Consider the following 56302-nt stretch of genomic DNA (forward strand, 5'->3'; position numbering starts at 1 on the left):
CATTGCGGGCGGGTGAGGGGGCTCGGGCGCTGCGCTTTGAGGAGACGGGGCGTTGCGTGGCGGGTGCCCCCCTCACCCCGGCCCTCTCCCCGGCGGGGAGAGGGGGAGTTCCGGGCGTGTCGAGGGCATGAAGGGGCCTCTTGGGTTTCGTTTCTTACCCTCTCCGGTCCCACCTCTCCCCGCCGGGGAGAGGTCGCCCGCATTGCGGGCGGGTGAGGGGGGCTCGCCTCAGGCGGTGCCGCCGCCGATGGCGTTCAGCACCACGTTCTCAATGCCGGCGGCGTCGAGCTTGTAATGGGCGTAGAGGTGGGTCGGCGGGGCGATCAGGCTGTATTCGTCGTGGATGCCATGACGGATCAGCTTCACCCCCGCGCCCACCTCGGTGAGCACTTCGGCCACAGCGCTGCCGAGGCCGCCGAGCACATTGTGCTCTTCCGCCGTCATCAGCAGCTTGGAGCGCGCGGCCGCCTTCAAGATCGCCGCCTTGTCGATGGGCTTGATAGTGGGCATGTCGATGACCCCCACCGAGCGGCCCGCCGCGTTCAGCTTGCGCGCCGCCTCCAGCGCCGAATGCACCGGCATGCCGCAGGCGATGATGGTGATTTCATCGCCCGCGACATGCTCGATCGCCTTGCCGAATTCGAACGCCACGCCGGGCGCGTACACGTCCGGCTCGCGGCCGCGGCCGATGCGGAAATAGATCGGCTCGGGATAGTGCGCCGAGGCTTTGATGGCGGCGGCGAGCTGGGGGCCGTCGGCGGGCGAGACCACGGTGAGGTCCGCGATCGCGCGCATGGTGGAAATGTCCTCGGTCGCGTGGTGCGAGGTGCCGTAGAAGCCGAGCGAGATGCCCGTGTGGTGGCCGATGAGCCGCACCGGCTGGCCGCAATAGGCGACGTCCATGCGGATCTGCTCGCAGCACAATAGCCCGAGGAAGGAGGCGAAGGTCGCCACATAGGGCTTGAGCCCGGTGGTGGCGAGGCCGGCGGCCGCCGTCACCATGTTCTGCTCGGAAATGCCGAACTGGATGTAGCGCTCCGGGAAGCGTTGAGCGAATTTGGACAGGCCATTGGAATATTGCAGGTCGGCGGAGCCGGCCACCACGGGCTCGCCTTTCTCAACAAGGCCGATCAGGGCGTCGGAGAGATGGGAGAGGCCCGGCGTCTTGGCGTTCAGCTCGCGATACTGCCACGAGTTGGGCGAGAGCGGGCGGCTTGCGGGGGAACGGTTCGGGGACAGGGTTTCAGTCATGGCTCAGATGTCCCTGTTCATGATTTCTTCGATGGCGATCTTCGCATCGGACGGGTCGAGATAGCCGAGGTGCCAGCCGGGCTCGGTCTCCATGTAGGAAACGCCCTTGCCCTTGAGGGTGCGGGCGATGATGCAGCACGGCCTGGTGCGGGTTTCGTCCGCCTTCACTTGGCGCAGCAGGGTGGTGAGTTCTTCGAGATTGTGCCCGTCGACGATGTGCACCTCCCAGCCGAAGGCGCGCCATTTCTCGTCCAGCGGCTCGATGCCCATCACCTCGTCCACGGCGCCGTCGAGCTGGAAGCCGTTGCGGTCGATGATGGCGACCAGCTTGGAGGCCTTGTGATGGGCGGCGGAAAGGGCCGCCTCCCACACCTGGCCTTCCTGCATCTCGCCGTCGCCCAGCATGACGAACACGTTGAAGTCGAGCTTCTGCATGCGTCCGCCGAGCGCCATGCCGAGGCCGGCGGAAAGGGCATGGCCGATGGAGCCGGAGGAGAAATCGATGCCCGGCACCTTGCGCATGTCGGGATGGTCGCCGAGCGGGTTGCCGAGGCGGGTGTAATTGTCCAGCACCTCTTTCGCGATGTAGTCGAACTCGGCGAGGATCGGGAACAGGCCGACGGCGGCGTGGCCCTTGCCCATCAGGAAGCGGTCGCGATCCGGGCGGGTCGGATTGCCCTTCTCGATGTCCATGATGTCGTAATAAAGCGCCGCGAAAATCTCGGCGGCGGAGAATACCGAGCTGTAATGGCCGACCTTGGCCACTTCGATCAGCCGGATGGTCTCCAGGCGCACGAAGCGCGCTTTTTCCCGCAGCATCGCGATGGTTTCCGGGGTCGGCCGGAAGTTCGAGGCGTGCTGTGCGGGCGGTGAGGATGGGCTTGCGGCCGCGCTCATATGGGCTCCCAATGTTCCGGCCGCCTTCGCGCTGCGAGGGTGCGGGCGGCTTCGTGCAGCGAAACCGCGCTGCGTCCCCGCAGTCATAAAATATGATATATCATTCTGCAAGAAGATCCCGTGTGACCCCCTCACCCCGGCCCTCTCCCCGGCGGGGAGAGGGGGATTCTGGGCGGAGAGGAGAGGGGGCAGGATGCGATCTCTCGGGTCTCGTTTCCGCTCTTGCCGGTCCCACCTCTCCCCGCCGGGGAGAGGTCGCCCGCTTGCGGGCGGGTGAGGGGGCTCTGGCGCTGCGCTTTTGAGGCGACGGGACGTTGCAGGCGGGTGCCCCCTCACCCCAGCCCTCTCCCCGTGGGGGAGAGGGGGAGGTCTGGGCGGAAAGGAGAGGGGGACATGAAGCCACCTGTCGAGTTTCGTTTCCCGCTCTGGCCGGTCGCACCTCTCCCCGTGGGGGAGAGGGGGAGGTCTGGGCGGAAAGGAGAGGGGGAGTCCTGTTCTGTCTCACCTCTCCCCGACGGGGAGAGGGGGAGTTCCCGTGCTCCGGCGAGAGAGGGTCGTGCGCCAATTTCGCACACGACGAATTGCGGCGGTGTCATGCACGATATATCATATTCGCACTGCGTCACGGCGACGGCCCCAGGGCGGTGCCGTTTCGTCGCATTTGCAACGGGCGCGGCCAACGCGCCGGCTGGGGAAAAGCACAATGAAGGTTTTCGGAGCCCCGCGTCGCTATATCCAGGGCGCAGGCGCGCTCGTCCATCTTGGCACTGAGATCGCCCGCATCGCCAAAGATGCGGTGCTGGTGATCGATCCGTTCATCGATGCCGCCTATGGCGTGGCCATCGCCGATGCCTGCGCGGCGGCGGGCGTGGACCTGCGGCGCATTCCCTTCGGCGGGGAAAGCTCTCCGGCCGAAGTGGACCGCCTGCTCGAAGCCTGCGGCGATAAGCTGCCGAGCCTGGTGGCGGCGGCCGGCGGCGGCAAGTGCATCGATGCCGGCAAGGCGCTCGCCGGGCGGCTCGGCGCGAAGGTCGCGACCATTCCCACCATCGCCTCCACCGACGCGCCCACCAGCCATAATTACGTGCTCTATGACGACCATCACCGGCTGCTCGCGGTCGAGAAACTGCCGGCCAATCCCGACCTCGTGCTGGTGGATACGCAGGTGATCGCCCAGGCGCCGCGCCATCTGTTCCTCGCCGGCATCGGCGATGCGGTGGTGAAGCTGTTCGAGGTGGAACGCTGCGTGCGCGCCAAGGGCAAGAACATCTATGGCGGCGCGCCGGTGGAAAGCGCGCTGATCCTCGCGCGCGGCTGCTACGACATCCTGCGCGCCCATGCCGAGGATGCGCTCGCCGCCGTGGACCGTAAAACCGCCGACGATGCGCTCGATCTGGTGGTGGAGGCCACCGTGCTGATGAGCGGGCTCGCGTTCGAAAGCGGCGGCCTCTCCATCTCCCATTCCATGACGCGCGGCCTCTCCGCCGTGCCGAAATATGCCAATGCCCTGCACGGCTTCCAGGTGGCCTATGGCGGGCTGGTCCAGTTGCTGCTGGAAGGCCGCGACGCTGCCTTCATGGACGACATCATCGCCTTCTACGGCCGCATCGGCCTGCCGGTGAGCCTTGTCGCGCTCGCGGGCGCCGGGCCGACGCGCGAGGAGGCGGAGACCATCGCCCGCCTCACCCTGACCGCGCCCCACGCGCGGCATTTCCCCCGGGTGCTGGAGGAGGCCGAGATCGTCGCCGCCATCGCGGCATTGGAAGCGCGCGCGGGCTCCGGGTCGCAGGCGCTGCGGGCAGCAATATGATATATGTTCTGAGGGTTTAAGCAGGGAATCGCGGGATCAGATGGCCGAGCTGCAGCAAGTCGAGAAAGAGAATCTGTCGGCGCGGGTCTATGGCCGCATCCGGCGGGCGCTGATCGACGGGCAGTTCGAGCCCGGCGAGCGGCTGCGCATCTCGGCGCTGGCGGCTGAACTCGGCACCAGCATCACCCCGGTGCGCGAGGCGATCTTCCGCCTCGTGAGCGAGCAGGCGCTGGAGATGAAGGCCGCCACCGCCATTCATGTCCCGCTGCTGGACGCGGAGCGCCTGCAGGAGATCCAGCTCATCCGTGTGCAGCTCGAAGGGGTGGCGGCGGAGCGGGCGGCGGGACTCATCACCGACAAGCAATTGCGCAAGTTGGAGGCGATCCAAGCCGAATTCATCGCGGCGGCGGCCAGCAATCCCAAGAAGGCCAGCATCAAGAATCGCGACTTCCATTTCGCGCTGCTCGACATCGCCCGCTTGCCCCGGGTCGAATCCATCGTCGAGAACATGTGGACGCTGATGGGACCGCTTTTGAGCGTGTTCCATTCCACCATGCCGCCGCGCCAGATCGCCGGCAAGGACCACAAGCATTACGACGTGCTCACGGCGCTGCGGGCGCGCGATCCCCGCGCCGCGCGCGAGGCAATCCAGGCGGACATCGAATGGGGCCGGGTGCTGGTGGCCTGGGTCGAGGCGCAATCGCTTGCGCCCGCAGACAAGGATGCCGGCGCGCAGCGGCTGGGGTAGGGCGGGCGTTTTCGCTGCCCGATTTCCCCCTCACCTTCGGTGCGCGTTTCCCCTCACCCCAGCCCTCTCCCCGTCGGGGAGAGGGAGCGCCGATGGTTTCGGGCATAAGTGTTTTTGAAAACAACCGCTTCCGTCCGCACCACCCGTGTCCCGGCCCAGCGACGGCAACGCCGGAGCGCCGAGCCGGGACCCAGCGCAAGGTTCCTGCGAAGCAGCCAAACCGCGCCGCGCGCTCCTCTGAGGAAGCGCCTGCGGCGGTGTCGTTGCGCTGGGTCCCGGCTCGCGTTCCGCGCCAGAGGCGCTGCACTTTGCCGGGACGCGAGGTGGCATCCTCGCACCAAGCCTCTCGCTCCCGCGTGGGGGGAGGGGAAAGCCCCGCTCAGGCGATGCCGTAGCCGCCGTCCACCGGGATGATCGCGCCGGTGACATAGCCCGCCGCCGGCGAGAGCAGGAAATTCACCACTTCGGCTACGTCCGCCGGCGAACCCCAGCGCTGCATGGGAATGCGCGCCATGATGGGCGCCGCGCGCTCGGGATTTTGCAGGGCGCCGGCGGAGAGGCGGGTCTCGATCCAGCCCGGCGCCACCGCATTGACGCGGATCTTCTCCGGCGCCAGCGCCACCGCCAGCGAGCGGGTGAGCTGCACCACGGCACCCTTGCTGGAGGCATAGGCCGGGTTCCTGCCGGAGCCGAAATAGCTCCACATGGAGGCGATGTTCACCACGCTCCCACCCGCCGCCGCGAGCGCGCCACGGAACGCCATGGTGACGAGGTGCGAGCCGGTGAGGTTGACGTCGAGCACCCGGCGGAACCCCTCGGGCTCGAATTCCTTCATGTCGTGAAGGATCATGCCGGCGCAATTCACCACCGCCGACACCGCGGGATAGCGTGCGGCGAGAGCCGCGATAGCGGCGGCATCGGTCACGTCCAGCTCGGCGAAATCGAGGGCGAAATCCGCATCCTTGTCTCGGCCGACCGCAAGCGGCGTGTAGCCCGCCTGTGCAAGGCGTTCCGCGACCGCGCGGCCGATCCCCGTGCCGCCGCCTGTGACGATGGCGATCTTGTTGCTGCTGCTCACGAAAATGTCTCCGTCCCTGAGGGTCTCGCGGGCGCTTTACAGGCCGAGATAGCTGGCGCGCAGATGGTCGTCCGCCAGCAATTCCGCCCCGGTGCCGCGCATGGCGATGACGCCATTTTCCAACACATAGCCGTAATCGGCCATCTCCAGCACCTGAAACACATTCTGCTCGATGATCAGGATCGTGAGATCGCGTTCCTTGATCTTGGCGATGCTCTCGAACAGGCGGTCCACCATGATGGGTGCGAGGCCGAGCGAGGGCTCGTCGAGCGCCAGCACACGCGGCAGGGCCATCAGCGCGCGGCCCACCGCCACCATCTGCTGCTGCCCGCCGGAGAGGGTGGAGGCGTTCAGCGCCTGGCGCTCGCGCAGGATCGGGAACAGCTCGAACACCTCTTCCAGCGTCTGGTCGCGGCGCGCGCGGGCGCGCTTGTTCTGGGCGCCCACCAGCAGATTCTCGCGGATCGACATGCCGAGGAACAATTGCTTGCCCTCCGGCGACTGCACGAAGCCGCGCGCCACCACTTCGTGCGGCGGCAGGCAGAAGATGCTCTCGCCATGCAGCCGCGCCGCGCCCCGGTGCGGCCGCAGCAGGCCGGAGAGGGTGCGCAGCAAGGTGGATTTCCCCGCCCCGTTGGCGCCGATCAGGGCGACGATGGTGCCGGGCTCCAGCACCAAATCGATGCCGCGCAGCACGTCCTGGTCGCCATAGCCGGACCACAGGTCGCGAACCTCAAGCGCGGGCGTCGACATAGCGCTCTCCGAAATAGGCTTTGAGAACATCCGGCTGGCGCACTACGTCCTTGGGCGGACCGTCGGCGATCAGCTTGCCGTAGTCGAGCACGATCACCCGGTCCGACAGGCCCATGATGACCTTCATCACATGCTCCACGATCAGGATGGTGATGCCGAGGTCGCGCACCTTGCGCACCAGATGCACCATCTCGCCGGCTTCGTTCGGGGTGGCGCCGGCCACCACCTCGTCCATCAAAAGCAGCCGCGGCTTGGTGGCGAGCGCGCGCCCCAGCTCCAGCTTGCGGCGGTCGAAGGCGGTGAGATCGTCGGCGTCGGTATGGGCTTTGGCGCCCATGTCGAGGAAGTCCACCACCTTGTGCGCCTCCGCGCGGGCTTCCGCCTCGGCGGCGGTGCGCACGAAGCTGCCCACCATCACATTCTCCAGCACCGTGAGCCCGCCGAACGGCTTGGAGAGCTGGAACGTGCGGGCGATGCCGAGCCGGCAGATATCCCAGGGCTTGAGGGCGGCAAGGTTGCGCCCCTCGAACAGGATTTCCCCGGTGTCCGAGCGGATCGCGCCGGCGATCATGTTGAAGGCGGTGGTCTTGCCGGCGCCGTTGGGGCCGAGCAGGCCGAGGATCTCGCCCTGGTTCAAGTGGAAGGACAAGGTGGAGACGGCCTGCACGCCGCCGAACCTTTTGGAGATGCCCTTGACCTCCAGGATTTTCTGCGCCGCGCTCATTGTCCCTTGCCCTCCAGCGCGTCGGCCTTCACGGCGGCCTTGCGCGATGCGCTCTTCCTGGCGCGGCCGTCCAGCAGGCGTTGCAGCGGCACGATGATGCCCTTCGGGAAATAGATCACCGCCAGCATCAGCACGATGCCGTAGATCACCAGATGCAGGCCGAGGAAGCTGCCGCCGACGCTCGCCCGCACCATCTCGCCGATGGGATGCAGCAGCAGCGCGCCGAGCGTCGGCCCGAGGATGGTGCCCTGGCCGCCGACGATGGTCATGATCGCCATGTCGATGGAGATGTCGATGCCCATGTTCCGCTCGGGATTGATGTAGCGGAAGAGCTGCGCGTAATAGGCCCCGCCGAGGCCGGTGAGGAAGGCGCTGATGGCCAGCGCCGCCAGGCTGTAGCGGGTGGGATCGACGCCCAGCGCCTCCGCCCCGTCGCGATCGCCGCGAATGGCCTTGAGATAGAAGCCGAGGCGCGAGCGCTCCATCAGGGCGGTGGCCGCCATCACCCCCACCAGCATGGCGAGGATGATGTAATAATAGGGCACCTTGCCGTCGAACTGGAAGGCGAGGAAGCTGGTGCCGCCCACCGGCGGCACGGTCAGCCCCTGCGCGCCCTTCAGCGGAATGCCGAGGAAATCGTCGGTGTTCTCCAGCCAGATCCGCAGGATTTCCGCGAACGCGATGGTGGTCAGCGTGAAATACGGCCCCTTCAGGCGGAAGGTGGCATAGCCCACCGGCACCGAGAGCAGGGCCGCGAACGCGCCGCCCGCCAGCATGCCGAGCCAGGGCGTCACGCCGAGCTGGGTGAACAGCAGCACGGTGACATAGCCGGCCACGCCCGCGAAGGCGGAATGGCCGAGCGAGAGCTGGCCCACATAGCCGCACACGAAGTTCCAGGACGAGGCCATATAGGCGAAGAACAGGATCATCGCGATGGAGTGCAGGATGTAGCTGTCCTGCACGAACAGCGGGACCGCGAGGGCGATGGCCAATAGCGGCACGCCGAGAACGAGGGTGAGGGTGTGGCGCATGGGAAACCTCAGGCCCGGCCCATGAGGCCGGCCGGCCGCAGCAGCAGGATCGCGATGAACAGGCCGAAGGAGAAGATCGCCGCCGAGGTGGCGGTGACGAACTGCGAGGCGACGGATTCGAACACCCCCAGCAGCAGCCCGCCGAGGATCGAGCCGGGGATCGAGCCGATGCCGCCCAGCACCACCACCAGGAACGACTTGATGCCGAACGACAGGCCGATGTTCGGCGTGATGGAAAAGAACGGCACCAGCAGCGCGCCGAACAGGCCGAGCACCGCGCAGCCGAGGCCGAAGGTGACGTTGTAGACCAGCGGCACGTTGATGCCGGACAGGGCGGCGGCATCGCGGTTTTGCGCCGTGGCGCGGATCGCCCGGCCCATTTCCGAATGCTTCAGCCAGAACGACAGCGCCGCCGCCACCACGATGGCTGCGAGAAACCCGATGAGGCGCGCGAGATTGATGGGCAGGCCGGCGACGAAGATGGATTCATAGGTGATGTCCACCGCCACCGAGCGCACATCCGGCCCGAAGGCCATGAGCACCAGATTGTCCACCACGAGATAGACGCCGGCGGTGAGCAGCAGGGCGCTGGTTGGCTCCACCACCAGGGCGCGCTCACGCTTGAACAGCGGCGAGATCACCACGCCCTGCACGAAATAGCCCACCAGGAACAGGAACGGCACGGTGGCGAGGATGCTCACATAAGGATGCAGGCCGAGCGTCGCCCACAGCAGATAGGAGCAATACATGGCCAGCATGAGGAACGAGCCATGGGCGAAATTGATCACCCGCATCACGCCGAAGATCAGGCTCAGTCCCAGCGCCACGCCGCCGTAGATGCCGCCGATCAAAAGCCCGTTGATGACCGCGAACGAGAGGGTCAGCAGATCCATATATTGTACTCCCGTAAGGTCATGCTGGGGGCGGAGCGGGGTGATGCTTTGGGGCGAAGGGGGTATTCGCGTCCCGGCCAAAGGGAGCGCCGGCACCGGCCGCGCGGCCTGCGAGCCGGGATCCAGCGCAAAACGCCGCCGAAGGCGTCTCACTTTCGAGGGCGCTTAAAGGCGGCGCGCGGCGCGTCTTGCCTGCTGCGCAGGTGTTCCCTGGGTCCCGGCTCGGCGCTCCGGCTGCGCCGTCGCTGGTCCGGGACGCGAATGCGCCCCGGCGTCCATACCCCAGCGTCTCATGCGCTTTGAAAACGCCGGCGGGACCTTGCGACCCCGCCGCTCAGGCTAGTGGTCAGCGCTTGGACCAGTCGGGCACGGGCCACACCGGCTTGGTGGTGGCGGCGCGGTTTTCGACCGGCCACACGGTGAGGCGCTCGCCGCCGATATTCTCGGAGATGACGCCGTGGGCGAAGGTGTTCTGGCCCTGGTCGTCGAACTTGATGCGCTGGTAGCCGACGATCAGCGCCATGCCGGACGTGATGTCGGTGGCGGCCAGGGCGTCGCGGATCTTGTCGCGATCCGCGGATGCCGCCCGCTCCAGCACGTCCTTGATGATGTACATGTTGGACACGCCCTGGGCGCCGTAGGAATTGATGTCGTAGCCGGCCAGCGCCTTGAAGCGCGTGTTGGCGTCCTTCACCTTCGGGTCCTGATCGGTCTTCAGGCGGTCGATCTGCCAATCTTCCTGGACGAACAGATAGTCCACGGCCTTCTGCGGCACCGCCTTGTAATACGACGGGTCCTCGGAGCCGCCGCCCACGGAGTGGATGCCGTAGGGAATATTCAGCTTGTTCTCAAAATACTGGCGGGTGAACAGGATGTGGTCCGGGGTATAGGCGACGATGATCAGCGCGTCGGGCTTGGAGGCGCGGATCTTCAGGAGCTGAGCGGTGAAGTCCACTTGGTTGGGTGGGAAGCTCTCGTCGAGGGTGACCTCGTAGCCGCGTTCCTTGGCGAATTTCTTGATGTTCGCCATGTGGGAGCGGCCCCAGTCCGAGCCCTCATAGAACAGGCCGATGGTCTTCGGCCCCTGGCCGGTCTCCTTCTTCAGGAGGTCGATGGCGTCGAGCTGCTCGCGCGCGTCGTAAGTGGCCTTGTTGTTGGGCCGGAACACGTATTTGAAGCCGCGCTCGGTGATCTCGTCCTTGACCGAGCCGGTGACGATCCAGGGGGTCTTGTAGCGCTCGGCCACCTCGGTCGAGGGGAAGGTGACGGCGCTGTTATAGGCGCCCACCAGCAGCGAGACATTCTCACGCTGGATCAGCCGTTCGGTCTCGGACGCGCCGATATCGGGCTTGGACTGGCTGTCGGCGAAGATCAGCTTCAGCTTGGCACCGCCCATGGAAGCGATGCCGCCAGCCTCGTTGATCTGATCGGCGGCGACCTGCGCGCCCATCTTGGTCTGGTTGCCGATGGTGGCCGAACCGCCGGAGAGCGGCAGGACGAAGCCGATGGTCACCTCGGCCGGCTTCTGCGCCGGCGCCTGGGCATGGCCCGCGACCGGCGCGAGCGCGGCCCCCGCGACCAGGGCAGCAGCGAATCCCCATGCTTTGGGCAATGACAATGTGCGCATCTTTCCTCCCAGGTATTCAGGTCGTTCCCCGGCGGGCCGACCCTCTTTTTAGTATGCATGATATATCATGTTTTGCGACAAGGCTGTCAAGCCGGCGGTGGCGCGCGGGTTGGGAGGACGGGGCGGCTCTGGCGTCCCCGCTCGCCTCCACCATATCCGGGCCGGCGATCGCGCGGTGGAGGGGACGCGCGGTCGCCGGGGTCGCCGGGGTCCATGCCGGTGCGCGCACGCATTCATGCGTAGCTTGCATCACCACCGGGCCGCGATCGGGTGCATGATCGCCGCCGAAGCGGGACGAGCAGAGAGCGGGATCGTGGCCAAAACCCTGTACGACAAGCTGGTGGACGCCCACACCGTGCGCCGCCTCGATGCGGACGGGCGGCAGGTGCTGCTTTATATCGACCGCACGGTGCTGAACGAATACACCAGCCCTCAGGCCTTCACCGGCCTGCGCGAGGCGGGCCGGCCCTTATGGCGGCCGAAGGCGGCGCTCGGCACGGTGGACCATGTGAACTCCACCGCCAGCACCCGCACCGCCCGGATGCCGGATGAAGAGGCGCAGCGCCAAGCGGTCTATTTCGCCGAGAACTGCCGGGATTTCGGCATCGAATTGTTCGACGTGCTGCATCCCCAGCAGGGGATCGAGCATGTGGTGATGCCCGAGATCGGCCTCGTTCTGCCGGGCCTGGTGATCGCCGCCGGCGACAGCCACACTACCACCTATGGCGCGTTCGGCACGCTCGGCTTCGGCATCGGCACGTCCGATATCGAGCATTATCTGGCGACCCAGACCCTGGTCTACCAGCGCCTGAAATCCCTGCGCGTGACGGTGTCCGGCCGCCTCGGGCCGGGGGTGCGGGCGAAGGACATCGTGATGGCGCTGATCCGCGACATCGGCGCGTCGGGGGCGACCGGGTCGGCGGTGGAATTTGCCGGCGACGCCATCTCGGCGCTCAGCCTGGAAGGCCGCATGACCCTCTGCAACATGGCGGTGGAATGCGGTGCGCGCGGCGCGCTGATCGCACCGGATGAGACCGTCTTCGCCTATCTCAAGGACCGCCCGCGCGCGCCCAAGGGTGAATTGTGGGACATGGCGGTTTCCCGCTGGCGGGGGCTGGCGAGCGATGCCGACGCGGTGTTCGACCGCGAGGTGCACATCGATGCCGGCGCCATCGCCCCCATGGTGACCTGGGGCACCAGCCCCGACCAGGCGGCCCCCATCGGCGGGCAGGTGCCGGACCCGGCGCTGGAGGCCGATCCCGACCGGCGGCGCGACATGGAGCGGGCGCTCGCCTATATGGGCCTTACCCCCGGCACGGCGCTGGAGGAGATCGCCATCCAGCGCGCCTTCATCGGCTCCTGCACCAATGCCCGCATCGAGGATCTGCGCGACGCGGCTTCCGTGGTGCGTGGCCGCACGGTGGCGCCGGGCGTGCGGGCCATGGTGGTGCCGGGATCGAGCGCGGTGAAGCGACAGGCGGAAGAAGAGGGGCTGGACCGCATCTTCGCCGATGCCGGCTTCGAATGGCGCCAGTCCGGCTGCTCTATGTGCCTGGCCATGAATGACGACGTGCTGGGCGCGGGCGAGCGCTGCGCCTCCAGCACCAACCGCAATTTCGAGGGGCGCCAGGGCGCGGGCGGCCGCACCCATCTCATGAGCCCGGCCATGGTGGCGGCGGCGGCGCTCTCGGGCCGCATCTGCGATCCGCGCCCTTATCTTGGAGAAGGATGATGCAGCCGTTCACCCTGATCGAAGGCATCGCCGCGCCGCTGCCGGCGGCCAATGTCGATACCGACGTCATCATGCCCAAGCAATTCCTCAAGGGCGTCGACCGCTCCGGCCTGAAGGAAGGCACGTTCGCCGCGCTGCGTTATGGGCCGGACGGCGCGCCGCGCGCGGATTTCGTGCTCAATCGCGAGCCCTGGCGGGAGGCGTCGTTCCTGGTGGTGGGCGAGAATTTCGGCTGCGGATCGAGCCGCGAGCATGCGGTGTGGGGGCTCTCGCAGAACGGCATCCGCGCGCTGATCGGCACCTCGTTCGCCGGCATTTTCTTCGACAATTGCGCGCGCAACGGCCTCTTGGCCATCACGCTGCCGACGGAGGAGGTGGCTGCGCTTCTGGCGCGCGTCGGCGATCCCGAGACCTGCCGGATCGTCATCGACCTGCCGAACCAAACCATCTCCGCCGCCGGGCTTTCGCTTGGCTTCGAGATCGAGCCGACGCGCAAGGACGCGCTGGTTCTGGGGCTCGACGCCATCGGCACCACCTTGCAGGCGCGCAACGACATCGCCGCCTTCGAAACGGCCTATCTCAAGGGAAATCCATGGCTGGCCTGAGCGATCCCGACATCGTGCCGCTGGGCGCGGCGCCCCTCATGGAGGGGTTCACGCTGCTGGACGTGAGCGTCGGCGAGGGCATCATTATTCGTGCCGCCAAGGCGGGGGAGGGGCCGCCGCTGCTGCTGCTGCACGGCCATCCCCAGACCCATGTCACCTGGCGCAAGATCGCCCCGAGTTTGGCGCGCACCCATACCGTGATCGCCGCCGATCTGCGCGGCTATGGCGACAGTTCCAAGCCGGAGGGCGGGGAGAACCACGTCGCCTATTCCAAGCGCGAGATGGCGAAGGACCAGATCGCGCTCATGCGCCGCTTCGGCTTCGATCGCTTCGCATTGGTGGCGCATGATCGCGGCGCGCGGGTGGCGCACCGCATGGCGCTGGATTTTCCCGCCGCCGTGGAGCGCCTCGCCCTGTTCGACATCGCCCCCACCGCCACCATGTATGGGCGCACCGACAAGGCGTTCGCCACGCGCTATTTCTGGTGGTTTTTTCTGATCCAGCGCTTTCCCCTACCGGAGCGGATGATCGGCAACGACCCGGAATATTTCCTCAACGAGCATATCCGCGGGCAGATCAAGATTTCCGGCGCGACCGAGCCGGCCGCCTTCGCCGAATATCTGCGCTGTTATACGCCGGCGACCATCCACGCCATCTGCGAGGATTATCGCGCCGCCGCCACCATCGATCTTGAACACGACGCGGCGGACGCGGAAAAGCGCGTGACCGTGCCCCTGCTCGCTCTGTGGGGCGGCATGGGCACGGTCGGCGCGCTCTATGACGTGCTGGAAACCTGGCGCGAGAAGGCGCGCGACGTGCGCGGCCGGGCGATGCCTTGCGGGCACACGCCGCAGGAGGAGTGCCCGCAAGAGACGCTGGCCGAGCTGCGCACCTTCCTGGCCTGAACCTCACCGGGGTGAGGGCCAGGCGCAGCCTTGGTCTTATTCCGCCGCGCGGATGTTGAGCTTGGCTTCGGCGATGGAGGTCAGCTTCTTGTCCGCTGCCTTTTCCTCGTCGAGGGTGCGCTGGAGCACGCTGGCGCAATCGGCGCGGCCGAGGCGCTTGGCCCAGGCGATCAGGGTGCCATAGCGGGTCATCTCGTAATGCTCCACCGCCTGCGCGGCGGCGGCGAGGGCGGCGTCGAGCACTTCCTTGTCCTCGACTTCGCCGGCGATTTCCTCGGCTTCCTTGATGATGCCGTCGATCGCGGGGCAGGTGACGGTCTTGGCCGCGGCGCCGTGCATGCGGAACACTTCCTCAAGACGCGTCACATGGCCCTCGGTTTCCGTCAGATGCGCCTTGAAGGTCGCCTTGAGCTGGGGATCGCTCGCCTTGTCCATCATCTCCGGCAGCGCCTTGAGGATGCGCTTTTCGGCATAATAGATGTCGCGCAGGGTGTGGACGAACAGATCGTCCATGGTCTGAATGTCTTTGGAGAAGAAGCCCATGGTGCGGTCCTCGCAAGTTGGGTCGGATGGATTGGGATCGAGTGCGGGCGTGCGCTTGCACCCCGCTGCCCAATCAACCTCTCGCGCCGGGTGTTGTTCCGGAAAATTAGTATTCAGAAAGCTTGTGCCAAGCATTAGATGAAATAAATGATGCCAGCTTGGCAGTAAATTCGTTCGATTTGCATCGATTGAACGGGCTTCATCTCGGCCGTTGTGCGGGAACTGCGAGGGTTGCACGCAAGTTCTGGTGCTGAACCGAACGAGGTGAAGCGATGAACGACGACAGCCAGCAAGAAGACCGGATGGAGGAACAGACGCGGGCCAGGGCCTATCAGCTCTGGCTTGAGGAAGGTCAGCCAGAGGGCCGCGCCGATGTCCATTGGGACATGGCCCGCGAAATCGTCGCGCAGCAGGAGAATTACCTCGCCACCACCAAGCCGATCGGCGAGGCCGGGCCGGTCGAGGAATCCCTCGTCGCTCTCGACAATCAGGGAGAATTTCCGACCCTGACCGACCAGGGGGAGATGGAAACCCCGCGCAAGGGGACGCCGCCCCGGAGATAGCGGGGCGGCGATTTTATTCGGGCGCCGGGCCCTGTTCGCCGGGCCGTCCGGTGGGCTGGGTCTCGCCGCGCTTGGCGATGCCGACGATGGCCGCCTCGCGGGTCGGGTAGGGGCCCGCGAGCGGCGTGCCATCCTGCGTGACGGCCCACCACCCCGGCTGGACCCCCCGTGCGCCGGCCTCGGTGGTTTCTAATTCCTTGGGGTAAAGCATGCCTGCCTCCGTCGGTGGGATCTACCAAGGCAACGCATCGGCGCGGCGGGACGTTCCACGCGGGACCGCCGGGGGCTCGGCCGCAGGCACGCTGACAGGCGGAGAATTGAAGCGTACACTTCCTTCAAAGACGGGTGTCGCGGCAAGGTCGTGGCCTGCGCAACTGGCGCTTACCTGGTCCTGCGACGTCCCGAGACATAATCGGGAGGAAGCGCCATGACGATCCGAAATCCAGTCGAGTGGAGCGCAGACCAGCTCCGGCTCACGTTCAATGCGGCACGCGCCGCCGGTGCCGCCTTTGCCCCGCCGGCGGAAAGCTTGTCTACGCCGCTGCCTAGGGTGCGGCGCATCACCGTTTCCGACCTCGGCGATGTCCTGCGGCGCGGGATGGCGGATTTCGGCGCGTGCCGCACCGACATCGTCTTCATCTGCGTGATCTATCCCCTGGCCGGCCTGGTGCTGGCCCGGATCGCGCTCGGTTACGGCATGTGGCCGCTGCTATTCCCGCTGGTGTCCGGCTTCGCGCTCATCGGCCCGTTCGCGGCCGCCGGGCTCTACGAGATGAGCCGCCGGCGCGAACACGGCCTGCCGATCGCCTGGACCGACGGGTTCAAGGTCTTCGCCTCGCCCGCCCTGGCGCCCATGCTGCAATTGGGCCTGATCCTCACCCTCATCTTCGCCCTGTGGCTGGTGGCGGCCATGGCGATCTATTACGCGACCCTCGGCCCGCTGATGCCGGCGTCGTTCCAAAGCTTCGCGCGCGATGTGTTCACCACCCAGGCGGGCTGGGCGATGATCATCGTGGGGGTATCTGTCGGGGCGATCTTCGCCGTGGTGGTGCTCACCATTTCCGTGGTGTCGTTCCCGCTGCTGATCGACCGGCGGGTGTCGATGTCGACGGCGATCCGCACCTCGGTGGATGCGGTGCTGCTCAATCCCGTGCCGATGCTGGCCTGGGGCCTGATCGTCGCAGCGGCGCTGGCGCTGGGCGCCCTGCCGGGGCTGGTGGGATTGATCGTGGTGGTGCCCGTACTCGGCCACGCCACCTGGCACCTCTATCGCAAGGCGGTCCGCTGAGGCGGACCTTGCGCCGGGACGTCGGTTGAAATGAGGAGCTCCGCCTGGCCGTGCGTCAGGCGGTGAGGGCGGATTCGGCCTTCAGGGCGCCGCGCGCATAGACCCGCGTGAGATACAGCGCGGGGACGGTGAACAGCGCCATCAGCCCGTATTCGCCAATGGTGCCGAGGTGGAACAGACCGCCCAGGGCCCATCCGGCGGCAATTGCGGACGCGATCGTCTGGCATGCCACGAACACCGTCGCGCTCACCACGGTGAGCATGTGCTTGCCCTTTACCTTCGCCTGCATACCCATCTCCTGCCATCCGCGCGGGCGGCGCGGGCCATCACCCGTCGAGGCACCCCGAGCGCGCCGTCCGTCCGGTCCGTTGTGGACCCTGGGCGTCGCTGTCGGAAAAAGTCGGTTGCCTCCGTCCCCCCATGCTTTATTGCCCGCAGCCGCAAGACGCAACGCCGGCGGTGTCACGGCCCCGGCACTGCACCCGCCGCGCCGGGCGGCCTGGAGGACGAGAATGATCCACGAGAGCGCTCATGCCGGTCGCGGCATGGTGGCTGCGCCCCACGCCTTGGCGGTGGAAGCGGGACGCGAGATCCTGCGCGAGGGCGGCAACGCCATCGAGGCGGCGCTTGCGACGGCCGCTGCGATCGCCGTGGTCTATCCCCATATGAATCACCTCGGCGGCGATGGCTTCTGGCTGATCCGCGAGCCCTCGGGCCGGGTCAGCTATATCGAGGCCTGCGGCTTTGCCGGGGCGAAGGCGACGCAGGCCTTCTATCGCGATCGTGAATTGGAGGCGATTCCCCAGCGCGGCCCGCTTGCCGCCCTCACCGTTCCCGGCGCGGTGGGCGGCTGGGAGCTGGCGCTGCAGGCGGCGCGCAGCTTCGGCGGCAAGCTCAGCCTCGCGCGCCTGCTGGAGCCGGCGATCCTGCATGCCCGCAACGGCGTGCCGGTGACCTCATCGCAGGTGCGCCTGACGGCCGAGAAAAAGGGGGAGATGGACGCTTCTCCCGGCTTTGCGGAAACCTTCATGCCCGGCGGCAAGGTGCCGGAGCTGGGGCAAGTGCTGGCGCAACGCACGCTCGGCGATACGCTGGAGCATCTGGCACGGGCCGGTCTTGAGGATTTCTACCGCGGCGACATCGGCCGCGAGATCGCCTCGGATCTCGAGCGCATCGGCGCGCCGGTGACCCGGGGAGACCTTGAGCGCTATCACGCGGTGGTGCGTGCGCCGCTGTCGCTGCCCCTCGCCTGCGGCACCCTCTTCAATGCGCCCCCGCCCACCCAGGGGCTGGCCTCGCTGCTGATTCTCGGCCTGTTCGAGCGGCTCGGGGTCACGCGCGGGGACAGCTTCGCCCATGTGCACGGTCTTGTGGAGGCCACCAAGCGGGCCTTCCTGGTGCGCGACAAGGTGGTTTGCGATTTCGACCATCTCAAGCACGATCTTGCGGCGCTGCTTGCGCCCGCGGCGCTGAATGCGGACGCGGCGAAGATCGACATGGGGCGGGCCCTGCCCTGGCCGCAGCCGGCGCAGCGCGGCGACACCATCTGGCTCGGGGCGGCGGATACCTCGGGACTGGTGGTGTCCTACATCCAGTCGATCTTCTTCGAATTCGGCTCGGGCTGTGTGCTGCCGTCCACCGGCGTGCTGATGCAGAATCGCGGCGCCAGCTTCTCGCTCGACCCGAAGGCGGTGAACCCGCTCCAGCCTGGACGGCGGCCGTTCCACACGCTCAATCCCGCGCTCGCGGTGCTGCGCGACGGGCGCATCATGGCCTATGGCACCATGGGCGGGGAGGGGCAGCCGCAGACCCAGGCGGCGGTGTTCACCCGCCATGTGATGTTCGGCGATTCCCTCGGCGACGCCATCGCCAAGCCGCGCTGGCTGCTGGGGCGCACCTGGGGCTCGGTCACCACCAGCCTGCGCCTGGAATCGCGCTTCGATCCGGACGTGGTGCGCGATCTGGAGCGGGCGGGCCATGTGCTGGAGGTGCTGCCGGAGGCCTATAGCGACACCATGGGCCACGCCGGCGCGGTGATTCTCGACCCGCGCGGCGATCTGGAAGGCGCGCACGATCCGCGCGCCGATGGCGGGGCGGCGGGCGTCTAGCGGCCAGCGAAGGGCAAGGAGCGGGCAGGCTGTGAGCTACAGGGTTCGGCCTGCAGGGTCGCCTCGCTGCGGGGCGTGGTCGTTCTAAGGCCAATCGTCATGCACGGGCCTGACCCGTGCATCCCTGTGGTAACGTTGGCGCCAGCCTTTCAAGGCCCGCGCGGTCGGCCCGGCGTGGGTGGCCGGGACGAGCCCGGCCACGACAAAAGAAAGAGCTACTGGATGACCTGCATCACGCGGTGAGTCTGCGGATCCACCAGCACGGTGCGGTTGTTGACCACCGTATAGCGATAGGGCGTCGCGCCATATTCGGCGGGGACTTCATAATAGGTGACGCCCTGGTCCGGGAGCTGCGCGCCCACAATCACCGGGTCGGAATAGGTGTAGGAGGGACGGCGTTGCTCGACCACGTAGGTCTGGAAGCGCGGCGCCTGATCGCCGATCATGGCGCCGACCACGGCTCCGCCCACGCCGCCCACGACTGCGCCCACCGGGCCGCCGACCAACGCACCACCGATCACACCTGTCGTGGCACCGGCCGCCGCGCCGCCTTGTGCTGCGGGCGCATTCTGCGCGAACGCCAGGCCGGGCACGGAAATAATGGCGCTAATAAGTACAAGCTTCTTCAACATGGAAGTATTCCTCCTGATGAGCAAGCTTGAGAGGTGATCTCGTAAGCTGCGCAATACAGAACAAAACAAATTCCGCGCCAAAGAGTTCCATTTCGTTATTGCGACACATCCTCAACGGCCAGGGATGGTACAAAAAAAGGCCCGGCGCTGGGCCGGGCCTTTTTGAAAAAAACGCGAAGACTCAGGCGGCTTCTTCGGCTTCCAGGTCGGTCTCGGCGTCGGCCTCGACTTCCACATCGGCTTCTTCGCCCTTGGCGACGCCGCGGCGGGGACCCTTCTGGAGGTTCTGCTCGATCATCTTCACCGATTCGGTGTCGGTGATGTTTTCCACCGCCGAAAGCTCGCGCGCCATGCGGTCCAGGGCGGCTTCGTAGAGCTGCCGCTCGGAATAGGACTGCTCGGGCTGGGCATCGGAGCGGTAGAGGTCACGCACGACTTCGGAGATCGCCAGCAGGTCGCCGGAATTGATCTTCGCTTCATATTCCTGGGCGCGGCGGCTCCACATGGTGCGCTTGACGCGCGCGCGTCCCTTGAGGATTTCCAGCGCCTTGGCGACAACGGGAGCTTCGGACAGCTTGCGCATGCCCACGGCGGCGACCTTGGGCACCGGCACGCGGAGCGTCATTTTGTCCTTCTCAAAAGATATGACAAACAGCTCAAGCTTGAAGCCGGCGACTTCCTGCTCCTCGATGGCCATGATACGACCGACGCCGTGCGAGGGGTACACGATGTGCTCACCCGTCTTGAAACCAAGGCGGATCTGGGCGCTCTTCTTTGTCGACATGCTCTTGACCACTCCTGATTCGGCCAGCGGCCGAACCGTGTTGGCGCGCGAACGCTCGTTTCCGGAACTTCCGGGCGATGGCGCACCTTGCGCTGGCGACTAGGCCGCGGCCGGTACGCCCGACGGCCCGCTGATGTCAGTCGAAGATTACAACCTTGCGTAAGCGTCCAAGCATCCGAACCGCCTTCGCGGCCCGGTGCTACCTTTCTCGCCCCAATATTCCCGAGAATGCGCTATCGAAAACCACGCGCGACGCGGCTGGTTGGAAAAGCAATCGACTGTAAAGGCTTGTATAACACAAAAACCGATGAAATCAAAGCACTACGCCGGCTTCACCGGCCATCCCCCGCAAGCCTCCCATGCGCTCCCTTAAGGTGGTGAGCTTTCTAAGCTTTCTCACATATAAGCATTTCTTTATATCTTGATTGCTCATCGGGCGCGCCCATGCTAGAGGGCTGCCACGAGATGAGATGCTCCGCACCGGCGGGGCCGCAGCACCAGGACGGAGAGACGACATGAGCACCGATTATGTGGTGAAAGACATCAATCTTGCCGACTGGGGCCGCAAGGAACTGGATATCGCCGAGATCGAGATGCCCGGCCTCATGGCAACCCGCGCGGAATACGGCCCGAGCCAGCCCCTGAAGGGCGCCCGCATCGCCGGTTCGCTCCACATGACGATCCAGACCGGCGTGCTGATCGAGACCCTCAAGGCCCTCGGCGCCGACGTGCGCTGGGCCTCGTGCAACATCTATTCGACCCAGGACCACGCCGCCGCCGCGATCGCCGCCGCCGGCATCCCGGTGTTCGCCGTGAAGGGCGAGAGCCTGGAAGAGTATTGGGAATACACCCACCGCATCTTCGAGTGGGCGGACGGCGGCGCGCCGAACATGATCCTGGACGACGGCGGCGATGCGACCTTGCTGGTGCATCTCGGCAAGCGCGCGGAAGCGGGCGATACCGCCTTCCTCGACGGCGCCACCAATGAAGAGGAAGAAGTGCTGTTCGCGGCCATCAAGCGCCGCCTGAAGCACAAGCACGGCTGGTACACTCAGCTCGCCAATTCCATCCGCGGCGTGACCGAGGAGACCACCACGGGCGTGCATCGCCTCTACGAGATGCAGAAGAAGGGCACGCTGCTCTGGCCCGCCATCAACGTCAACGACAGCGTCACCAAGTCCAAGTTCGACAATCTCTACGGTTGCCGCGAGAGCCTCGTGGACGGCATCCGCCGCGGCACCGACGTGATGATGGCCGGCAAGGTCGCCATGATCGCCGGCTTCGGCGACGTGGGCAAAGGCTCCGCCGCCTCGCTGCGCAATGCCGGCTGCCGGGTGATGGTGTCCGAGGTCGATCCCATCTGCGCGCTTCAGGCGGCGATGGAAGGCTATGAAGTCACCACCATGGAAGATGCCGCCAAGCGCGCCGACATCTTCGTGACCGCCACCGGCAACCTCGACGTGATCACCGTGGACCACATGCGGGCCATGAAGGACCGCGCCATCGTCTGCAACATCGGCCATTTCGACAGCGAGATTCAGGTCGCCGGCCTCAAGAACTTCAAGTGGCACAATGTGAAGCCGCAGGTCGACGAAGTTGAGTTCACCGATGGCAAGCGCATCATCCTCCTGTCGGAGGGGCGGCTCGTGAACCTCGGCAACGCCACCGGCCACCCGAGCTTCGTGATGTCGGCCTCGTTCACCAACCAGACGCTGGCGCAGATCGAGCTGTTCACCAAGCCCGGCGTGTACGACAAGAAGGTCTACACCCTGCCCAAGACCCTGGACGAGAAGGTGGCCATGCTGCATCTCGAAAAGATCGGCGTGAAGCTCACCAAGCTGTCGGACCAGCAGTCGGCCTATATCGGCGTGTCGCAGCAGGGCCCGTTCAAGCCCGAGACCTACCGTTATTGATGCCGGCGCGGCCGCACGCCGCGCTGCGTCATCACGCCCGTTCCGCGCCCCGGTTCTCGCAAGAGGCCGGGGCGTCGGCATTTTGGGCGCAGAACCGCCGCATCCCGCTGCCGCAGAGGCCCATTCCGGATTGAATAGGTGACCTTGGGAAGAGACCCGCATTGTCATCATTCGCGAAGAGAGCTAGGTGTGGGGAGGCTGCGGCTTGCTGCGGCCGCGCGCTGCTGGGGGGCTGCCTTGGACGGTTATGACCATCGATCGCGGCGCGCGGGATGGCGCCGGTGCGGCCCGTTGGGGCGCGGCCAGCGTCGATTTCCCATTCTGTCCCGGCCCCCTCGTTAAGCGCGCGGATCCAGCGACATGTCCCTGAGTGCGACCCGCGATCGAAAACGTATTTTGCCCTTCGCCGCCGAGATCGGCGCCCTGGGCGTGGTGTTCGGGGATATCGGCACCAGCCCGCTCTATGCCCTCAAGCAGGGCGTGCTGGCGGTCGGCGGCACCAATTTTCTTCCCGACGACGTGCTCGGCCTGCTCTCGCTGATCACCTGGAGCATCATCCTCTCGATCACGATCAAATATGTGATGCTGGTGCTGCGGGCCGACAATGACGGGGAAGGCGGCATCCTCGCCCTGGTCACCTTGCTGGACCTGCATCGCAGTGCGATCGGGCTGCGGTGGTACCTTCTGGCCGCCGGCCTGCTGGGCGCGGCCATGCTGATCGGCGATGGCGTGCTCACCCCCGCCATGTCGGTGCTTTCAGCCATCGAGGGGCTCGGCGTCATCGCCCCGCAGCTCCATCAATGGGTGGTGCCGCTCACCGTGGCGGTGCTGCTGGGGGTGTTTTTGTCACAGCGCGCCGGCACCGACAAGATCGCCAGCTTCTACGGCCCGATCATGCTGATCTGGTTCGGATCCTTGGCGGTGCTTGGGATCTATGGCATCGTTCGCGCGCCCCACGTGCTGGTCGGGCTCGATCCGCGCTACGGCCTGCAACTGCTGGTGGATCATCCCGGCCTTGCGGGCGTGATCCTCGGCGCCTGCTTCCTCGCCATCACCGGCGGCGAGGCGCTCTATGCCGACCTCGGCCATTTCGGCCGCAAAGTGATCGCGCGCGCCTGGCTTTCTGTGGCCATGCCGGCGCTGCTGCTGAACTATTTCGGCCAGGGCGCGATCCTGCTCACCGATCCCGCTGCCGTGCGCAACCCATTCTACGATCTCTGTCCCGATCCGATGGACATCCCGCTGCTCATGCTGGCCACCGCCGCCACCGTGATCGCCTCGCAATCCATCATCACCGGCGTATTCTCGCTGGCCAAGCAGGCGATCGAGCTTGGCTATCTGCCGCCGATGCGCATCCGCTACACCAGCGAGCACAACGAGCAGCATATCTATGTCGGGCGGCTGAACTGGCTGCTGATGATCGCCTGCATCGCTGTGGTGCTCGGTTTTGAGGGCTCGGACCGTCTCGCCTCGGCCTATGGCATCGCGGTGGCGTTCGCCATGGTCACCACATCGATCCTGTTCATCGCGCAAGTGAACCGGGCCTGGGGCTGGCCCCGGCCGGCGGTGATCGCGCTCGGCGTCTGCCTGCTCTCGCTCGATGCCGCCTTCGCCACCTCCAACCTCACCAAGCTGCATGATGGCGGCTGGCTGCCGCTGACCATCGCCGGCGTGGTGATCTTCGTCATGGTCAGCTGGCGGCGCGGTCTGGAGAGCGTGGTGGCGCAACAGGTGCGCTTCACCGAGCCGCTGGACGGCTTTATCGCGCGCAAGGACCGGGCGAACGACGGGGTGAGCCCGCGCACCGCCATCTTCCTGTCCCGCGCCGGCGCCATGACTCCGGTGGCACTCTCGCGCATGGCGGACGTGATGAAGATCCGCTTCAACCGCGCGATCGTGGTGTCGGTCTGGATCGTCGCCCGTCCGCGCGTGTCGCTGGACGAGCGGGTGCGGGTGACGCTGCTTGACGGCACCTTCGTGCAGGTGGACCTGCGCTTCGGCTACATGCAGCAGATCGACGTGCCCTCGGTGCTCGGCCCGGCGCTGAGCGCGCGCGGCATCGACCCGGACGAGGCGATCTATGTCATCGGCCACGAGCGCATCATTCCGCCGGACGAGATTTTCCGCCTGCGCGACGTGGTGGCGCACGTTTTCGCCTTCCTGGCGCGCAATGCGGAGCGCTCGGTGGATCGCTTCGGGCTGCCCCGCAGCCGCACCATGGAAATCGGCTATCCGGTGAAATTGTGACAGCGGCCTCGGCTTGCCTTGGACCGGCCGTGTTACGAAGCTAGAAACGCAGCGTCCGCGCCCTCAAGACCAACAACAAGGCGTAGCCGCAACGCGCGTTCCGACGTAAGGGAAAGAGGCCTCAAAAGAGCGCGCCACGGGTCGGCATCCCGGGGATGCGGCACAAAAAGTGGCCGGCGGGGAAATGGTGTTTCATGTTTCATGTCAAAGTCTGGCGGTTCCTGAAGGACAAGGTGGGCCTGCACGGCCTCGGCCTTATCGCGAGCCTTGTGGTCATCGGCTTTGCGGCGGTCGTGCTCTATCGGATGCTGCACAACCTGAAGTTCGACCAGGTGGTGCTGGCGCTGAAGGCGAAGGACCCGCACTTCGTGTTCGCCGCCTTCGTGCTGGTGGCCTGCGCGTATCTGACTCTGACGCTCTATGATTTCTTCGCCCTGAAAACCATCGGACGCACCCGCATCCCCTATCGCGTGGCGGCCATGGCGGGCTTCTGCTCCTATTCGGTCGGCCACAATGTGGGCTTCACCGTCTTCACCGGCGGCTCGGTGCGCTACCGCATCTATTCGGCCTGGGGGCTGACGGCGGTTGACGTGGCGAAGATCTGCTTCATCGCCGGTCTTACCTTCTGGCTCGGCAATATCGCGGTGCTGGGCCTCGGCATCCTGATCCACCCGGAAGCCGCCACCGCCGTCGATCAATTGCCGCCGCTGGTGAACCGCCTGATCGGTGTGACCGCGCTCATCTGCCTGTTCGGCTACATGTATTGGGTCAGCGCCGCGCCGCGCAAGATCGGCCGCTCCAGCTGGTTCGTCACGCTGCCGGCGGGCAAGTCCACCGTGATCCAGGTGGGGATCGGCATTCTCGACCTCACCTTGTGTGCGGCCGCCATGTACATGCTGATGCCGGCGTCGCCTTATATCGACCCGGTGTCGCTGGCGGTCATCTTCATCACCGCCACCCTGCTCGGCTTCGCGAGCCACGCGCCCGGCGGGCTCGGGGTGTTCGATGCCGCGCTGCTGATCGCGCTGCCGCAGTTCGACAAGGAGGAGATGGTCGGCGCGCTGCTGCTGTTCCGCCTGTTCTATTACATCGTCCCGTTCGCGATCGCCCTCACCATCCTCGGTTCGCGCGAACTGTGGCTCAGCACTCTGCGGCGGCGGCTGCGGCGCGAAAACGCGCAAGCCGCGGCGCATCTGCCGCCGGGACTGGAATCGCGCGACAGCTGACGGGCGCGCGCGATGTCTCAAGCCGGGCCGTGAGGTCGGGCTTGGCTCAGGGGGCCAGGGCCGGGCCCAGACCGGGCGCGGGCAGCAGGTTGCCCCCGTTCGGGATCTTCATGGTCCGTGTGCCCGGCGGCAGGAGGAACAGTTCGGGCTTTTGCGGGCCGCGGGTCAGCGACAGCGCCTCGAAGGCGATGTGGGTCTTGCCCTGAATTTCCACTTCGGTACGCAGAACGATCCCGTCCTCGGTGATGCAGGCGACCGCGGGTCCGGCGATCTGAGCGCTTTTCTCCACCCGCCAGAGGGTGCAGGGCTCTCCCGCCGCTTCCGAGGCGCCAAGCCTGGTGCCTTCTCCCGCCAGCGAAGCGATCTGGAAATCGGCGGGCAGGTCGGTCTCGACCCCCATCTTCGGCAGGCTCGGTGAAACCAGCACCACCTTGCGCGTGTCGAGGTTGAGGAAGCCCAGCAGCGTGCCCGGCACGGCGGGATTGCTGATCTCCATCCGCATGCGATTGCCCTGATGGGCCATGTCCACCTGCACGCGCCCGCCCAGCCGGGCCTTGAGGGCGAAATCGACCGTGGGCGTGGGCAGGGGATCGGCGCGGGCGGGGAGGGCGCCGAGGGCTGCTCCCGCCAGTGCGGACAGAATCACGCCAGCGCGCAGGTGAAGACTCACCCCTGTCGCAGAGGCGCGGCGCCGCCTGACCGATGTCATAAGAACTCGCTCCTTTTCGGGGTCGCGTATGGGTGGGCGATATCACTACAAGCCGGCCCCGGAAAGGCGACCGGAGCGCGCGATCACATGAATCTCAGATCAGGAAAGAAAAAAAGCTTGCGGAATGCGCTCGGTGGCGGCCTGCGTGCGGGCACTGTCTTATTGTCTTCGCGCAGCCGCTACAGCATATGCCAAAGCGATTCCCGCCGGGGACCTAAAAACGCTCCAAGGAGGGCCGCGCTTCATGACCCATCTGCCGATCCCCGTCTGGTCCGCGCCGACCCGCGCCGCGCCGAAGGCGCCGATGGCGGCGCGCGGCTGCTTGCGGGGGGCCGGTGGTGCGATGGGCCTCAGCGTGCCGGATGCGATGCAGAAGGAGCATTCCCGATCATGACGCGCGGCATTTTGCATGGCGGGGCGATGCCCTGGCTCACCTGCGCCGTCGCGCTGCTGGCCGTCAGCATACTGTGCGCGGTGGGCGCGGTGTTCGGCCTGATCGCGCCGGTGTTCGCGGTCTTGCTGATCCCGCTGTTCGCGCTCGGCCTGTTCTTCGTCGGGAAGGCGCGCGTGCCGCATGAGCCGGTGCTTGAAAGTACCCCGCGCGAGGAACTAGCGCCGCCGCCGCCGCGGGTGGACCCGCGCGTGGAGGCGGTGGTGGCCGCCTTGCCGGAGCCCGCGCTGCTGCTGACCCCGAGCGGGGAGATCCTGACCGCGAACCAGCGCGTGGCGCTTTCGGTGGGGCCGGCCAAGGTGGGCGATCCGCTGTCCTTTCTCGTCCGCGTCCCGGAGGTGCTGGAGGCCGTGCGCGCCGGTGCCCAGGACGGGGTGCCGCGGCGCGTCGAGTTCGGCGAGCGGGTGCCGCTCGATCGCTGGCTGGAAGCCCATGTGGTGCCGCTGCGGCTGAATCCGCGGCGTCCCGGCGCCGGCGGGCGGGAGGACCGCACGCCGGACACCGTGCTGCTCACCTTCCGCGACCTCACCCACCAGCGCCGGATCGAGCAGATGCGGGCGGATTTCGTGGCGAACGCCAGCCATGAGCTGCGCACGCCGCTCGCCTCGCTGCTGGGCTTCATCGAAACCCTCATGGGGCCGGCCCGCAACGACGTGGCGGCGCGCGAGCGGTTCCTCGGCATCATGGCGGCGCAGGCGCGGCGCATGTCGCGCCTGATCGACGACCTGCTTTCCCTCTCGCGCATCGAGTTGAATGCCCATGTGCGGCCGGAGACGCCGGTGGAACTGGGCGGCATCATCGCCCATGTCTGCGACACCCTCGGCCCGCTGGCGGAGGATCGCGGGGTCTCGATCGAGATCACCCGCCCGGCCGAGCCGGTGTTCGTGCAGGGCGAGCGCGACGAGTTGATCCGCCTGTTCGAGAACCTGGTGGAGAATGCGCTGAAATATGGCGCCAACGGACGCCGGGTCGAGGTCGCGGTCTGGGTCGAAAAGGGGCTGTCATCCTCGGCCGTGGTGTCGGTGCAGGACTTCGGACCGGGGATCTCGCCCGAGCATTTGCCGCGGCTCACGGAGCGCTTCTACCGGGCCGACGTGGCGGTGAGCCGGGACCAGGGCGGGACCGGCCTCGGCCTCGCGATCGTGAAACATATTGTGGCGCGTCATAGGGGGCGATTGGGGATCGAGAGCCGGCAAGATGCCGGGGCAACCTTTACGGTCCGCTTCGATCTCATCGAGGCTCCGAATAAAAGTATAGAAAAAACAATAGCATAAACTGTCATCGCCTTGTCACGTTGGGGTCATAGAACCGTGGCGGCGGGCCGTTAGAGTTAACCGGCCCCAATGTTGCGTCGCGGCAGATAGCCGACGGGCGACACCTATTGGTCAAGGAGAGAACCCCGTGAAGCTGACCACCGCTTTCGGCGCAGCAATTGCTGTTGCCGGCTCCCTTTTCGCTGGCGGAGCCTTCGCCGCCGACATCACCGGCGCTGGCGCCACCTTCCCGGCGCCCGTCTACCAGGCTTGGGCCGTCGCCTATAAGGAAAAGACCGGCACCGGCCTCAACTATCAGTCCATCGGCTCGGGTGCCGGTCAGACCCAGATCTTCAACCGCACGGTTGATTTCGGCGCGTCCGACGCGCCGGTCGACACCGCCAAGCTGGCCCAGCAGAACCTGCTTCAGTTCCCGGCGGTGATCGGCTCGGTGGTTCCGATCGTCAACCTCGACGGCGTCGAAGCCAACAAGCTCAAGCTGACGGGCCCCGTTCTCGCCGACATCTATCTCGGCAAGATCACCAAGTGGGATGACAAGGCGATCGCCGCGCTCAACCCCGGTCTGAAGCTGCCCAGCATCGGCATCGTGCCGACCTATCGTTCGGACGGATCGGGCACCACCTACGTGTTCGCCACCTACCTCGCCGACGTCAGCGCCGAGTGGAAGTCCAAGGTTGGCGCTGCCACCTCCGTGTCCTGGCCCGCGGGCGCCGGTGGCAAGGGCAATGAAGGCGTTGCCGGCACCGTCAAGAACACCAAGGGTGCCATTGGCTACGTCGAATATATCTACGCTTCGGCCAACAATCTCGTGACCACCGAACTGCAGAACAAGGCCGGCAAGTATGTCAGCCCCACCGTTCCCGCGTTCCAGGCGGCTGCTGCCAATGCGGATTGGGCGAATGCGAAGGATTTCGCCGCGTCCATGATCAACACCCCGGGCGATGCGACCTGGCCGATCACCAGCGCGACCTTCATCCTGCTGCCCAAGCAGCCGAAGTCCGCCGAGCAGGCCAAGGACGTGATGAAGTTCTTCGATTGGGCCTTCGAGCATGGCGGCCCGATCGCCGAGAAGCTGCATTACATCCCGCTGCCCAAGGATGTGGCTGAGCGCGTCCGCGCCGCCTGGAAGTCTGACGTGATGGTCGACGGAAAGCCGGTCTGGTCGAACTGATCGACCGTCCTTGTCATGAGGTAAGCTCGGGCCGGCTTCGAAGACATTCGCAAGCTGGCCCGGGGTCGATCCTGCTGCGCTTTGGGGAGTGCAGCAGGATGCTTTCACCAAAAGGAAAGACGACAATGGACGCAACGATGGCTGGGCTTCCTGGGAGTAGCGTTCAACCGGGGCACATCGGCACTGCCAAGCCTGTCGGCCGGATCGCCGATTTGGTCTTTGTCGGCCTGCTCTGGGGATGCGGCATCTTCGTGCTGGTGTTGCTGGGCCTCATCATCGCGATGCTTTTTGAAGGCGGCCTTCCCGCTTTCTCGGCTTTCGGCCTCGATTTCCTCTGGTCGGCGACCTGGAATCCCGTGACGGAGAAGTTCGGCGCCCTGGTCATGATCTACGGCACGATCTTCAGTGCCATCATCGCCGTCATCGTCGCGCTTCCGCTGTCCTTCGGTATCGCCTTCTTCCTCACGGAGATCGCGCCCCAGGTGATGCGTCGGCCGATCGGGGTAGCGGTTCAGCTCCTCGCCGCCGTCCCGTCCATCATCTACGGCATGTGGGGCTTCTTCATCATCTCCCCGCTCATGGCCGCCTATGTGCAGCCGCCCCTGATCGATTGGCTCGGTCCCATTCCGGTGCTCGGCGCCCTTTTCACGGGGCCTGCCCTGGGCGGCGGCATGTTGACCGCAGGCCTTATCATGGCGGTCATGATCCTTCCCTTCATCACGGCCATGTTCGTGGAGACGCTGGAATCGGTTCCCCCCATGCTGAAGGAATCGGCCTACGGCGTCGGCGGCACGACCTTCGAGGTGTACAAGAACGTGTCCGTGCCTTACGGTAAGACCGCCATGGTCGGCGCCGTGATGCTGGGCCTCGGTCGCGCGCTCGGCGAGACCATGGCCGTCACCTTCGTGATCGGCAATGCGACACGCCTCTCGGCCTCGCTGTTCGCGCCCGGCGCGACCATCGCCTCGACCATCGCCAACGAATTTCCGGAAGCCGCGCAGGGCTCGCTCAAGCTGGACTCGCTCCTCGCTCTGGGCTTCATCCTGTTCGTGATTTCCTTTATCGTCCTGGCGCTGTCGCGCTTCCTTGTCCGCTCCAACCTGAAGTCTTGAGGGGCCGGCCGCCATGTCGCTCGCAATCCGTCGCACCAAGGACCACGTTGTCAAAGCGGTGAGCACCGCGTTTGCCGGGATCGCCCTGTTTCTGCTGGCGTGGATTTTGTTCACCCTGGTCCAGAAGGGCCTTCCGGCCCTCGGGCTCAACGTATTCACCAAGATAACGCTGCCGCCGGGCCATAACGGGGGGCTTCTGAATGCCATCGTCGGGTCGCTGATCCAGATCGGCATCGCGATGGTCATCGGCACCCCCATCGGCCTCCTCGCAGGGACATTCCTGGCCGAGAATGGAAAGACCACGAAGGTTGGCCACGTCGCCAGGTTCGTGAACGACATCCTTCTCTCGGCGCCGTCGATCCTTGTCGGCCTGTTCGTCTATGCCTTCCTCGTCAACCCGTTCGGCGGGTTCTCCGGCTGGGCCGGCTCGGCGGCACTGGCGATCCTTGTGATCCCGGTGGTGGTGCGGACCACGGAGGACATGCTGAACCTGGTGCCCATCGGCTTGCGCGAAGCGGCCTATGCGCTCGGTGCGCCTCAATGGAAGGTCGTGATGATGGTGACCTGGCGCGCTGCGCGCGCCGGGATCATGACCGGCGTCCTGCTCTCCATCGCCCGCGCCGCCGGCGAGACCGCGCCGCTGCTGTTCACCTCGCTAGGCAACAATTCATGGTCGACCGATCTGTCGGCGCCGATGGCGAGCTTACCCATCGCCATCTATCAATATGCCGGCAGCCCCTTCGATGACTGGGTTGCCCTGGCCTGGGCCGGTGCCCTGCTCATCACGGTGTCCGTGCTGGTGCTGAACATCGTCTCCCGTCTCTTCCTCGCCCGGGCGGGCTGAGCGCCTGGACCCCTGGACAACCGCACATCAAGATCCAAGAGGCCGAAGATGAATTCCGCAGTGGACCCCACCTTCAACATCGCATCGTCCGTCTCGGCCAAGCCCGATGCGGTGCAGGCGCCGACCAAGATCAAGGTGGAGAAGCTCGATTTCTATTACGGGCAGAACCATGCGCTGAAGAACATCAATTTCGAGATCCCCGAGAAGCGCGTCACCGCGATGATCGGTCCCTCGGGCTGCGGCAAGTCCACCTTGCTGCGCGTGTTCAACCGCATGTACGATCTCTATCCCGGCCAGCGCGCCGAGGGTGGCGTCATGTTCGATGGGGTGAACATCGTCGGCAAGGACCTGGACCCGACCGTCGTGCGCACGCGCATCGGCATGGTGTTCCAGAAGCCGACCCCGTTCCCCATGTCGATCTATGACAACATCGCCTTCGGCGTGCGCCTGCACGAGAGCCTCAACAAGGCGAAGATGGACGAGCGGGTGGAAAGCTGCCTGCGCAAGGCCGCCATCTGGGAAGAGACCAAGGACCGCCTGCACACCTCGGCGCTCGGCATGTCCGGCGGCCAGCAGCAGCGCCTGTGCATCGCCCGCACCATCGCCGTGCAGCCGGAAGTGATCCTGCTGGACGAGCCCACCTCGGCGCTCGACCCGATCTCCACCTCGAAGATCGAAGATCTGATCGACGAGTTGAAGCAGGATTTCACGATCGTCATCGTGACCCACAACATGCAGCAGGCGGCGCGCTGCGCCGATATCACGGCCTTCTTCTATCTGGGAGAATTGGTTGAAGTCGCGCCATCCGACGTGATCTTCACCAATCCCAAGCAGATCAAGACCCGCGACTACATCACCGGCCGCTTCGGCTGAGCGAACAAGGATCTGCGAGATGTCCGACCATACCGTCTCGGCCTTCGATGCCGAGCTGAAGGAGATCGGCCGCAAGGTCGTCGAAATGGGTGGCCAGTCCGAGCGCATGGTGGCCGATGCCGTCGGCGCCCTGATCCGCCGCGATACCGCCGCCGCCCAGCGGGTGATCCTGCTCGACACGAGCGTCGATCACCTGCAGCGGGAAATCGAGGAAAAGGCCATCCTCTGCATCGCCAAGCGTCAGCCGGTCGCCAGCGACCTGCGTGACGTGGTGGCTTCGATCCGCATTGCTTCCGACCTGGAACGCATCGGCGATCTCGCCAAGAACGTGGGCAAGCGCGTGCTCGCCATCGAAGGGGAATACCATCCCCAGAAGCTGGTGCGCGGCGTCGAGCACATGTCCGACCTGGTGCTTGAGCAGCTCAAGGAAGTGCTGGACGCCTATGCCAGCCGCGACAAGGCCAAGGCCGTGGACGTGTGGGTGCGCGACAGCGGCATCGACACCATGTACACGTCCCTGTTCCGCGAGCTTCTCACCTATATGATGGAAGATCCGCGCAACATCTCGGTGTGCACGCATCTGCTGTTCTGCGCGAAGAACATCGAGCGCATCGGCGACCACGCGACCAATATCGCGGAAACCATCTATTACATGGTGTCCGGCCAGGTATTGTCGGACGAACGCCCGAAGGCGGATGTCTCCAGTGAGACCACCGTTGCTTTCCCGGGGGTTAGCCTTCAGGGGTAAAATCTGTGGCTGCGCGTATCTTGATTATCGAGGACGAGGAACCGCTGACCCTTCTGCTCCGCTACAATCTGGAGTCCGAGGGCTATTTCGTCGAAAGCGTCGGACGTGGCGACGAGGCCGAGACCCGGTTGCGCGAAAGCGTGCCGGATCTCGTGATCCTCGACTGGATGCTGCCGGGGTTATCGGGCATCGAACTGTGCCGCCGCCTGCGCACCCGTCCGGAAACGGAACGCCTGCCAGTCATCATGCTCACCGCAAGGGGCGACGAGACCGAGCGCGTGCGCGGCCTTGCTACCGGGGCTGACGATTATGTGGTGAAGCCCTTCTCCGTGCCGGAACTGTTGGCGCGCGTGCGCGCCCTGCTGCGCCGGGCGAAGCCGGAGCATGTCGCCACCCTACTGCGGGCCGGCGACATCGAGCTGGACCGGGAGACCCACCGGGTGCACCGCTCCGGCCGCGAGGTGCATCTCGGGCCAACCGAATTCCGCCTGCTGGAATTCCTCATGCAGAGCCCAGGACGGGTGTTCTCACGGGAGCAATTGCTCGACGGGGTGTGGGGGCAGGACGTCTATATCGACGAGCGCACCGTGGACGTGCATGTCGGCCGGCTGCGCAAGGCGATCAATCGCGGGCGCCAGTCGGATCCGATCCGCACCGTCCGTGGCGCCGGCTATTCCTTCAACGAGATGTTCGCCCGCGTTCACTGAGCGGATGACGAGGAAGGCCCATGGGTTGACTCATGGGTCTTCGGCCAAGCTTGGGCCTTCGGTCAAGCTAGCGCGGCGCCTGAGCGTAGCCCTCCCGGCCCCGTTCGGAAGCCGCTGGTATGATGCGGTCCGCGCTCAAGGCGGCATCATCCGAAGGTTGCGGTAGGTCATCCCAAACGAGGATATCGGCGTCCTCCCGTGTGATGGCCGCCCGATGGGGCCATGGCTAAACGTGAAGGCAACGGAGGATTTGGCCTCCAGTCTTCACGAGACCCTGCGCTATGGCCCAAGAGTCCCATCCCCTGCCGCCGTTCTCCGCGTCCGTATCCCGCGTGCGGACGGCATCCAACGCCAGCGCCGTGCGCCGCTGGAACGCGCTCCTGGCGGTGTGCCTCGGTGGCATGCTGCTCGCCTCGGCCTTCACCAGCGCTAGGGCGGGTGAGATCTCGCCGCCGCTGAATTGCGCGGAAGCCGCGTCGATCATCGCCCGCTCGGGCGCGGCGATCATCCGCAACTCACCGACCACCTACGACCGCTATGTGCGCGACGGCAGCTTCTGCGGCCCGGATGGGGCCACGACCCCGGCCTTCGTTCCGACCTGGGACAATCCGGATTGTTTCGTCGGATACAGCTGCGGCAATTTCCCTTCGCGCTAGCGCCGGAGCCGCTCAGGCTCAATCGCGCTCGGCGGCGAATCCCGCTCCAACTCTTGGATAGAGAAGGTTCACCGATCAGATGGGCCACTCAATCTGATCGGAACGTGTGCCAGGTGGCGCCGGATCGGCTGCTCCGCTCCTCCAAGCTGCGCCGATGGTCGAATAGGTGAGGGGCTTCTTCCTCAGCGTAATCTTGCCTTAAGATGCGCGCCGAGGAGACCCAAGCATGAAGAAAATCCTAGGCATCGTTGCCGTGGCCGCCACTTTGTTTTCAGGGGCGGCACAGGCGCAGGCGCCCGTGCAGCAAGATTATCCAAACCGGCCGATCCGGCTCGTTGTGCCGTTTGCGGCGGGCGGTTCCACCGACATCGTCGCCCGCATCATCGCTGCGAAGATGAGCGATATTCTCAAACAGCCCGTGGTGGTGGAAAATCGCGGCGGTGCCGGCGGCAATGCGGGGGCAGCCTCCGTCGCCCGCGCCGCGCCGGACGGATACACGGTGCTGATGGGCACGGTCGCCACCCATGCCATCAATCCCGCGCTTTACGCCAAGATGCCCTATGACCCGGTGAAGGATTTCGCGCCGGTCTCGCTGCTGGTGAATGTGCCCAATGTGGTGATCGTCCATCCCTCATTGAACGTGAAGACCACGGCGGAGCTGATCGCGCTGCTGAAGGCCAATCCGGACAAATATGAATATGCCTCCTCGGGCGTCGGCACGCCGCTGCACCTGTCGGGCGCGCTGTTCGAGAGCATGGCCGGCGTGAAGATGACCCATATTCCCTACAAGGGCGCGGGCCCCGCAATGCTCGATGTGGTCAGCGGCAATGTGAAGATCATGTTCGACAATCTGCCGTCCGCCATCGGCCAGATCCGCAAGGGCGCGGTGGTGGGCTTGGCTGTGACCACGAAGGAGCGCTCGCCGGCCGCTCCGGATATCCCGACCGTTTCGGAATCCGGCCTGCCGGGTTATGAGACCTATTCCTGGAACGCGATCTTCGCGCCGGCGGGAACGCCCATGGCCTATATCGACAAGCTGGCCGCGGCGGGCGCGCAGGCGGTTGCCGATCCTGAGGTCAAGGCGAAGCTGGCGGATCTCAGCGCCATCACTGTCGGCAGCAGGCCGGATCAGCTCGCCGCCCACGTGAAGTCTGAAATCGCCAAATGGGCGCCGGTGGTGAAGGCGTCGGGCGCCTCGGTCTCCGAATAATCATCGGCTATCCCGCCCCCCGCCTGCGGGGGGCGGCCATCTAAGACGCTGCCCCGCCTCGCGGGGGCGGCGATCAGGGAGGCGGTGCCGCGCCGGTTGGCGGCGCAAACGCAGTTCCTGTCGACCCGTCCAGGGAGGCCGGGCCCTTCAGCGCACCGGATCACATGCCGGTCTGTAGCGCTCGGCACCTTTTCTTAGGCGTGTCGGTGTCCGCGTCGCGCGCGGGCACCGAATGTGTGATGTCAGATCCGCGCCACCCGCCGGTCGCGCCGGCGATCCTGCGTCGGCTGGTAGGCCATGCGCGCATGGGTCGCGCAATAGGGCATCCCCGAGAGGCTGCGCCCGCCGCAGAAATAGAAGCTCTCCGTCCCAGGCTCGCCGATCGGCCAGCGGCAGGTACCTTCGGTGAGGTTCATGATGGTGCAGCGCTGCCCCATGGCGACGATATTGTCGCCGCCCACCGGACGTGGCGCAGGCGCGGGTGCCACGAAGGCTTCGAGAGCGGGCGCCAGGGCGGTGTTGCCGTTGGTCTGCGGACGTTGCGGGGGCTTGTTCACCGGCGCTTCGGGCCGTGCTTTGCGCGGACGGGCCGCAGGCGCGGTGGATTTCGCCCGGCCGGACAGGCCGAGGCGATGCACTTTGCCGATCACCGCATTGCGGGTGATGCCGCCCAGCTCGCCGGCGATCTGGCTTGCGGAAAGCCCTTCACCCCAGAGCTTCTTCAAGAGTTCGACGCGCTCGTCGTTCCAGCTCATCGCTCTCCTCCTTTGACTCTTCTCCCGCCCCCAGGCGCGCGATGGCGCGCGGGTTCGCAGGGCCCAACGTCACTTGGGGAACAGGCCGCACGACATATCGTGGTCGGCCACGAGCAAACTACAATATGCACGCCCGCCCGCACAGAGTCGGAATGCATTCACGGGCCGTTGTCCCCAAGTGGTTACGATCAGGTTAACCGCCGCGCTCTGTTGACCTCACGCGCGCGATCATTAGAATCCCTTTTTGTCGGGCCGCCCCGCGAGGGCGGCCTTTGGCGTTTCTGATGTCACGCGAAGCGCTCTTCGCTTCGCGCAACCCCAAGAGGAGGGGTCCCGTGATCACCCCCGTTCTGCCGACCTATGCGCGCATCGACCTTGTTTTCGAGAGGGGAGAGGGCTGCTGGCTCGTCACGACGGACGGGCGACGCTTTCTTGATTTTACTGCCGGCATCGCCGTCAACGTGCTGGGTCATGCCCATCCTTATCTGGCGGCGGCGCTCTCCAAACAGGCCGGAAAGCTCTGGCACACCTCCAATCTGTTCCGCATCGTCGACGGCGAGCGCCTCGCGGAGCGGCTGAAGGCGGCCACCTTCGCCGACACCATGTTCTTCACCAATTCCGGTGCGGAAGCGCTGGAGTGCGCCATCAAGATGGCCCGGCGCTACCAATATGTGACCGGCGCCGAGACGAAGAACCGCATCATCACCTTCGAGGGGGCGTTCCACGGCCGCACGCTCGCGACCATCGCCGCCGGCGGCAACCCGAAGTATCTGGAGGGCTTCGGCCCCGACATGCCGGGCTTCGACCAGGTGCCGTTCGGCGATATCGCAGCGGTGAAAGCGGCGATCGGGCCGAATACCGGTGCCATCCTGGTGGAGCCGATCCAGGGCGAGGGCGGGGTGCGGGTGCCGCGGGCGGACTTCCTGCCGCAGCTTCGCGCGCTGTGCGACGCGCACGGCATGCTGCTGGTTCTGGACGAGGTGCAGAGCGGCGTCGGCCGCTCGGGCCGCCTGTTCGCGCACGAATCCGCAGGTATCGTGCCGGACATCATGGCCGTGGCGAAGGGCATCGGCGGCGGCTTCCCCATGGGCGCTTGCCTCGCCACGGAAGCCGCGGCGAAGGGCATGACGCTCGGAACCCACGGCTCCACCTATGGCGGCAACCCGCTCGCCATGGCGGTGGGCAATGCCGTGCTGGATATCGTGCTGGCCGAGGGCTTCCTCGACCGGGTCCAGGCGATTTCCACCCAGCTTGTGCACACCCTCACTGAGATCATGAACCGTCATCCCGCGGTCATCGCTGAGGTGCGAGGTCGCGGACTCCTGCTCGGCCTCAGGGCGCAAGGTCCCGCTGCCGAACTGGTGCTCGCCCTGCGCGAGGAGGGCCTGCTGGCCCCCGGCGCGGGAGACAATGTGGTTCGACTTTTGCCGCCGCTCATCCTCAGCGAGGACGAGATCGCCATTGCCGCCGAAAAGATCGAGGCCGCCTGCGTGCGGATCGAGGACGGCTTGGCAATGGCCCCGGCGAAGGGAGCCGCCGAATGAAGGACAATGGCGTGCGTCATTTTCTCGATCTGACGGAGATCCCGCCCACCGAGCTGCGGCGGGTTCTCGAAATGTCGAAGGACCTCAAGGCCAGGCGGAAGTCCGGCGAACGCGAGCGCCCGCTGGCCGGCAAGTCGCTGGCCATGGTGTTCGACAAGCCGTCCACCCGCACCCGCGTCTCGTTCGACCTGGCCATGCGCCAGCTCGGCGGCGACACGGTGATGCTCACCGGCGCGGAAATGCAGCTCGGGCGCGGCGAGACCATCGCCGACACCGCCCGCGTGCTGTCGCGCTATGTGGACGCCATCATGATCCGCATCCTCAGCCATGAGGATCTGTTGGAACTCGCCGCCTATGCCACCGTGCCGGTGATCAACGGTCTCACGCGCGTGTCCCATCCCTGCCAGGTGATGGCCGACGTGATGACCTTCGAGGAGCACAAGGGCCTGATCACCGGGCGCAAGGTCGCCTGGACCGGGGATTCCAACAATGTGCTGGCGTCCTGGATCCATGCCGCCCACTGCTTCGACTTCGAGTTGAACGTGGCGACGCCGAAGGAATTGTCGCCGCGCCAGGCCCTCAAGGAGTTCGTGAAGAAGACCAAGGCGCGGGTGAAATTCATCCGCGACCCCGAGGCGGCGGTGGAGGGCGCGGACTGCGTGCTCACCGACACCTGGGTCTCCATGGGTGACAAGGAGGCCGAGCGGCGCCACAATCTGCTGAAGCCTTATCAAGTGAATCGCGCGCTGATGGCGCGTGCCAATCCTGGCGCCATCTTCATGCACTGCCTGCCCGCCCATCGCGGGGAGGAAGTGAGCGACGAGGTCATGGACGGCCCGCAGTCGGTGGTGTTCGACGAAGCGGAGAACCGCCTGCATGCCCAGAAGGGCATTCTGGCCTGGTGCTTCGATACGCCCTCCGCGTGAGGCCATCGCCTGGGGCTATGGACGGCGCGCAGGATCGGACGGCGAGATCGTGCGCGTCGCGCCTGACGCAAAACCCATGCAGCACCGGTCGCAAGCCGGTGCTGTCGTATGAGGTGCCATGACCAACGAAACACTCTCCACGCCGCGTGCGGAGGCACCGGACAATACCGTCCTGCCGTTCCAGGTGGACGCGCTCGACATTCGCGGCCGCGTGGTGCGGATCGGCTCCATGCTCGATGCGCTGCTGGTGCATCACAATTATCCCGATGCGGTCAAGCGCGTCGTCGGCGAGGCGGCGGCGCTGACCATATTGCTGGGATCGTCCCTGAAGTTCGACGGCCGCTTCATCCTCCAGACCCGGACCGACGGGCCGGTGGACATGGTGGTGGTGGATTTCGTCAGCCCGGACAAGGTGCGCGCCTATGCCCGCTTCGATGCCGATGCGGTGGCGCAGGCGGAGGCCGGCAATGCCGCCGCTCCCGCCACCCTGCTCGGGCGCGGCCATCTCGCCATGACCATCGACCAGGGGCTGTCCGCCAATCGCTACCAGGGCGTGGTGGCCCTGGAGGGCGAGGGCCTGGAAGCGGCCGCCCACCAGTATTTCCAGCAGTCCGAGCAGATCCCGACCCGCGTCCGCCTCGCGGTGGGCGAGGAGATCAAGCCCGGCGGCGGGCCGTCCGCCTGGCGCGCCGGCGGCCTCCTGGCCCAGTTCCTTCCTGCCGAGGCGGGACGGGCGGCGCAGGGCGATCTGCATCCCGGCGATGCACCCGAGGGCAGCGCGCTCGACGACCTGACCCCGGACGATGCCTGGGTGGAGGCGCAGTCGCTGGTGGGCACGCTCGAGGACGTCGAACTGCTCGACGATGCCTTGCCGAGCGAAGCACTGCTCTATCGCCTGTTCCATGAGCGCGGGGTGCGGGTGTTCGAGCCCCAGCCGGTGATCGCCCATTGCACCTGCTCGCGCGAGCGGGTGTTCGGCGTTCTCTCGTCCTTCAGCCGCGAGGAGCGCGGCGGCATGGTGCAGGACGACGGGCGGATTTCGGTCACATGCGAATTCTGCGGCCGCAGTTATGGCTTCGCGGCCGAGGAAGTACTGGGCGGCGATGACGCGGCGTCCTGACGCCTTCTGACGCTCAAGGTCCGACGTCGCTTCTGGGGGCTCACCGCACCCAGAAGCGCGGCAGCAGCAGCACCAGCACCGTGAGGATCTCCAGGCGCCCGAGCAGCATGGCGAGCGTCAGCAGCACCAGCGCGCCCTCCGGCAGGCCGGCATAATTGCTCGCCGGACCGACAATCGGCCCGAGCCCCGGCCCGACGTTCGCAAGGCAGGCGATGGTGGCCGAGAGCGCGGTGCGCACATCGAGCCCCATGCAGTTCAGCACCGCCGCGACGATGCAGAAGGTCGCGAAATACAGGAAAACGAAGCCCAGCACCGAGGCAACGATATCGTCGGCCACCGGCGCCCCGCCATAGCGGATCGGGAACAGGCCGTTCGGGTAGGAGATGCGCTTGAGGTGTTGGCGGATCGCCTTGGCGGTGATGGCGATGCGAAGCGCCTTCAGTCCGCCCGAGGTGGATCCGGTGCAGCCGCCGAGGAACATCAGCACCAGGAACAGCGCGTCGGAGAGCGGCCCCCAATTGGTATAGTCCACGGCCATGAAGCCGGTGGTTGAGATCAGCGAGGCGACCGTGAACAGGGCGCCGCGAAACGCCACCTCGCCATGCGCCACCCCCTGCACGGTCTGCTGGACGAACGAGGCGAAGGTGAAGGCCGCCACGATCGCCAGGAACAGGCGCACCTCGGAATTGGTGAACAGCCGCGTCACATCGCCCGAGAGCGCGCGGATATAGAGCGGGAACGGCAGGCTCGCCAGCAGCATGAACACCACGGCCACATAATCCACCGCCGGCGTGGTGAAGACCTGGAGCGAGCTGTCGGAATTGGCGAAGCCGCCGCTGGACATGGTGGACATGCCGATGGTCACGGCATTGAACAGGGTGAGGCCCGCGACCGCATAGCTTGCGATACAGGCGAGCGTGAGCAGCACATAGGCCAGCAGCAGGCCCTTGGCGATGGCCCCGGCGCGCGGCAGGAACTTCTCCGATTTGTCGGAGGATTCCATGCGGAACAATTGCATGCCGCCGACGCTCAGCGTGGGCAGGACGGCGATGGCGATCACCACGATGCCGACCCCGCCGAACCAATGCAGCAAGGCGCGCCACAGCAGGATGCCGGGGGTCTGGTCGTCGAGCCCGGTCATGACCGTGGAGCCGGTCGTGGTGAGGCCGGACATAGCCTCGAACACCGCATGCACCGGGCTGAGCCCCGCCTTGCCCCACATGAAGGGAAGGGCGGCGAAGGCGGTGAGAACCACCCAGACCGAACTGGTCAACAGGAACGCCTGGCGCAGGTCCAGCCGGCGGAAATTGGCGCCGCGGCCGGTGACGCACAGGAGGACCCCGACGAAGACGGTCACCGCCGAGGTGCCGACGAACACCTGTTGTTCTCCCGAGCGGGCGGAATAATCCACCAGAGCGGGCAGCAGCATGCTCACGCCCAGGATGACCACCACCGCCCCGAGGGCCGCAGCGATGGGCCGCGCGTCAAGCGGCTGCGTGGCCTCGGCGGAGATGGTGGGAGCCTTGACCGCTTGCATGGGGGGCTAACATCTCAATTGAGGATGCGGCGCATGTCCGGCATGTCGAGGGAGAAAGCCGGGATCTCCACGGAGAAGGATTCGCCCTCCTCGGTCAACATCTCGTAATGCCCGCTCATGATGCCCATGGCGGTCGCAAGCGGCACGCCGGAGGTGTATTCGAAGCGCCCTCCGGGAGGGAGCACCGGCTCCTCGCCGACGACGCCGGGGCCGCGCACCTCTTCCACATGGCCATGGGCATCGGCGATCACCCAATGGCGTGCCTTCAATTGGACCACGCTCCCGCTTAGATTGACCACCTCGATGGTATAGGTCCAGAAAAAGCTGCCTTGCTCCGGGTCCGAGCGCTCCGCCACGTAGCGCGGCGTCGCCGTCACCTGGATCTGGCGCGTCGTCGCCCGATACATCCCAACCCCCTCGTATTCGTCCGTGTCACACACAGTGAACCCGCGAAGCGTCCCGGGCGCAACTGCGGCATGCGGTGGGAGACTCGCGGGGCGGGTGACTCGGCGTCACACCTGCCCCAGGGCCTGCGTGAGGTCGGCGATCAGGTCGCCCGGATGCTCCAGGCCGACGGAGAGGCGGACAAGTCCGTCGGATATGCCCATCTCAGCCCGCGCCTCGGGGGTGAAGCGCTGATGGGTGGTGGTGGCGGGGTGCGTCAGCAGGCTCTTGGAATCGCCGAGATTGTTGGAGATGCGGATCAGCCGCAGCGCGTTGGCGAAGCGGAACGCGCCTTCCTTGCCGCCACCGACCACGAAGGTGGTCAGCGTGCCGCCGCCCTTCATCTGCCGCCGCGCCAGCTCCGCCTGGGGATGGTCGGCGCGGAAGGGGTAAAGCACCTTTTCCACCTTGGAGGAGGTGGCGAGCGCATCAGCGATGGTGGCGGCGCTCGCCTGCTGGCGCTCCACGCGCAGCGCCAGGGTCTCCATGCCCTTCAGCAGCACCCAGGCGTTGAACGGCGAGATGGAGGGGCCGGTCTGGCGCAGATAGGTCTGCAGACCCTCGGTGACGAAGGCTTCCGACGACAAGATCACGCCGCCGAGGCAGCGGCCCTGGCCATCGATATGCTTGGTGGCGGAATAGACCACCACGTCGGCGCCGAGTTCGAACGGCTTCTGCAGCAGCGGTGTGGCGAACACATTGTCCACCACCAGCCGCGCCCCGGCGGCATGGGCGATCTTCGCCACCGCCGCGATGTCGATGATCTCCAGCGTCGGATTGGTGGGGCTTTCCAGGAACAGCACCTTGGTGTTGCTTTTCACCGCCGCTTGCCAGGCATTGATATCGGTGCCGTCCACCAGCGTGGTCTCGACCCCGAAGCGCGGCAGGAATTCCTCGATGATCCAGCGGCAGGAGCCGAACAGCGCGCGGGCGGCCACCACATGGTCACCGGCCTTCAACTGGCAGATCAGCGCGGCATTCACCGCCGCCATGCCCGAGGCCGTGGCACGGGCGGCCTCGCATCCCTCCAGCAGCGCCATGCGGCTTTCGAACATGGCGGTGGTGGGATTGCCGTAGCGCGAATAGATGAAGCCGGGATCCTCGCCCTTGAACCGCGCCTCGCAGGATTCCGCATCGTCATAGACGAAGCCCTGGGTCAAATAGAGCGCTTCCGCCGTCTCGCCATAGGGCGAACGGGTGGTGCCACCCTGAACCAGCAGGGTATCGGGATGGAGGGTGGAGAAATCCGGGGGGATATGGGCCAAGGTCTTCGAGCCTCAACTGAGGCCGAGGACGTGTAGGAAAGGGCGAAATGCCCTTCACGATCCCCGGCCTTTTAGCGATTTATTTAGCGTGGCAGCAAGCCGGCCGGCTCAAATTCACCACGGAACCGCATCAGTTAAAGCGCCTGGCGCCCTTGGCGTCAAGGGATGCGTCCGTTAAACCGAACGCAGGACAGGGGAGGCGGATCGCAGGTGGACCAGCTCAAACCGGGCATCTTGCCGTCACAGGCCATTGCCGCGCTGCACGAGGCCGGTGGCATCGTCGCGAAGCGGCCGTTCGACGACGATCAGATCCAGCCGGCCAGCCTCGATCTGCGGCTCGGCCGCACCGCGTGGCGCATCCGCGCCAGCTTCCTGCCGGGTGCGGGCATCAGCGTGAAGGAGCGGCTGGAGGATCTCGCGCTCCATAAGCTGGATCTCGCGGACGGCGCGGTGCTGGAAACCGGCTGCGTCTATCTGGTGCAGGTGTTCGAGAAGCTGAAGCTGCCGGCCGATGTCTCCGCCGCCACCAATCCGAAAAGCTCCACCGGCCGGCTCGATGTGTTCACGCGCGTGATCGCCGACGGCGCGCGCGCCTTCGATGCCATTCCGGCGGGATATGAGGGGCCGCTGTTCCTCGAAATTTCCCCCCGCACGTTTCCGATCCTCGCGCGCACCGGCTCGCGCCTGTCGCAGGTGCGGTTTCGGCGTGGGGTCTCCCGGCTCTCCGACCTGGAACTGCTGACGCTCCAGCGGATGGAGCATCTGGTGGATGCCGAAAAGCCCGACGTGGTCGGCGGCGGCATCGCGGTGGGCGTGGATCTCGCCGGCGAGGCCTGGGGCGGGCTGCTGGGCTTCCGCGCCAAGCGCCATACCGGAGTCGTGGACGTGGACCGCCGCGCCTTGCTCGATGTCGAGGATTTCTGGGAGCCGATCCGGGCGCGCGGGCGCACCAGCCTGGTGCTGGATCCCGATGCCTTCTACATTCTCGCCTCGCGCGAGGCGGTGCAGGTGCCGCCGGATTTTGCCGCCGAAATGGTGCCGTTCGATCCCCTCGTGGGCGAATTCCGCGTGCATTACGCCGGCTTCTTCGACCCCGGCTTCGGCCATGCCGCGGCGGGCGGAAGCGGCGCGCGCGCGGTGCTGGAGGTACGCTCGCGCGAGGTGCCCTTCATCCTCGAACACGGCCAGACCGTGGGCCGCCTGGTGTACGAGCGCATGTCGGCGCGGCCGACGGCCCTCTATGGCGAGGGGCTCGGCTCCAATTACCAGGGGCAGGGGCTGAAGCTCTCCAAGCATTTCCGCCCGTTCGCGCCGGCCGCCTGATCCTGGAGCGGTGCACGGGACGCGCGAACCGCTCCCGTTCGGGACGGGCCCGCATTCGCTTTACCCGAGCCGCTCTAGGCGGCTTCCCGCTCGCGCTCCCGCACCGCTGGCTTCGCGGCAGGGCGCGCGGGGATGGGATTGAGCACCGTTCCGAGATCGCCCAGCGGCCGCAGCACGGCTTCCGAAAAGCTGAGATAATCGGCGAGGAACGGCAGCAGGCGGCGGGCACTCTGGTCGGTGGCCATCTCCATCGCCACCGAAACCGCGGCATCGAGTTCCGGGGCTGTGCCGGGATTGGCGGCCGGCGTCGCGAGGCCCAAGGCCTGATCGAACGCTGAGAGCGTGCGTGCCCGCGCCGCTTCGAGGATCGTCACGGTCTCCGGCGGCGGCGACAGCGAATCCAGCCGGTGCGCGACATCCTCCAGCAACGCCAGATAGGTGATGAGGATTTCCAGGGTCGAGACCAGGGTCACCACGTCTCCGGCGGAGCGGAAGCCAAGCGAGGTCTCCGCGCCGAGGTGGGGCAGGCGCTCCGACAATTGCCTGAGATCGGCCGACAAGGCGGCGGTGACATTGCCGATTTCTCCGTGCATGCCACCCTTGCGCGGCCAGCAATTGGCGAAGGCGGTGCGACACTGGCTGACCATGCTGACCACCTGGTTGCGGATCTGGTCCGCGACATAGACCGGAAAAACGACGTAGGACACAACCAGCGCCACAATGGCGCCGATGGCGGTTTCATAGATTCGGGCGACCATGCCGTCGGCGCCGAGCCCGGTGACGAGGTGCAGCCCCACGACCACTGAAAGGCCGGTCGCGGCGGAGGCCACGTCGTAGCGGTCGCGCTGGGTGACGAGGCCGATCATCTGGGCAACCAGGCAGAGCGCGGCGAGCAGCCAGACATTCTGGTCCAGCACGATCAGGCAGACGATGCCGATCACCGCCCCGGCGAGCGTGCCGACGGTGCGATAGCGCACGCGCACATAGGTCTCGCCCAGGCTGTTGCCGAGCACGAACATCACCGTCATGGTCGCCCAATAGGCATGGTCCAGCCCGACGATCAGGTCGAGGATGGTGGTGATGGTCGTGGCGACCAGGCCCTGTATGGCCACCGCCGTGTAGAACGGCATGCCCTTCTGCGCCTTTTGCGCGACGGGCGCTGCCGCAGGCTGCGGGGCGCTCAGCGCGTCGGGCGCCGGCGCGTCGTGCCAACAGGCGGGATCGACGCTTTCCAGCCGCGACAGGTCCGTGACGACAAGGAACAGGCGGTCGAACGCCGTCACCGCGCGCAACAGCGCCAATTGCTCCTTCGGGGCGATGTCGGGCTGAATGGCCACCTCGCGCAACCGGCCGATGGCCTTGCGCATGCGCTCGGGCTCGTCGAACGGGTGGCCCAGCCCGCGTTCGAGATGGCGCGCGATCTGGTCGGCGCAGGCTGCCAGCGGCGCGCGCCAGGGGCCCGCCGCCTGCTGCGGCGGGGGAATGCAATCGCCCAGCAATTGGGTCGCCACCCGCAGCCGGTAGACCAGGGACCGCACCGCCTCGATATAGCCGCGCGCCTGGGGGTCCTCGGAGGCGGCATTCACCAGCGCGGCGCGCACCCGGATCTTGATACGGTCCAGCATCTCCGCTGGCGGCGGCGGGACGGTGATTCCCGACCGCACGCAGGCCCCGAGCAGATGAAGATATTCACCGACCGCCTCACCCGCTTCGATCACCGAGCTGGAATAGACCTTCAGCGCGGACGGGCGAGCGAGCGTGAAGCGCACGAGGAACGTGACGATCCCGCCTTGCACGGCCGCCAGCAGAAGCCACGCCGCCTGCATGCGCGTGGGATGCAGCACCGCCGCCACCGTGGCGACGATGATCAAAGCGATGCCGGTGCGCTGCCCCTCCATGCCGAACCGGCGCAGGTACAGGGCGATGCAGGTGAGCGGCACCAGCATCAGCTTCATGCCGAGTTCGTTGGTGGGATCGTTGCCCGGCGCCACCAGCACCACGGCAACCAGCAGGGAGAGGGTCAGCGCGAACAGCTTGGTGAAGCTTCGCGCTTCCGTGCGGCGGCTGGCGGAGGGGGTGAAATTGATCAGCACGAGGGCGGTCATCGCCCCGGCCATGGGAAAGATCACGTCCAGGTTGAGGCCGAGCGCGCGCGAAGTCGCATAGCCGAGGCAGATCACCAGGATGAAGGAGATCGCGAGATGGAGCGCGCGGGTCCTGTCGATGCCGCCGGGATCGTGATCGGAGAGCCAGCGCCCGAGGATGCTGACGAGGGTGGTCGGCTCCTGTGCGTCGGGCAGCAGCGGATTTGGCTTTTCGTTCGCTCCGCCCTGCGGGTCCTGCATCGCTTCCCCCGTGCGATTCAAGGCAATGGATCGCAAGGGTTCATGGCACGCGGAAAAAGTCCAGAGCGTGACGGCGCATACTCCCGACGCGAAGCCGGCTGCCGCGAACGGCGCCGGTCATCCCGTTTCGAGGGCCTCAGCGGACCATGTAGCCGTCGGAGGGCGCGATCATTACCGGCGCGTACTCCATCTGATAGGCCGGCACGTACACCCGCGGCGCCGGCAGGATCATCGTGGAGTTGCGACCCCCCACCGACTGGGACTGCTGGTCCTGGAGCAACATGTAGCCGCCATGGGCGCGCAGATAATCCATCTGCCGCAGCTGGATCTGGCTGTCATTGACCTGGTTGACGGAATCATCGGCCCGTGCGGCGGCGGACATGCCGGAGGCGGCGGCGAGGGTCAAGGCGACGAGGGCCGTGCCGGTGGTGATGAACTTGTTCATGGTTACCTCCTGGGCGCGGGCAAGCCTCCTCCCCTGCGCAAGCTGCGCCCAAAGGGACTTCGGCCCGTATGTTTGATCTGGTGGCGACCCGCTGCGTGGCATCTCGCATGCGAGCCGGTCTAAGAGGGAAACGCGGAAAGCGCGGCTTGGTTTCCTTGATCCGCGTTTTTCGTACCCGGCAGGCGCGGGCCTGCATTTTTTCGCCGTGCCGCACCGCACGCAAAAAGCGTTCAGTTTTTGCCGCGCATGCTCTAAAGCGGCGCAGGTTGCCGGGCGTCACGCCTCGCATCTGGAGGAGATATGATGGCGGCTGGCGCGCGCGTTCTTTCCCGCTACGAAGCCATGGTGCGTGCGGGGGACATTACCTCCGATCCCGCGCAGGCCGCGGTGGTCCAGGCCTTCGCGCGCCTGGAAGTGGAACTGCGCGATCGCGCCCTGGCGCGCAAATCCTCGGCGCTTGGCTGGCTGTTCCACCGCCGCACCCCGACCGCGCCGCGCGGCCTCTACGTCTATGGCGAGGTCGGGCGCGGCAAGACCATGCTGATGGACCTGTTCTTCGAAAGCGTGGAGGTGCGGGCCAAGCGGCGCGCCCATTTCCACGAATTCATGGCGGACGTGCACGACCGGATCTTTGCCGAGCGGCAGGCGCAGAAGCGCGGCGAGCGCAAGACCTCCGATCCGCTGCAGCCGGTGGCCGAGGATATTGCCAAGCAGGCCCAGCTCCTGTGCTTCGACGAGTTCCACGTCACCGACATCGCCGATGCCATGATCCTCGGCCGGCTGTTCCAGAAGCTGTTTGCCGACGGCGTGGTGGTGGTCGCGACCTCGAACGTGAAGCCGGACGATCTTTACGCGGGCGGGCTCAATCGCGCGCTGTTCCTGCCGTTCATCGCCATCATCGACGAGAAGATGGAGGTGCTGAACCTCGACGCGCGCACCGACTACCGTATGGAGAAGCTCGAAGGGCTCCCGGTCTGGTACGAGCCGCTCGACGCTGCGGCCCATGAGGCGCTGGACCGGGCGTGGGCGAAGATCGCCGGGCCGGACGGCGGGCGTCCGACCTCGATCGCCAATCACAGCCGGCAGATCCCGGTGCCGCTCGCCGGCAACGGGGCGGCGCGCTTCTCGTTCGCCGATCTGTGCGAGCAGCCGCTCGGGGCAGGGGATTACCTGAGGGTCTCGCGCGCCTTCCACACGCTGATGCTGGAAGGCATTCCGGTGCTTGACGGCGACCATCGCAACGAAGCCAAGCGGTTCATTTCGCTGATCGACACCTTGTACGACGGCGGCGTGAAGCTGATCGCCTCGGCGGCGGCGGAGCCGGAGAAGCTCTATCTCGGGTCGGATGGGGCGGAGGCCTTCGAGTTCGCCCGCACGGTCTCGCGCCTGCACGAGATGCGCTCGACGGACTATCTCGGCCGCACCCACGGCCGCGCCGATTCCGTCGCCTCCGGCGATACCACCGGCCTCGTGGAGACCTGAGCGCCGCGTCATCGTCGTGTTGTGGGTGTCCCGCAGACTGCAACCTGCGGCTTCGCCCTTGGACCAATTGGCAGTCGCGCGGCGATGGATATAAGCAGAGCCCGGGGTTCGGGCTGCGATTGTGCACTGCGCGCGTCTTGAACCCCTTGCCGGATGGGAGTAGTCAAGCCCCGCTCGGCCTTGGCCGCCCCATATTGCCCGTATCCGAGGACATCCCCCCATGGCGCGCAACAAGATTGCTTTGATCGGAGCCGGCCAGATCGGCGGCACGCTCGCCCTTCTTTCTGGTCTCAAGGAATTGGGCGATGTCGTCCTGTTCGACGTGGCCGAGGGCACGCCGCAAGGCAAGGCGCTGGATCTGGCGGAACTTTCCCCGGTCGAAGGCTTCGACTCGAAGCTCAGCGGCGCCAATTCCTATGAAGACATCGCCGGTGCCGACGTGGTGATCGTCACCGCCGGCGTGCCGCGCAAGCCCGGCATGAGCCGCGACGACCTGCTCTCCATCAACCTCAAGGTCATGGAGCAGGTGGGCGCCGGCATTGCCAAATATGCGCCGAATGCCTTCGTGATCTGCATCACCAACCCGCTCGACGCCATGGTGTGGGCGCTGCAGAAGTCCTGCGGCCTGCCCAAGGAGAAGGTGGTCGGCATGGCCGGCGTGCTGGACAGCGCCCGCTTCCGCTATTTCCTGGCCGACGAGTTCAAGGTCTCCGTCAAGGACGTGACCGCGTTCGTGATGGGCGGCCACGGCGACACCATGGTGCCGCTGATCCGCTATTCCACGGTCGCCGGCATCTCGGTTCCCGACTTGATCAAGATGGGCTGGACCACCCAGGAGCGGATCGACACCATCATCCAGCGCACCCGTGACGGCGGCGCGGAGATCGTCAACCTGCTCAAGACCGGCTCCGCCTTCTATGCCCCGGCGGCCTCCGCCATCGCCATGGCCGAGAGCTATCTGAAGGACAAGAAGCGCGTCCTGCCGACCGCCGCTTATCTCTCCGGCGAATATGGCCTCAAGGACATCTATGTGGGTGTCCCTGTGGTGATCGGCGCGGGCGGCGTCGAGCGCATCGTCGAGGTCGAACTGGACCGCACCGAGCGCGCCAATTTCGACAAGTCTGTTGCGGCCGTTCAAGGCCTTGTTGATGCTTGCCTCAAGATCGCGCCCGATCTGAGCAAGTGAGTTAAGTGCGCGACGGCGGCCTTCGAGCCGCCGTTTCCCTGTCGGGCGGATCAACCGCCGGCTTTGACACTGCCGAAATGTTCCACTCCGCATGGAGTGGGTCACTTCGAAACCCTTAGGGACGAAGCCCCATGAACATCCATGAGTACCAGGCGAAGGCGCTGCTGAAGAGCTACGGCGCGCCGGTTTCCCGCGGTATCGCGGTTTTTAGCGCGGACGAGGCCGAGAAGGCCGCGACCGAGTTGGGCGGCCCGCTCTGGGTCGTGAAGTCCCAGATCCACGCCGGTGGACGCGGCAAGGGCAAGTTCAAGGAGCCCGCGGCTGGCGAAAAGGGCGGCGTGCGCCTCGCCAAGTCGGTGGAGGAGGTGAAGGCCTTCGCGTCGCAGATGCTCGGCAACACCCTGGTCACCATCCAGACCGGCCCCGCCGGCAAGCAGGTGAACCGGCTCTATATCGAGGACGGCTCCGACATCGAGAAGGAATTCTACCTCTCGCTGCTGGTGGACCGCACCACCTCGCGGGTTTCGTTCGTCGTGTCCACCGAAGGCGGCATGGACATTGAGGACGTGGCCCACAACACCCCTGAGAAGATCGTCAGCTTCTCGGTCGATCCGGCCACCGGTGCGCAGCCGTTCCACGGCCGCAAGGTTGCCGACGCGCTCGGCCTCAGCGGCGATCTCGCCAAGCAGGCGGGCAAGCTGACCGACACGCTGTTCAAGGCGTTCGTCGCGACCGACATGGAAATGCTTGAGATCAACCCGCTGATCGTCACCAAGGACAATCGTCTGGTGGTGCTCGATGCGAAGGTGTCGTTCGACAGCAACGCCTTGTTCCGTCATCCCGACCTGGTCGAGCTGCGCGACCTGACCGAGGAAGACGCCAAGGAAATCGAAGCCTCCAAGTACGACCTCGCCTACATCACGCTCGATGGGACCATCGGCTGCATGGTGAATGGCGCGGGCCTCGCCATGGCGACCCTCGACATCATCAAGCTGTACGGCGAAAGCCCGGCCAACTTCCTCGACGTGGGCGGCGGCGCCACGGAAGAGAAGGTGACGGCGGCGTTCAAGATCATCACCGCAGACCCGAACGTGAAGGGCATCTTGGTGAACATCTTCGGCGGCATCATGAAGTGCGACGTGATCGCGCGCGGCGTCCTGGAGGCGGTCAAGGCCGTCGGCCTGGAAGTGCCCCTGGTCGTGCGCCTGGAAGGCACCAATGTTGAACTGGGCAAGCAGATCATCCGCGAGAGCGGCTTGAATGTGATCCCCGCCGATGACCTCGACGACGCCGCGCAGAAGATCGTGGGCGCGGTGAAGAAGGAAGCTGCGTGATGTCCGTGCTTATCGACGCCAATACCAAGGTCATCACCCAGGGCTTCACCGGCAAGAACGGCACCTTCCATTCCGAACAGGCGATCGCCTACGGAACCAAGGTGGTCGGCGGCACCTCGCCGGGCAAGGGCGGCACCACCCATCTCGGCCTGCCGGTGTTCGACACCGTGATCGAGGCGCGCGAAGCCACCGGCGCCGATGCCAGCGTGATCTATGTGCCGCCTCCGGGCGCCGCCGATGCGATCCTGGAAGCCATCGACGCGGAAATCCCGCTCATCGTCTGCATCACCGAGGGCATCCCGGTGCTGGACATGGTGAAGGTGAAGCGGGCGCTGTCCGGCTCCAAGTCGCGTCTGATCGGGCCGAACTGCCCGGGCGTGATGACCGCTGGCGAATGCAAGATCGGCATCATGCCGGGCAATATCTTCAAGAAGGGCTCGGTGGGCGTCGTGTCGCGCTCGGGCACGCTGACCTATGAGGCGGTGTTCCAGACCACGCAGGAAGGCCTCGGCCAGACCAGCGCGGTGGGCATCGGCGGCGACCCGGTGAAGGGCACCGAGTTCATCGACGTGCTGGAGCTGTTCCTGGCCGATCCGCACACCTTGTCGATCGTGATGATCGGCGAGATCGGCGGCTCCGCGGAAGAAGATGCGGCGCAGTTCATCGCGGACGAGGCCAAGCGCGGTCGCAAGAAGCCGATGGTTGGCTTCATCGCCGGCCGCACGGCGCCTCCGGGCCGCCGCATGGGCCATGCGGGCGCGATCATCTCGGGCGGCAAGGGCGGTGCGGAAGACAAGATCGCGGCCATGGAAGCGGCCGGCATCCGCGTCTCCCCCTCGCCGGCGCGCCTCGGCAAGACCCTGGTCGAAGTCCTCAAGGGCTGAACCCACAAAGGCCCGGCGCATCCGCGCCGGGCCGTTCGCCCTTTTTGCGGGCGTGCCGTTCTTCGCGCCACGACGGCACTGCGTGCATAGGGGACACATCCGCCCTGCGGAGAAAGCTGCCAAAAGGACACGGATTGTCCCTTCCGTGCTCCCTGCGGCAGGTTTATGTACGGGGCGTCGATTGTCGCACCTTCGGCTGAGCCGGGGGGGTGCCGATCGAAAGGCGGGGGCCTTTGTCGTCCCTGCCTCAACTTTATGGCAGCGCTCGGCTCTTGGGGCTTGGTTTTCGGCGCGAGTTGCGCTCTTAGACCACGGCGCCAAGGCCATCCGGGATTAAGCCCATGTCGCGTGCGGACCAGAACGAACAGCTTCTCGCCACCTCCTTTCTTTATGGAGGTAACGCTCAGTGGATCGACGACCTCTATGCCCGCTACGAAGCTGATCCAGCTTCGGTGGACGCGCAGTGGCAGAGCTTCTTCGCGGCACTGAACGAAGACCCCGCCCAGGTTCGCAGGAACGCCGACGGCGCCTCCTGGAAAAAGCCGGGCTGGCCGATCCATGCCAATGGAGAACTGGTCTCGGCCCTCGACGGCAATTGGATCGAGGTCGAGAAGAAGGTCTCGGACAAGGTCCAGGCCAAGGCCCAGAAGTCGGGCATCGAGCTTTCCTCCACCGACGTGCAGCAGGCGACGCGCGATTCCGTGAAGGCGCTGATGATGATCCGCGCCTATCGCATGCGCGGCCATCTGCATGCCGATCTCGACCCGCTCAAGCTCACCCCGCCGCGCGAGGCGCCCGAGCTGGACCCGGTGTCCTACGGCTTCTATGAGGCCGATCTCGACCGCAAGATCTTCATCGACAACGTGCTCGGGCTGGAATTCGCCACCGTGCGCGAGATGATCGCCATCCTGCGCCGCACCTATTGCCGCACCATCGGCGTCGAGTTCATGCACATCTCCTCGCCCGAGGAGAAGGCCTGGATCCAGGAGCGCATCGAGGGGCCGGACAAGGAAGTGAGCTTCACCCGCGAGGGCAAGCGCGCGATCCTCAACAAGCTGGTGGAAGCCGAGGGCTTCGAGAAGTTCCTCGACGTCAAATATACCGGCACCAAGCGCTTCGGCCTGGACGGTGGCGAAAGCCTGATCCCGGCGCTGGAGCAGATCATCAAGCGCGGCGGCAGCCTCGGCGTCGAGGATATCGTGTTCGGCATGGCCCATCGCGGCCGCCTGAACGCCCTGACGCAGGTGATGGGCAAGCCGCACCGCGCGCTGTTCCACGAGTTCAAGGGTGGCTCCTGGGCGCCTGACGAGGTCGAGGGCTCCGGCGACGTGAAGTACCATCTCGGTGCCTCGTCCGACCGCGAGTTCGACGGCAACAAGGTCCATATCTCGCTGACCGCGAACCCCTCGCACCTGGAGATCGTCGATCCCGTGGTGCTCGGCAAGGCGCGCGCCAAGCAGGACCAGTTGAAGGACAGCGAGCGCGTGAAGGTACTGCCGCTGCTGATCCACGGCGATGCCGCCTTCGCCGGCCAGGGCGTGGTCGCCGAATGCCTCGGTCTCTCCGGCCTGAAGGGTCACCGCACCGGCGGCTCGATCCATTTCATCATCAACAACCAGATCGGCTTCACCACCAATCCGCGCTATTCGCGCTCCTCGCCCTATCCGTCCGATGTGGCGAAGATGATCGAGGCGCCGATCTTCCACGTGAACGGCGACGATCCCGAAGCGGTGACCTTCTGCGCCAAGGTGGCGATCGAGTTCCGCCAGCGGTTCCACAAGCCTGTCGTCATCGACATGTTCTGCTACCGCCGCTACGGCCATAACGAAGGCGACGAGCCTTCGTTCACCCAGCCGCACATGTACAAGGTGATCCGCCAGCATCCCGGCGTGCTCGATCTCTATTCCAATCGCCTAGTGGAAGAAGGCGTGCTGGAGCCCGCCGAGGCGGACAAGCTGCGCGCCGCATGGCGCGAGCGGCTGGAAGGCGAATACGAGGCCGGCCAAGCTTATAAGCCCAACAAGGCGGATTGGCTGGACGGCCGCTGGGCCGGCTTCAAGGCGATCCACGAGGATGACGATCCGCGCCGCGGCGACACGGGCGTCGCGCTCGATCGCCTGAAGGATATCGGCGCGAAGATCACCCGCGTGCCGGAGGGCTTCACGGTCCACCGCACCATCCAGCGCTTCCTCGACAACCGCCGCAACGCGATCGAGACCGGCGAGGGGATCGACTGGGCGACCGGCGAGGCCCTGGCCTTCTGCTCACTTCTGGAAGAAGGCAACCCGGTGCGCCTGTCCGGCCAGGATGTGGAGCGCGGCACCTTCTCGCAGCGCCATTCGGTGCTGACCGACCAGGAGAATGAGGCGCGCTACAAGCCGTTCAACCATCTCAGCGCCGATCAGGCCAAGTACGAGGTCATCAATTCGATGCTCTCGGAGGAGGCGGTGCTGGGCTTTGAATATGGCTACACCCTCTCCGAGCCCAACACCCTGGTGTTGTGGGAAGCGCAGTTCGGCGACTTCGCCAACGGCGCGCAGGTGGTGTTCGACCAGTTCATCTCCTCGGGCGAGCGCAAGTGGCTGCGCATGTCGGGCCTCGTGTGCCTGCTGCCGCACGGCTATGAGGGCCAGGGGCCGGAGCATTCCTCCGCCCGCCTGGAGCGCTATCTGCAGATGTGCGCGGAAGACAATATGCAGGTGGCCAACGTCACGACGCCTGCCAATTACTTCCACATCCTGCGCCGCCAGATGAAGCGGGAGTTCCGCAAGCCGCTCATCCTGATGACGCCGAAGTCGTTGCTGCGTCACAAGCGGGCGGTCTCCAGCCTGTCGGACCTGGCGCAGGGCACCACGTTCCATCGCATCCTGTTCGACGATGCCCAGTCGCATCCGACCGCGGATTCGGTGAAGCTGGTGGCGGACGACAAGATCCGCCGCGTGGTGCTGTGCACCGGCAAGGTCTATTACGACCTCTATGAGGAGCGCGAGAAGCGCGGAACCACCGACGTGTATCTGATGCGCGTCGAGCAATTGTTCCCGTTCCCGCTCAAGACCCTGGTTCAGGAACTCGCGCGCTTCAAGAACGCGGAAGTGGTCTGGTGCCAGGAAGAGCCGAAGAACCAGGGCGCCTGGGCCTTCGTGCAACCCTATCTGGAATGGGTGCTGGAGAATATCGGCGCCGCTTCCAAGCGTCCGCGTTATGCCGGCCGTCCGGCATCCGCGGCCACTGCCACCGGGCTCATGTCCAAGCATCTCGCGCAACTGAAGGCGTTCCTCGAGGACGCCCTCAGCTGAGGACAGGCTCTCTCGCTCGACAACCCGCCCCAACGAAAGAAGACGATCCCCATGGCCACCGAGATCCGCGTTCCAACGCTCGGCGAATCCGTGACGGAAGCGACCATCGGCAAGTGGTTCAAGAAGCCGGGCGAGGCGGTGAAAGCCGACGAGCCTCTGGTTGAGCTTGAAACCGACAAGGTCACCGTGGAAGTGCCGGCGCCCGTCGCCGGCGTGCTGTCCGAAATCGTCGCCAAGGATGGCGAGACGGTCGGCGTCGGCGCCCTGCTCGGCATGCTCGGCGAGGGCTCCGGCGCCGCTGCGGCGCCGGCCGCGAAGGCTGAAGCCCCCAAGGCTGCGGCTGCAGCTCCGGCCAAGCCCGCGCCCGCCACGCCCGCGCCCGCCAAGGCCGCGACCTCCGACGCCAACGGCCCCGCCGTCGCCCGCATTGCCGCCGAAAGCGGCGTGTCGCCGGCGGGCGTGGACGGTTCCGGCAAGGATGGCCGGGTGACCAAGGGCGACATGCTCGCGGCCGTCTCCGCTGCCCAGTCGGCGGTTCCGGCCCCCGTCGCGGCGCGCGCGCCCTCCAGCGCCGAGGATGCGGCGCTCGAAGAGCGCGTGAAGATGACCAAGCTGCGGCAGACCATTGCCCGCCGCCTGAAGGACGCCCAGAACACCGCCGCCATGCTGACCACGTTCAACGACGTGGACATGAGCGGCGTCATGGGCCTGCGCGCCCAGTTCAAGGATGCCTTCGAGAAGAAGCACGGCACCAAGCTCGGCTTCATGGGCTTCTTCACCAAGGCGGTGATCCAGGCCCTGAAGGACATCCCGGCGGTCAACGCCGAGATCGACGGGCAGGATCTGGTCTATAAGAATTATTACAACATCGGCATCGCCGTCGGCACCGAGAAGGGCCTCGTGGTTCCGGTGGTGCGCGATGCCGACCGGATGTCGGTCGCCGAGATCGAGAAGGCGATTGCCGCCTACGGCCGCAAGGCCCGCGACGGCAAGCTCGGCATCGAGGACATGCAGGGCGGCACCTTCACCATCACCAACGGTGGCATCTATGGCTCGCTGATGTCCACGCCGATCCTCAACGCGCCGCAGTCGGGCATTCTCGGCATGCACCGCATCGAGGAGCGTCCGGTGGCCATCAAGGGCCAAGTGGTGATCCGCCCGATGATGTATCTCGCCCTCTCCTACGACCACCGCATCGTCGACGGCCGCGAGGCCGTGACCTTCCTGGTGCGGGTCAAGGAGACCCTGGAAGATCCGGCGCGCCTGGTTCTGGATCTCTGACGTTCGAATATCTTCCGCCGTC

51 protein-coding genes and 1 riboswitch are annotated in these 56302 nt (G+C 66.1%); of the genes, 31 read left to right on the plus strand and 20 right to left on the minus strand.

From position 1 onward, the window contains the following. Positions 1 to 228 precede the first annotated feature (228 nt). Positions 229 to 1251: a transketolase family protein gene (locus V5F77_RS18780; protein WP_429006868.1), complete on the minus strand. Its 1023-nt coding sequence runs from the start codon at positions 1249 to 1251 to the stop codon at positions 229 to 231. Positions 1252 to 1254: 3 nt separating this feature from the next. Continuing rightward, positions 1255 to 2148 (minus strand): transketolase, encoded by an 894-nt coding sequence (locus tag V5F77_RS18785; protein ID WP_429006869.1) that lies wholly within the window; start codon positions 2146 to 2148, stop codon positions 1255 to 1257. A 703-nt stretch (positions 2149 to 2851) separates the two neighbouring features. On the opposite strand from V5F77_RS18785, the gene V5F77_RS18790 reads away from it, so the two are divergent. After that, positions 2852 to 3958: a glycerol dehydrogenase gene (locus tag V5F77_RS18790; RefSeq protein ID WP_429006870.1), complete on the plus strand. Its 1107-nt coding sequence runs from the start codon at positions 2852 to 2854 to the stop codon at positions 3956 to 3958. Between the two features lie 40 nt (positions 3959 to 3998). Continuing rightward, on the plus strand, positions 3999 to 4706 hold the full coding sequence (locus V5F77_RS18795) for a GntR family transcriptional regulator (RefSeq protein ID WP_429006871.1): 708 nt from the start codon (positions 3999 to 4001) through the stop codon (positions 4704 to 4706). A 379-nt stretch (positions 4707 to 5085) separates the two neighbouring features. Here V5F77_RS18795 and V5F77_RS18800 read toward each other — a convergent pair whose 3' ends face one another. From V5F77_RS18800 to V5F77_RS18825, 6 genes are all read right to left on the minus strand, one after another. Continuing rightward, positions 5086 to 5784: an SDR family NAD(P)-dependent oxidoreductase gene (locus tag V5F77_RS18800; protein WP_429006872.1), complete on the minus strand. Its 699-nt coding sequence runs from the start codon at positions 5782 to 5784 to the stop codon at positions 5086 to 5088. Between the two features lie 36 nt (positions 5785 to 5820). Further along, on the minus strand, positions 5821 to 6537 hold the full coding sequence (locus V5F77_RS18805; protein WP_429006873.1) for an ABC transporter ATP-binding protein: 717 nt from the start codon (positions 6535 to 6537) through the stop codon (positions 5821 to 5823). Continuing rightward, complete coding sequence (locus V5F77_RS18810; RefSeq protein ID WP_429006874.1) at positions 6518 to 7261, minus strand: ABC transporter ATP-binding protein; 744 nt, start codon at positions 7259 to 7261, stop codon at positions 6518 to 6520. Before V5F77_RS18810 ends, V5F77_RS18805 begins: the two co-directional genes overlap by 20 nt. Further along, complete coding sequence (locus V5F77_RS18815; RefSeq protein WP_429006875.1) at positions 7258 to 8292, minus strand: branched-chain amino acid ABC transporter permease; 1035 nt, start codon at positions 8290 to 8292, stop codon at positions 7258 to 7260. Before V5F77_RS18815 ends, V5F77_RS18810 begins: the two co-directional genes overlap by 4 nt. Before the next feature lie 8 nt (positions 8293 to 8300). Next, the gene (locus V5F77_RS18820; protein WP_429006876.1) at positions 8301 to 9185 is read right to left on the minus strand and encodes a branched-chain amino acid ABC transporter permease; all 885 of its coding nucleotides are present in this window, start codon (positions 9183 to 9185) and stop codon (positions 8301 to 8303) included. A 346-nt stretch (positions 9186 to 9531) separates the two neighbouring features. Then, positions 9532 to 10812, minus strand: a complete 1281-nt coding sequence (locus V5F77_RS18825; RefSeq protein WP_429006877.1) for an ABC transporter substrate-binding protein — start codon at positions 10810 to 10812, stop codon at positions 9532 to 9534. A 274-nt stretch (positions 10813 to 11086) separates the two neighbouring features. On the opposite strand from V5F77_RS18825, the gene leuC reads away from it, so the two are divergent. The 3 genes from leuC to V5F77_RS18840 are packed head-to-tail and all read left to right on the plus strand — an operon-like array spanning position 11087 to position 14054. Further along, positions 11087 to 12544 carry a 3-isopropylmalate dehydratase large subunit gene (gene leuC, locus V5F77_RS18830; protein WP_429006878.1) on the plus strand — a complete coding sequence of 486 codons (1458 nt, stop codon included), beginning with the start codon at positions 11087 to 11089 and terminating at the stop codon, positions 12542 to 12544. Further along, positions 12541 to 13149, plus strand: coding sequence for a 3-isopropylmalate dehydratase small subunit (gene leuD, locus V5F77_RS18835; RefSeq protein WP_429006879.1), 609 nt, complete (start codon positions 12541 to 12543; stop codon positions 13147 to 13149). Before leuC ends, leuD begins: the two co-directional genes overlap by 4 nt. Next, complete coding sequence (locus V5F77_RS18840) at positions 13137 to 14054, plus strand: alpha/beta fold hydrolase (RefSeq protein ID WP_429006880.1); 918 nt, start codon at positions 13137 to 13139, stop codon at positions 14052 to 14054. The genes leuD and V5F77_RS18840 overlap by 13 nt, the downstream gene beginning before the upstream one ends. 36 nt (positions 14055 to 14090) lie before the next feature. On the opposite strand, the gene V5F77_RS18845 is transcribed toward V5F77_RS18840, so the two are convergent. Beyond that, on the minus strand, positions 14091 to 14597 hold the full coding sequence (locus tag V5F77_RS18845) for a YciE/YciF ferroxidase family protein (RefSeq protein ID WP_429006881.1): 507 nt from the start codon (positions 14595 to 14597) through the stop codon (positions 14091 to 14093). Between the two features lie 272 nt (positions 14598 to 14869). Between V5F77_RS18845 and V5F77_RS18850 the strand changes: the two genes are divergently transcribed. Then, a complete protein-coding gene (locus V5F77_RS18850; protein WP_429006882.1) occupies positions 14870 to 15160 on the plus strand; it encodes a DUF2934 domain-containing protein in 291 nt (96 codons plus the stop codon). A 13-nt stretch (positions 15161 to 15173) separates the two neighbouring features. Here V5F77_RS18850 and V5F77_RS18855 read toward each other — a convergent pair whose 3' ends face one another. Beyond that, complete coding sequence (locus V5F77_RS18855) at positions 15174 to 15371, minus strand: hypothetical protein (RefSeq protein ID WP_429006883.1); 198 nt, start codon at positions 15369 to 15371, stop codon at positions 15174 to 15176. 216 nt (positions 15372 to 15587) lie between these two features. On the opposite strand from V5F77_RS18855, the gene V5F77_RS18860 reads away from it, so the two are divergent. After that, positions 15588 to 16448 (plus strand): DUF2189 domain-containing protein, encoded by an 861-nt coding sequence (locus V5F77_RS18860; protein WP_429006884.1) that lies wholly within the window; start codon positions 15588 to 15590, stop codon positions 16446 to 16448. Between the two features lie 55 nt (positions 16449 to 16503). On the opposite strand, the gene V5F77_RS18865 is transcribed toward V5F77_RS18860, so the two are convergent. Next, on the minus strand, positions 16504 to 16737 hold the full coding sequence (locus V5F77_RS18865; protein ID WP_429006885.1) for a hypothetical protein: 234 nt from the start codon (positions 16735 to 16737) through the stop codon (positions 16504 to 16506). Between the two features lie 223 nt (positions 16738 to 16960). Between V5F77_RS18865 and V5F77_RS18870 the strand changes: the two genes are divergently transcribed. Then, positions 16961 to 18556: a gamma-glutamyltransferase family protein gene (locus V5F77_RS18870; RefSeq protein WP_429006886.1), complete on the plus strand. Its 1596-nt coding sequence runs from the start codon at positions 16961 to 16963 to the stop codon at positions 18554 to 18556. Between the two features lie 215 nt (positions 18557 to 18771). Here V5F77_RS18870 and V5F77_RS18875 read toward each other — a convergent pair whose 3' ends face one another. Then, positions 18772 to 19188 (minus strand): DUF1236 domain-containing protein, encoded by a 417-nt coding sequence (locus tag V5F77_RS18875; RefSeq protein WP_429006887.1) that lies wholly within the window; start codon positions 19186 to 19188, stop codon positions 18772 to 18774. Positions 19189 to 19369: 181 nt separating this feature from the next. Beyond that, the gene (locus tag V5F77_RS18880; protein WP_429006888.1) at positions 19370 to 19972 is read right to left on the minus strand and encodes a CarD family transcriptional regulator; all 603 of its coding nucleotides are present in this window, start codon (positions 19970 to 19972) and stop codon (positions 19370 to 19372) included. 515 nt (positions 19973 to 20487) lie between these two features. Here V5F77_RS18880 and ahcY point away from each other — a divergent pair. The 3 genes from ahcY to V5F77_RS18895 all read left to right on the plus strand — a co-directional run bounded on the left by ahcY (position 20488) and on the right by V5F77_RS18895 (position 25358). Next, positions 20488 to 21885, plus strand: coding sequence for an adenosylhomocysteinase (ahcY, locus tag V5F77_RS18885; RefSeq protein WP_429006889.1), 1398 nt, complete (start codon positions 20488 to 20490; stop codon positions 21883 to 21885). Between the two features lie 360 nt (positions 21886 to 22245). Then, positions 22246 to 24132: a potassium transporter Kup gene (locus tag V5F77_RS18890; protein ID WP_429006890.1), complete on the plus strand. Its 1887-nt coding sequence runs from the start codon at positions 22246 to 22248 to the stop codon at positions 24130 to 24132. Positions 24133 to 24326: 194 nt separating this feature from the next. After that, positions 24327 to 25358 carry a UPF0104 family protein gene (locus tag V5F77_RS18895; protein WP_429006891.1) on the plus strand — a complete coding sequence of 344 codons (1032 nt, stop codon included), beginning with the start codon at positions 24327 to 24329 and terminating at the stop codon, positions 25356 to 25358. A 46-nt stretch (positions 25359 to 25404) separates the two neighbouring features. On the opposite strand, the gene V5F77_RS18900 is transcribed toward V5F77_RS18895, so the two are convergent. Next, positions 25405 to 26067 carry a hypothetical protein gene (locus V5F77_RS18900; protein ID WP_429006892.1) on the minus strand — a complete coding sequence of 221 codons (663 nt, stop codon included), beginning with the start codon at positions 26065 to 26067 and terminating at the stop codon, positions 25405 to 25407. A gap of 244 nt (positions 26068 to 26311) precedes the next feature. Here V5F77_RS18900 and V5F77_RS18905 point away from each other — a divergent pair, with 244 nt between their 5' ends. From V5F77_RS18905 to V5F77_RS18950, 10 genes are all read left to right on the plus strand, one after another. Further along, on the plus strand, positions 26312 to 26461 hold the full coding sequence (locus tag V5F77_RS18905) for a hypothetical protein (RefSeq protein ID WP_429006893.1): 150 nt from the start codon (positions 26312 to 26314) through the stop codon (positions 26459 to 26461). After that, the gene (locus V5F77_RS18910) at positions 26458 to 27792 is read left to right on the plus strand and encodes an ATP-binding protein (RefSeq protein ID WP_429006894.1); all 1335 of its coding nucleotides are present in this window, start codon (positions 26458 to 26460) and stop codon (positions 27790 to 27792) included. The genes V5F77_RS18905 and V5F77_RS18910 overlap by 4 nt, the downstream gene beginning before the upstream one ends. Positions 27793 to 27919: 127 nt before the next feature. Continuing rightward, positions 27920 to 28963 carry a phosphate ABC transporter substrate-binding protein PstS gene (pstS, locus tag V5F77_RS18915; RefSeq protein WP_429006895.1) on the plus strand — a complete coding sequence of 348 codons (1044 nt, stop codon included), beginning with the start codon at positions 27920 to 27922 and terminating at the stop codon, positions 28961 to 28963. Positions 28964 to 29088: 125 nt separating this feature from the next. Continuing rightward, positions 29089 to 30075 (plus strand): phosphate ABC transporter permease subunit PstC, encoded by a 987-nt coding sequence (pstC, locus tag V5F77_RS18920; protein ID WP_429006896.1) that lies wholly within the window; start codon positions 29089 to 29091, stop codon positions 30073 to 30075. A 13-nt stretch (positions 30076 to 30088) separates the two neighbouring features. Then, positions 30089 to 30919 carry a phosphate ABC transporter permease PstA gene (gene pstA, locus V5F77_RS18925; RefSeq protein ID WP_429006897.1) on the plus strand — a complete coding sequence of 277 codons (831 nt, stop codon included), beginning with the start codon at positions 30089 to 30091 and terminating at the stop codon, positions 30917 to 30919. Positions 30920 to 30967: 48 nt separating this feature from the next. Then, positions 30968 to 31792: a phosphate ABC transporter ATP-binding protein PstB gene (pstB, locus tag V5F77_RS18930; protein ID WP_429006898.1), complete on the plus strand. Its 825-nt coding sequence runs from the start codon at positions 30968 to 30970 to the stop codon at positions 31790 to 31792. A gap of 19 nt (positions 31793 to 31811) precedes the next feature. Beyond that, positions 31812 to 32540 carry a phosphate signaling complex protein PhoU gene (gene phoU / locus V5F77_RS18935; RefSeq protein ID WP_429006899.1) on the plus strand — a complete coding sequence of 243 codons (729 nt, stop codon included), beginning with the start codon at positions 31812 to 31814 and terminating at the stop codon, positions 32538 to 32540. Between the two features lie 5 nt (positions 32541 to 32545). Beyond that, entirely contained in the window at positions 32546 to 33247 is a 702-nt protein-coding gene (gene phoB / locus V5F77_RS18940; protein ID WP_429006900.1) for a phosphate regulon transcriptional regulator PhoB, read from the plus strand. A 281-nt stretch (positions 33248 to 33528) separates the two neighbouring features. Continuing rightward, complete coding sequence (locus V5F77_RS18945) at positions 33529 to 33903, plus strand: hypothetical protein (protein ID WP_429006901.1); 375 nt, start codon at positions 33529 to 33531, stop codon at positions 33901 to 33903. 226 nt (positions 33904 to 34129) lie between these two features. After that, positions 34130 to 35113: a tripartite tricarboxylate transporter substrate binding protein gene (locus V5F77_RS18950; RefSeq protein WP_429006902.1), complete on the plus strand. Its 984-nt coding sequence runs from the start codon at positions 34130 to 34132 to the stop codon at positions 35111 to 35113. 242 nt (positions 35114 to 35355) lie between these two features. Here V5F77_RS18950 and V5F77_RS18955 read toward each other — a convergent pair whose 3' ends face one another. After that, positions 35356 to 35868 (minus strand): GcrA family cell cycle regulator, encoded by a 513-nt coding sequence (locus V5F77_RS18955; RefSeq protein WP_429006903.1) that lies wholly within the window; start codon positions 35866 to 35868, stop codon positions 35356 to 35358. Positions 35869 to 36203: 335 nt separating this feature from the next. Here V5F77_RS18955 and V5F77_RS18960 point away from each other — a divergent pair, with 335 nt between their 5' ends. The 3 genes from V5F77_RS18960 to V5F77_RS18970 all read left to right on the plus strand — a co-directional run bounded on the left by V5F77_RS18960 (position 36204) and on the right by V5F77_RS18970 (position 39458). Continuing rightward, entirely contained in the window at positions 36204 to 37412 is a 1209-nt protein-coding gene (locus tag V5F77_RS18960) for an aspartate aminotransferase family protein (RefSeq protein WP_429006904.1), read from the plus strand. Then, positions 37409 to 38338 (plus strand): ornithine carbamoyltransferase, encoded by a 930-nt coding sequence (gene argF / locus V5F77_RS18965; protein WP_429006905.1) that lies wholly within the window; start codon positions 37409 to 37411, stop codon positions 38336 to 38338. Before V5F77_RS18960 ends, argF begins: the two co-directional genes overlap by 4 nt. Positions 38339 to 38456: 118 nt before the next feature. Then, on the plus strand, positions 38457 to 39458 hold the full coding sequence (locus V5F77_RS18970) for an Hsp33 family molecular chaperone (protein WP_429006906.1): 1002 nt from the start codon (positions 38457 to 38459) through the stop codon (positions 39456 to 39458). A 40-nt stretch (positions 39459 to 39498) separates the two neighbouring features. Here the strand turns inward: V5F77_RS18970 and V5F77_RS18975 are convergent, their stop codons facing one another. The 3 genes from V5F77_RS18975 to V5F77_RS18985 all read right to left on the minus strand — a co-directional run bounded on the left by V5F77_RS18975 (position 39499) and on the right by V5F77_RS18985 (position 42695). Continuing rightward, positions 39499 to 40995, minus strand: a complete 1497-nt coding sequence (locus tag V5F77_RS18975; RefSeq protein ID WP_429006907.1) for a TrkH family potassium uptake protein — start codon at positions 40993 to 40995, stop codon at positions 39499 to 39501. Positions 40996 to 41009: 14 nt separating this feature from the next. After that, a complete protein-coding gene (gene apaG, locus V5F77_RS18980; RefSeq protein WP_429006908.1) occupies positions 41010 to 41402 on the minus strand; it encodes a Co2+/Mg2+ efflux protein ApaG in 393 nt (130 codons plus the stop codon). A 105-nt stretch (positions 41403 to 41507) separates the two neighbouring features. Beyond that, the gene (locus V5F77_RS18985) at positions 41508 to 42695 is read right to left on the minus strand and encodes an O-succinylhomoserine sulfhydrylase (RefSeq protein ID WP_429006942.1); all 1188 of its coding nucleotides are present in this window, start codon (positions 42693 to 42695) and stop codon (positions 41508 to 41510) included. A 60-nt stretch (positions 42696 to 42755) separates the two neighbouring features. Then, positions 42756 to 42835: riboswitch (SAM riboswitch) on the minus strand. A 34-nt stretch (positions 42836 to 42869) separates the two neighbouring features. Between V5F77_RS18985 and V5F77_RS18990 the strand changes: the two genes are divergently transcribed. Next, positions 42870 to 44027, plus strand: coding sequence for a 2'-deoxycytidine 5'-triphosphate deaminase (locus tag V5F77_RS18990; protein WP_429006909.1), 1158 nt, complete (start codon positions 42870 to 42872; stop codon positions 44025 to 44027). A gap of 74 nt (positions 44028 to 44101) precedes the next feature. Here V5F77_RS18990 and V5F77_RS18995 read toward each other — a convergent pair whose 3' ends face one another. Both V5F77_RS18995 and V5F77_RS19000 read right to left on the minus strand, forming a co-directional pair. After that, positions 44102 to 46372, minus strand: coding sequence for an FUSC family protein (locus tag V5F77_RS18995; RefSeq protein ID WP_429006910.1), 2271 nt, complete (start codon positions 46370 to 46372; stop codon positions 44102 to 44104). 136 nt (positions 46373 to 46508) lie between these two features. Further along, positions 46509 to 46817, minus strand: coding sequence for a hypothetical protein (locus V5F77_RS19000; RefSeq protein ID WP_429006911.1), 309 nt, complete (start codon positions 46815 to 46817; stop codon positions 46509 to 46511). A 300-nt stretch (positions 46818 to 47117) separates the two neighbouring features. Here V5F77_RS19000 and zapE point away from each other — a divergent pair, with 300 nt between their 5' ends. The 6 genes from zapE (at position 47118) to odhB (ending at position 56280) form a co-directional block, all read left to right on the plus strand. Next, complete coding sequence (gene zapE / locus V5F77_RS19005; RefSeq protein WP_429006912.1) at positions 47118 to 48299, plus strand: cell division protein ZapE; 1182 nt, start codon at positions 47118 to 47120, stop codon at positions 48297 to 48299. A 220-nt stretch (positions 48300 to 48519) separates the two neighbouring features. Then, positions 48520 to 49485, plus strand: a complete 966-nt coding sequence (gene mdh / locus V5F77_RS19010) for a malate dehydrogenase (protein WP_429006913.1) — start codon at positions 48520 to 48522, stop codon at positions 49483 to 49485. A gap of 131 nt (positions 49486 to 49616) precedes the next feature. Continuing rightward, a complete protein-coding gene (gene sucC / locus V5F77_RS19015) occupies positions 49617 to 50819 on the plus strand; it encodes an ADP-forming succinate--CoA ligase subunit beta (RefSeq protein WP_429006914.1) in 1203 nt (400 codons plus the stop codon). Continuing rightward, on the plus strand, positions 50819 to 51703 hold the full coding sequence (sucD, locus tag V5F77_RS19020; protein ID WP_429006915.1) for a succinate--CoA ligase subunit alpha: 885 nt from the start codon (positions 50819 to 50821) through the stop codon (positions 51701 to 51703). The genes sucC and sucD overlap by 1 nt, the downstream gene beginning before the upstream one ends. A 341-nt stretch (positions 51704 to 52044) precedes the next feature. Continuing rightward, positions 52045 to 54999: a 2-oxoglutarate dehydrogenase E1 component gene (locus V5F77_RS19025; protein ID WP_429006916.1), complete on the plus strand. Its 2955-nt coding sequence runs from the start codon at positions 52045 to 52047 to the stop codon at positions 54997 to 54999. A 51-nt stretch (positions 55000 to 55050) separates the two neighbouring features. Beyond that, complete coding sequence (gene odhB, locus V5F77_RS19030; RefSeq protein WP_429006917.1) at positions 55051 to 56280, plus strand: 2-oxoglutarate dehydrogenase complex dihydrolipoyllysine-residue succinyltransferase; 1230 nt, start codon at positions 55051 to 55053, stop codon at positions 56278 to 56280. Positions 56281 to 56302 lie beyond the last annotated feature (22 nt).

Source organism: Roseixanthobacter psychrophilus (genome assembly GCF_043195195.1).
Classification (GTDB): Bacteria; Pseudomonadota; Alphaproteobacteria; order Rhizobiales; family Xanthobacteraceae; genus NCEH01.

What these genes read in the sequence shown, in the direction of transcription:
- sucC (WP_429006914.1), top strand. Translation starts at nt 49,617, where the DNA reads ATGAACATCCATGAGTACCAGGCGAAGGCGCTGCTGAAGAGCTACGGC.
- V5F77_RS18820 (WP_429006876.1), bottom strand. Translation starts at nt 9,185, where the DNA reads ATGGATCTGCTGACCCTCTCGTTCGCGGTCATCAACGGGCTTTTGATC.
- V5F77_RS18810 (WP_429006874.1), bottom strand. Translation starts at nt 7,261, where the DNA reads ATGAGCGCGGCGCAGAAAATCCTGGAGGTCAAGGGCATCTCCAAAAGG.
- argF (WP_429006905.1), top strand. Translation starts at nt 37,409, where the DNA reads ATGAAGGACAATGGCGTGCGTCATTTTCTCGATCTGACGGAGATCCCG.
- V5F77_RS19025 (WP_429006916.1), top strand. Translation starts at nt 52,045, where the DNA reads ATGTCGCGTGCGGACCAGAACGAACAGCTTCTCGCCACCTCCTTTCTT.
- pstC (WP_429006896.1), top strand. Translation starts at nt 29,089, where the DNA reads ATGGACGCAACGATGGCTGGGCTTCCTGGGAGTAGCGTTCAACCGGGG.
- leuC (WP_429006878.1), top strand. Translation starts at nt 11,087, where the DNA reads ATGATCGCCGCCGAAGCGGGACGAGCAGAGAGCGGGATCGTGGCCAAA.
- phoU (WP_429006899.1), top strand. Translation starts at nt 31,812, where the DNA reads ATGTCCGACCATACCGTCTCGGCCTTCGATGCCGAGCTGAAGGAGATC.
- V5F77_RS18970 (WP_429006906.1), top strand. Translation starts at nt 38,457, where the DNA reads ATGACCAACGAAACACTCTCCACGCCGCGTGCGGAGGCACCGGACAAT.
- V5F77_RS18795 (WP_429006871.1), top strand. Translation starts at nt 3,999, where the DNA reads ATGGCCGAGCTGCAGCAAGTCGAGAAAGAGAATCTGTCGGCGCGGGTC.
- V5F77_RS18815 (WP_429006875.1), bottom strand. Translation starts at nt 8,292, where the DNA reads ATGCGCCACACCCTCACCCTCGTTCTCGGCGTGCCGCTATTGGCCATC.
- V5F77_RS18855 (WP_429006883.1), bottom strand. Translation starts at nt 15,371, where the DNA reads ATGCTTTACCCCAAGGAATTAGAAACCACCGAGGCCGGCGCACGGGGG.
- V5F77_RS18875 (WP_429006887.1), bottom strand. Translation starts at nt 19,188, where the DNA reads ATGTTGAAGAAGCTTGTACTTATTAGCGCCATTATTTCCGTGCCCGGC.
- V5F77_RS18790 (WP_429006870.1), top strand. Translation starts at nt 2,852, where the DNA reads ATGAAGGTTTTCGGAGCCCCGCGTCGCTATATCCAGGGCGCAGGCGCG.
- pstA (WP_429006897.1), top strand. Translation starts at nt 30,089, where the DNA reads ATGTCGCTCGCAATCCGTCGCACCAAGGACCACGTTGTCAAAGCGGTG.
- V5F77_RS18895 (WP_429006891.1), top strand. Translation starts at nt 24,327, where the DNA reads ATGTTTCATGTCAAAGTCTGGCGGTTCCTGAAGGACAAGGTGGGCCTG.
- ahcY (WP_429006889.1), top strand. Translation starts at nt 20,488, where the DNA reads ATGAGCACCGATTATGTGGTGAAAGACATCAATCTTGCCGACTGGGGC.
- V5F77_RS18805 (WP_429006873.1), bottom strand. Translation starts at nt 6,537, where the DNA reads ATGTCGACGCCCGCGCTTGAGGTTCGCGACCTGTGGTCCGGCTATGGC.
- pstB (WP_429006898.1), top strand. Translation starts at nt 30,968, where the DNA reads ATGAATTCCGCAGTGGACCCCACCTTCAACATCGCATCGTCCGTCTCG.
- V5F77_RS18850 (WP_429006882.1), top strand. Translation starts at nt 14,870, where the DNA reads ATGAACGACGACAGCCAGCAAGAAGACCGGATGGAGGAACAGACGCGG.
- V5F77_RS18860 (WP_429006884.1), top strand. Translation starts at nt 15,588, where the DNA reads ATGACGATCCGAAATCCAGTCGAGTGGAGCGCAGACCAGCTCCGGCTC.
- V5F77_RS18900 (WP_429006892.1), bottom strand. Translation starts at nt 26,067, where the DNA reads ATGACATCGGTCAGGCGGCGCCGCGCCTCTGCGACAGGGGTGAGTCTT.
- V5F77_RS18780 (WP_429006868.1), bottom strand. Translation starts at nt 1,251, where the DNA reads ATGACTGAAACCCTGTCCCCGAACCGTTCCCCCGCAAGCCGCCCGCTC.
- V5F77_RS18890 (WP_429006890.1), top strand. Translation starts at nt 22,246, where the DNA reads ATGTCCCTGAGTGCGACCCGCGATCGAAAACGTATTTTGCCCTTCGCC.
- V5F77_RS18845 (WP_429006881.1), bottom strand. Translation starts at nt 14,597, where the DNA reads ATGGGCTTCTTCTCCAAAGACATTCAGACCATGGACGATCTGTTCGTC.
- V5F77_RS18840 (WP_429006880.1), top strand. Translation starts at nt 13,137, where the DNA reads ATGGCTGGCCTGAGCGATCCCGACATCGTGCCGCTGGGCGCGGCGCCC.
- V5F77_RS18825 (WP_429006877.1), bottom strand. Translation starts at nt 10,812, where the DNA reads ATGCGCACATTGTCATTGCCCAAAGCATGGGGATTCGCTGCTGCCCTG.
- V5F77_RS18865 (WP_429006885.1), bottom strand. Translation starts at nt 16,737, where the DNA reads ATGCAGGCGAAGGTAAAGGGCAAGCACATGCTCACCGTGGTGAGCGCG.
- zapE (WP_429006912.1), top strand. Translation starts at nt 47,118, where the DNA reads ATGATGGCGGCTGGCGCGCGCGTTCTTTCCCGCTACGAAGCCATGGTG.
- mdh (WP_429006913.1), top strand. Translation starts at nt 48,520, where the DNA reads ATGGCGCGCAACAAGATTGCTTTGATCGGAGCCGGCCAGATCGGCGGC.
- V5F77_RS18880 (WP_429006888.1), bottom strand. Translation starts at nt 19,972, where the DNA reads ATGTCGACAAAGAAGAGCGCCCAGATCCGCCTTGGTTTCAAGACGGGT.
- V5F77_RS18975 (WP_429006907.1), bottom strand. Translation starts at nt 40,995, where the DNA reads ATGCAAGCGGTCAAGGCTCCCACCATCTCCGCCGAGGCCACGCAGCCG.
- leuD (WP_429006879.1), top strand. Translation starts at nt 12,541, where the DNA reads ATGATGCAGCCGTTCACCCTGATCGAAGGCATCGCCGCGCCGCTGCCG.
- V5F77_RS18785 (WP_429006869.1), bottom strand. Translation starts at nt 2,148, where the DNA reads ATGAGCGCGGCCGCAAGCCCATCCTCACCGCCCGCACAGCACGCCTCG.
- V5F77_RS18910 (WP_429006894.1), top strand. Translation starts at nt 26,458, where the DNA reads ATGACGCGCGGCATTTTGCATGGCGGGGCGATGCCCTGGCTCACCTGC.
- V5F77_RS18870 (WP_429006886.1), top strand. Translation starts at nt 16,961, where the DNA reads ATGATCCACGAGAGCGCTCATGCCGGTCGCGGCATGGTGGCTGCGCCC.
- V5F77_RS18945 (WP_429006901.1), top strand. Translation starts at nt 33,529, where the DNA reads ATGGCCCAAGAGTCCCATCCCCTGCCGCCGTTCTCCGCGTCCGTATCC.
- V5F77_RS18950 (WP_429006902.1), top strand. Translation starts at nt 34,130, where the DNA reads ATGAAGAAAATCCTAGGCATCGTTGCCGTGGCCGCCACTTTGTTTTCA.
- V5F77_RS18905 (WP_429006893.1), top strand. Translation starts at nt 26,312, where the DNA reads ATGACCCATCTGCCGATCCCCGTCTGGTCCGCGCCGACCCGCGCCGCG.
- apaG (WP_429006908.1), bottom strand. Translation starts at nt 41,402, where the DNA reads ATGTATCGGGCGACGACGCGCCAGATCCAGGTGACGGCGACGCCGCGC.
- V5F77_RS18990 (WP_429006909.1), top strand. Translation starts at nt 42,870, where the DNA reads ATGCGTCCGTTAAACCGAACGCAGGACAGGGGAGGCGGATCGCAGGTG.
- V5F77_RS19000 (WP_429006911.1), bottom strand. Translation starts at nt 46,817, where the DNA reads ATGAACAAGTTCATCACCACCGGCACGGCCCTCGTCGCCTTGACCCTC.
- odhB (WP_429006917.1), top strand. Translation starts at nt 55,051, where the DNA reads ATGGCCACCGAGATCCGCGTTCCAACGCTCGGCGAATCCGTGACGGAA.
- sucD (WP_429006915.1), top strand. Translation starts at nt 50,819, where the DNA reads ATGTCCGTGCTTATCGACGCCAATACCAAGGTCATCACCCAGGGCTTC.
- V5F77_RS18995 (WP_429006910.1), bottom strand. Translation starts at nt 46,372, where the DNA reads ATGCAGGACCCGCAGGGCGGAGCGAACGAAAAGCCAAATCCGCTGCTG.
- V5F77_RS18955 (WP_429006903.1), bottom strand. Translation starts at nt 35,868, where the DNA reads ATGAGCTGGAACGACGAGCGCGTCGAACTCTTGAAGAAGCTCTGGGGT.